This window comes from Candidatus Pseudomonas auctus, assembly GCF_048654275.1.
GTDB classification, from domain to species: Bacteria; Pseudomonadota; Gammaproteobacteria; order Pseudomonadales; family Pseudomonadaceae; genus Aquipseudomonas; species Aquipseudomonas pharyngis.
Genome location: NZ_JBJYZK010000008.1, coordinates 167,808 through 222,825 on the forward strand (window position 1 = coordinate 167,808; position 55,018 = coordinate 222,825).

The 55,018-nt window shown below is 60.3% G+C and carries 54 protein-coding genes and 1 pseudogene (2 of these 55 only partly in view); 31 read left to right on the plus strand and 24 right to left on the minus strand.

The window, feature by feature from the left end; genetic code table 11:
• Positions 1–154: the end of an ATP-dependent helicase HrpB gene (gene hrpB / locus ACKUG4_RS16920; RefSeq protein ID WP_445434450.1), read on the plus strand. The gene continues 2,366 nt to the left of window position 1, outside the view; only the last 154 of its 2,520 coding nucleotides appear in the window; its start codon lies beyond the left edge, outside the window; its stop codon occupies positions 152–154.
• A 100-nt stretch (positions 155–254) separates the two neighbouring features.
• Here the strand turns inward: hrpB and ACKUG4_RS16925 are convergent, their stop codons facing one another.
• Positions 255–2,735: a DEAD/DEAH box helicase gene (locus ACKUG4_RS16925; protein WP_445434451.1), complete on the minus strand. Its 2,481-nt coding sequence runs from the start codon at positions 2,733–2,735 to the stop codon at positions 255–257.
• Positions 2,736–3,530 (minus strand): Hachiman antiphage defense system protein HamA, encoded by a 795-nt coding sequence (locus ACKUG4_RS16930; RefSeq protein WP_445434452.1) that lies wholly within the window; start codon positions 3,528–3,530, stop codon positions 2,736–2,738.
• A gap of 507 nt (positions 3,531–4,037) precedes the next feature.
• Between ACKUG4_RS16930 and ACKUG4_RS16935 the strand changes: the two are divergent.
• Positions 4,038–4,106: pseudogene (locus ACKUG4_RS16935) on the plus strand (hypothetical protein); the annotation flags it as partial.
• Between the two features lie 3 nt (positions 4,107–4,109).
• On the opposite strand, the gene ACKUG4_RS16940 reads toward ACKUG4_RS16935, so the two are convergent.
• Positions 4,110–5,024: a LysR family transcriptional regulator gene (locus ACKUG4_RS16940; RefSeq protein ID WP_007958716.1), complete on the minus strand. Its 915-nt coding sequence runs from the start codon at positions 5,022–5,024 to the stop codon at positions 4,110–4,112.
• Positions 5,025–5,263: 239 nt separating this feature from the next.
• On the opposite strand from ACKUG4_RS16940, the gene ACKUG4_RS16945 reads away from it, so the two are divergent.
• The 5 genes from ACKUG4_RS16945 to ACKUG4_RS16965 all read left to right on the plus strand — a co-directional run bounded on the left by ACKUG4_RS16945 (position 5,264) and on the right by ACKUG4_RS16965 (position 11,074).
• Positions 5,264–6,757 carry an aldehyde dehydrogenase gene (locus ACKUG4_RS16945; RefSeq protein ID WP_445434453.1) on the plus strand — a complete coding sequence of 498 codons (1,494 nt, stop codon included), beginning with the start codon at positions 5,264–5,266 and terminating at the stop codon, positions 6,755–6,757.
• Positions 6,758–6,789: 32 nt separating this feature from the next.
• A complete protein-coding gene (locus ACKUG4_RS16950; RefSeq protein WP_039771816.1) occupies positions 6,790–8,160 on the plus strand; it encodes an aspartate aminotransferase family protein in 1,371 nt (456 codons plus the stop codon).
• Positions 8,161–8,458: 298 nt separating this feature from the next.
• Positions 8,459–9,436 carry an ABC transporter substrate-binding protein gene (locus ACKUG4_RS16955; protein ID WP_074691547.1) on the plus strand — a complete coding sequence of 326 codons (978 nt, stop codon included), beginning with the start codon at positions 8,459–8,461 and terminating at the stop codon, positions 9,434–9,436.
• A 10-nt stretch (positions 9,437–9,446) separates the two neighbouring features.
• Entirely contained in the window at positions 9,447–10,250 is an 804-nt protein-coding gene (locus tag ACKUG4_RS16960) for an ABC transporter permease (RefSeq protein WP_445434454.1), read from the plus strand.
• A complete protein-coding gene (locus ACKUG4_RS16965) occupies positions 10,238–11,074 on the plus strand; it encodes an ABC transporter ATP-binding protein (protein WP_074691545.1) in 837 nt (278 codons plus the stop codon). Before ACKUG4_RS16960 ends, ACKUG4_RS16965 begins: the two co-directional genes overlap by 13 nt.
• A gap of 2 nt (positions 11,075–11,076) precedes the next feature.
• Here ACKUG4_RS16965 and ACKUG4_RS16970 read toward each other — a convergent pair whose 3' ends face one another.
• Entirely contained in the window at positions 11,077–12,153 is a 1,077-nt protein-coding gene (locus ACKUG4_RS16970; protein ID WP_236190086.1) for an endonuclease/exonuclease/phosphatase family protein, read from the minus strand.
• Positions 12,154–12,227: 74 nt separating this feature from the next.
• Complete coding sequence (locus ACKUG4_RS16975) at positions 12,228–12,902, minus strand: YciC family protein (protein WP_218190803.1); 675 nt, start codon at positions 12,900–12,902, stop codon at positions 12,228–12,230.
• Between the two features lie 178 nt (positions 12,903–13,080).
• Between ACKUG4_RS16975 and ACKUG4_RS16980 the strand changes: the two genes are divergently transcribed.
• The 3 genes from ACKUG4_RS16980 to ACKUG4_RS16990 all read left to right on the plus strand — a co-directional run bounded on the left by ACKUG4_RS16980 (position 13,081) and on the right by ACKUG4_RS16990 (position 15,102).
• Positions 13,081–13,839 carry a DUF2076 domain-containing protein gene (locus tag ACKUG4_RS16980; protein WP_445434455.1) on the plus strand — a complete coding sequence of 253 codons (759 nt, stop codon included), beginning with the start codon at positions 13,081–13,083 and terminating at the stop codon, positions 13,837–13,839.
• A gap of 137 nt (positions 13,840–13,976) precedes the next feature.
• A complete protein-coding gene (locus ACKUG4_RS16985) occupies positions 13,977–14,456 on the plus strand; it encodes an NYN domain-containing protein (protein ID WP_007958730.1) in 480 nt (159 codons plus the stop codon).
• Positions 14,457–14,496: 40 nt separating this feature from the next.
• Entirely contained in the window at positions 14,497–15,102 is a 606-nt protein-coding gene (locus ACKUG4_RS16990; protein ID WP_085648705.1) for a 3'-5' exonuclease, read from the plus strand.
• Between the two features lie 40 nt (positions 15,103–15,142).
• Here ACKUG4_RS16990 and ACKUG4_RS16995 read toward each other — a convergent pair whose 3' ends face one another.
• Positions 15,143–15,598 (minus strand): Lrp/AsnC family transcriptional regulator, encoded by a 456-nt coding sequence (locus ACKUG4_RS16995; RefSeq protein WP_064599615.1) that lies wholly within the window; start codon positions 15,596–15,598, stop codon positions 15,143–15,145.
• 163 nt (positions 15,599–15,761) lie between these two features.
• Between ACKUG4_RS16995 and yedA the strand changes: the two genes are divergently transcribed.
• A complete protein-coding gene (gene yedA / locus ACKUG4_RS17000) occupies positions 15,762–16,712 on the plus strand; it encodes a drug/metabolite exporter YedA (RefSeq protein WP_445434456.1) in 951 nt (316 codons plus the stop codon).
• A 52-nt stretch (positions 16,713–16,764) separates the two neighbouring features.
• The gene (gene rhlE1 / locus ACKUG4_RS17005) at positions 16,765–18,105 is read left to right on the plus strand and encodes an RNA helicase RhlE1 (protein ID WP_236190080.1); all 1,341 of its coding nucleotides are present in this window, start codon (positions 16,765–16,767) and stop codon (positions 18,103–18,105) included.
• 257 nt (positions 18,106–18,362) lie between these two features.
• Here rhlE1 and ACKUG4_RS17010 read toward each other — a convergent pair whose 3' ends face one another.
• Positions 18,363–19,604, minus strand: coding sequence for a TIGR03862 family flavoprotein (locus ACKUG4_RS17010; RefSeq protein ID WP_445434482.1), 1,242 nt, complete (start codon positions 19,602–19,604; stop codon positions 18,363–18,365).
• Positions 19,605–19,884: 280 nt separating this feature from the next.
• Entirely contained in the window at positions 19,885–20,805 is a 921-nt protein-coding gene (locus tag ACKUG4_RS17015; RefSeq protein WP_007958746.1) for a histone deacetylase family protein, read from the minus strand.
• Between the two features lie 82 nt (positions 20,806–20,887).
• Here ACKUG4_RS17015 and ACKUG4_RS17020 point away from each other — a divergent pair, with 82 nt between their 5' ends.
• From ACKUG4_RS17020 to ACKUG4_RS17030, 3 genes are all read left to right on the plus strand, one after another.
• Positions 20,888–21,457, plus strand: coding sequence for a GNAT family N-acetyltransferase (locus ACKUG4_RS17020; protein WP_445434457.1), 570 nt, complete (start codon positions 20,888–20,890; stop codon positions 21,455–21,457).
• A gap of 106 nt (positions 21,458–21,563) precedes the next feature.
• On the plus strand, positions 21,564–22,433 hold the full coding sequence (gene tesB, locus ACKUG4_RS17025; protein WP_445434458.1) for an acyl-CoA thioesterase II: 870 nt from the start codon (positions 21,564–21,566) through the stop codon (positions 22,431–22,433).
• A complete protein-coding gene (locus ACKUG4_RS17030) occupies positions 22,430–23,023 on the plus strand; it encodes an HAD family hydrolase (RefSeq protein WP_445434459.1) in 594 nt (197 codons plus the stop codon). Before tesB ends, ACKUG4_RS17030 begins: the two co-directional genes overlap by 4 nt.
• Positions 23,024–23,050: 27 nt before the next feature.
• Here ACKUG4_RS17030 and ACKUG4_RS17035 read toward each other — a convergent pair whose 3' ends face one another.
• From ACKUG4_RS17035 to ACKUG4_RS17050, 4 genes are all read right to left on the minus strand, one after another.
• Positions 23,051–24,004 carry a hypothetical protein gene (locus ACKUG4_RS17035; protein WP_085612583.1) on the minus strand — a complete coding sequence of 318 codons (954 nt, stop codon included), beginning with the start codon at positions 24,002–24,004 and terminating at the stop codon, positions 23,051–23,053.
• On the minus strand, positions 24,005–24,892 hold the full coding sequence (gene ypfJ / locus ACKUG4_RS17040; RefSeq protein ID WP_064599604.1) for a KPN_02809 family neutral zinc metallopeptidase: 888 nt from the start codon (positions 24,890–24,892) through the stop codon (positions 24,005–24,007).
• Positions 24,893–25,082: 190 nt separating this feature from the next.
• A complete protein-coding gene (locus tag ACKUG4_RS17045) occupies positions 25,083–25,916 on the minus strand; it encodes an aldo/keto reductase (RefSeq protein ID WP_445434460.1) in 834 nt (277 codons plus the stop codon).
• The gene (locus tag ACKUG4_RS17050) at positions 25,900–27,636 is read right to left on the minus strand and encodes an FAD-dependent oxidoreductase (RefSeq protein WP_172829509.1); all 1,737 of its coding nucleotides are present in this window, start codon (positions 27,634–27,636) and stop codon (positions 25,900–25,902) included. Before ACKUG4_RS17050 ends, ACKUG4_RS17045 begins: the two co-directional genes overlap by 17 nt.
• 178 nt (positions 27,637–27,814) lie before the next feature.
• Here ACKUG4_RS17050 and ACKUG4_RS17055 point away from each other — a divergent pair, with 178 nt between their 5' ends.
• From ACKUG4_RS17055 to ACKUG4_RS17070, 4 genes are all read left to right on the plus strand, one after another.
• Complete coding sequence (locus ACKUG4_RS17055) at positions 27,815–28,591, plus strand: IclR family transcriptional regulator (RefSeq protein ID WP_039771781.1); 777 nt, start codon at positions 27,815–27,817, stop codon at positions 28,589–28,591.
• Positions 28,592–28,707: 116 nt separating this feature from the next.
• Positions 28,708–29,769 (plus strand): Gfo/Idh/MocA family protein, encoded by a 1,062-nt coding sequence (locus tag ACKUG4_RS17060; RefSeq protein WP_445434461.1) that lies wholly within the window; start codon positions 28,708–28,710, stop codon positions 29,767–29,769.
• A 2-nt stretch (positions 29,770–29,771) separates the two neighbouring features.
• Complete coding sequence (locus ACKUG4_RS17065) at positions 29,772–30,587, plus strand: sugar phosphate isomerase/epimerase family protein (RefSeq protein WP_085648715.1); 816 nt, start codon at positions 29,772–29,774, stop codon at positions 30,585–30,587.
• A 66-nt stretch (positions 30,588–30,653) separates the two neighbouring features.
• Positions 30,654–31,532 carry a DMT family transporter gene (locus ACKUG4_RS17070; RefSeq protein ID WP_039771776.1) on the plus strand — a complete coding sequence of 293 codons (879 nt, stop codon included), beginning with the start codon at positions 30,654–30,656 and terminating at the stop codon, positions 31,530–31,532.
• Between the two features lie 60 nt (positions 31,533–31,592).
• Here ACKUG4_RS17070 and ACKUG4_RS17075 read toward each other — a convergent pair whose 3' ends face one another.
• Positions 31,593–32,930, minus strand: a complete 1,338-nt coding sequence (locus ACKUG4_RS17075) for an MFS transporter (RefSeq protein ID WP_064599596.1) — start codon at positions 32,928–32,930, stop codon at positions 31,593–31,595.
• A 273-nt stretch (positions 32,931–33,203) separates the two neighbouring features.
• Here ACKUG4_RS17075 and quiC point away from each other — a divergent pair, with 273 nt between their 5' ends.
• Complete coding sequence (quiC, locus tag ACKUG4_RS17080; RefSeq protein ID WP_236190072.1) at positions 33,204–35,105, plus strand: 3-dehydroshikimate dehydratase QuiC; 1,902 nt, start codon at positions 33,204–33,206, stop codon at positions 35,103–35,105.
• A gap of 102 nt (positions 35,106–35,207) precedes the next feature.
• Positions 35,208–35,885 (plus strand): TetR/AcrR family transcriptional regulator, encoded by a 678-nt coding sequence (locus ACKUG4_RS17085; protein WP_085612590.1) that lies wholly within the window; start codon positions 35,208–35,210, stop codon positions 35,883–35,885.
• 33 nt (positions 35,886–35,918) lie between these two features.
• Here ACKUG4_RS17085 and ACKUG4_RS17090 read toward each other — a convergent pair whose 3' ends face one another.
• The 3 genes from ACKUG4_RS17090 to ACKUG4_RS17100 form a co-directional block, all read right to left on the minus strand.
• Positions 35,919–36,773 (minus strand): shikimate dehydrogenase, encoded by an 855-nt coding sequence (locus ACKUG4_RS17090; RefSeq protein WP_445434462.1) that lies wholly within the window; start codon positions 36,771–36,773, stop codon positions 35,919–35,921.
• On the minus strand, positions 36,770–37,219 hold the full coding sequence (aroQ, locus tag ACKUG4_RS17095; protein WP_039771771.1) for a type II 3-dehydroquinate dehydratase: 450 nt from the start codon (positions 37,217–37,219) through the stop codon (positions 36,770–36,772). The genes ACKUG4_RS17090 and aroQ overlap by 4 nt, the downstream gene beginning before the upstream one ends.
• 140 nt (positions 37,220–37,359) lie before the next feature.
• Complete coding sequence (locus ACKUG4_RS17100) at positions 37,360–38,271, minus strand: LysR family transcriptional regulator (RefSeq protein ID WP_445434463.1); 912 nt, start codon at positions 38,269–38,271, stop codon at positions 37,360–37,362.
• Between the two features lie 204 nt (positions 38,272–38,475).
• Between ACKUG4_RS17100 and ACKUG4_RS17105 the strand changes: the two genes are divergently transcribed.
• Both ACKUG4_RS17105 and ACKUG4_RS17110 read left to right on the plus strand, forming a co-directional pair.
• The gene (locus ACKUG4_RS17105) at positions 38,476–38,904 is read left to right on the plus strand and encodes a hypothetical protein (RefSeq protein WP_039771768.1); all 429 of its coding nucleotides are present in this window, start codon (positions 38,476–38,478) and stop codon (positions 38,902–38,904) included.
• Positions 38,901–39,347, plus strand: a complete 447-nt coding sequence (locus tag ACKUG4_RS17110) for a hypothetical protein (protein ID WP_221398142.1) — start codon at positions 38,901–38,903, stop codon at positions 39,345–39,347. Before ACKUG4_RS17105 ends, ACKUG4_RS17110 begins: the two co-directional genes overlap by 4 nt.
• A gap of 55 nt (positions 39,348–39,402) precedes the next feature.
• Here the strand turns inward: ACKUG4_RS17110 and trmA are convergent, their stop codons facing one another.
• On the minus strand, positions 39,403–40,482 hold the full coding sequence (gene trmA, locus ACKUG4_RS17115; protein WP_445434464.1) for a tRNA (uridine(54)-C5)-methyltransferase TrmA: 1,080 nt from the start codon (positions 40,480–40,482) through the stop codon (positions 39,403–39,405).
• Positions 40,479–41,774: an NCS2 family permease gene (locus ACKUG4_RS17120; RefSeq protein ID WP_064599583.1), complete on the minus strand. Its 1,296-nt coding sequence runs from the start codon at positions 41,772–41,774 to the stop codon at positions 40,479–40,481. The genes trmA and ACKUG4_RS17120 overlap by 4 nt, the downstream gene beginning before the upstream one ends.
• A 220-nt stretch (positions 41,775–41,994) precedes the next feature.
• Here ACKUG4_RS17120 and ACKUG4_RS17125 point away from each other — a divergent pair, with 220 nt between their 5' ends.
• Complete coding sequence (locus ACKUG4_RS17125) at positions 41,995–42,444, plus strand: DUF4879 domain-containing protein (RefSeq protein WP_445434465.1); 450 nt, start codon at positions 41,995–41,997, stop codon at positions 42,442–42,444.
• Between the two features lie 67 nt (positions 42,445–42,511).
• Positions 42,512–43,063, plus strand: coding sequence for a DJ-1 family glyoxalase III (locus ACKUG4_RS17130; RefSeq protein WP_445434466.1), 552 nt, complete (start codon positions 42,512–42,514; stop codon positions 43,061–43,063).
• Positions 43,064–43,068: 5 nt separating this feature from the next.
• Here the strand turns inward: ACKUG4_RS17130 and ACKUG4_RS17135 are convergent, their stop codons facing one another.
• Together ACKUG4_RS17135 and ACKUG4_RS17140 are read right to left on the minus strand one after the other, a co-directional pair.
• On the minus strand, positions 43,069–43,356 hold the full coding sequence (locus ACKUG4_RS17135; RefSeq protein ID WP_045121630.1) for a HigA family addiction module antitoxin: 288 nt from the start codon (positions 43,354–43,356) through the stop codon (positions 43,069–43,071).
• 119 nt (positions 43,357–43,475) lie between these two features.
• Entirely contained in the window at positions 43,476–44,714 is a 1,239-nt protein-coding gene (locus ACKUG4_RS17140) for an MFS transporter (RefSeq protein WP_085648722.1), read from the minus strand.
• Between the two features lie 400 nt (positions 44,715–45,114).
• On the opposite strand from ACKUG4_RS17140, the gene ACKUG4_RS17145 reads away from it, so the two are divergent.
• From ACKUG4_RS17145 to ACKUG4_RS17155, 3 genes are read left to right on the plus strand one after another with little or no spacing between them, the layout of a single operon-like run.
• A complete protein-coding gene (locus ACKUG4_RS17145; RefSeq protein ID WP_445434467.1) occupies positions 45,115–46,551 on the plus strand; it encodes a cytochrome ubiquinol oxidase subunit I in 1,437 nt (478 codons plus the stop codon).
• A 3-nt stretch (positions 46,552–46,554) separates the two neighbouring features.
• On the plus strand, positions 46,555–47,562 hold the full coding sequence (gene cydB, locus ACKUG4_RS17150; protein WP_039771762.1) for a cytochrome d ubiquinol oxidase subunit II: 1,008 nt from the start codon (positions 46,555–46,557) through the stop codon (positions 47,560–47,562).
• 57 nt (positions 47,563–47,619) lie between these two features.
• Complete coding sequence (locus tag ACKUG4_RS17155; protein ID WP_007950992.1) at positions 47,620–47,787, plus strand: DUF2474 domain-containing protein; 168 nt, start codon at positions 47,620–47,622, stop codon at positions 47,785–47,787.
• Between the two features lie 69 nt (positions 47,788–47,856).
• Here the strand turns inward: ACKUG4_RS17155 and ACKUG4_RS17160 are convergent, their stop codons facing one another.
• Entirely contained in the window at positions 47,857–48,981 is a 1,125-nt protein-coding gene (locus tag ACKUG4_RS17160; RefSeq protein ID WP_085648723.1) for a methyltransferase, read from the minus strand.
• A 151-nt stretch (positions 48,982–49,132) separates the two neighbouring features.
• Entirely contained in the window at positions 49,133–49,855 is a 723-nt protein-coding gene (locus ACKUG4_RS17165) for a LuxR C-terminal-related transcriptional regulator (protein WP_064599567.1), read from the minus strand.
• A gap of 306 nt (positions 49,856–50,161) precedes the next feature.
• On the opposite strand from ACKUG4_RS17165, the gene ACKUG4_RS17170 reads away from it, so the two are divergent.
• The gene (locus ACKUG4_RS17170; protein ID WP_064599565.1) at positions 50,162–50,938 is read left to right on the plus strand and encodes a ferredoxin--NADP reductase; all 777 of its coding nucleotides are present in this window, start codon (positions 50,162–50,164) and stop codon (positions 50,936–50,938) included.
• Positions 50,939–50,970: 32 nt separating this feature from the next.
• Here ACKUG4_RS17170 and mscL read toward each other — a convergent pair whose 3' ends face one another.
• On the minus strand, positions 50,971–51,384 hold the full coding sequence (mscL, locus tag ACKUG4_RS17175; RefSeq protein WP_064599563.1) for a large-conductance mechanosensitive channel protein MscL: 414 nt from the start codon (positions 51,382–51,384) through the stop codon (positions 50,971–50,973).
• 285 nt (positions 51,385–51,669) lie between these two features.
• Here mscL and katB point away from each other — a divergent pair, with 285 nt between their 5' ends.
• Both katB and radA read left to right on the plus strand, forming a co-directional pair.
• Complete coding sequence (gene katB, locus ACKUG4_RS17180) at positions 51,670–53,211, plus strand: catalase KatB (RefSeq protein ID WP_445434468.1); 1,542 nt, start codon at positions 51,670–51,672, stop codon at positions 53,209–53,211.
• 143 nt (positions 53,212–53,354) lie between these two features.
• Complete coding sequence (radA, locus tag ACKUG4_RS17185) at positions 53,355–54,722, plus strand: DNA repair protein RadA (RefSeq protein ID WP_039771749.1); 1,368 nt, start codon at positions 53,355–53,357, stop codon at positions 54,720–54,722.
• Here radA and ACKUG4_RS17190 read toward each other — a convergent pair whose 3' ends face one another.
• Positions 54,723–55,018, minus strand: the 3' portion of a protein-coding gene (locus ACKUG4_RS17190; protein ID WP_064599557.1) for a PilZ domain-containing protein. The gene runs 73 nt beyond the window's last position; only the last 296 of its 369 coding nucleotides appear in the window; its start codon lies beyond the right edge, outside the window; it ends in the stop codon at positions 54,723–54,725.

The window sequence follows — 55,018 nt, forward strand, 5'->3', positions numbered from 1 at the left end:
CCCGGTGCAGGTGACGCAGGATCTGGCCAACTTCTGGCGCAGCACCTATGCCGAAGTGAAGAAGGATCTTAAGGGGCGCTATCCGAAGCATTACTGGCCGGATGATCCGCTGGTGGCTGAAGCCACCGCCCGGGCCAAACCGCGAGGTACGTAGGGGGCCGTATAATGTGGTCACAGCTTATAACGGAGATGCCCCTGTCCCTCTGGTTTTAAACCAAGAGGGGCAGGGGCAATTTCAAGGATATCCGTCAGCGTTAAGCCACTGGTTCGGGAGCGGCTTTCAGATTCATCTGGGCTTCGAAGATGAGCAGGTCGCTCTCTTCATTGTCCCTCATAAGGCCAATGACCTTTGAGCTGACCTGGATCTCGCCATTGTTATCGAGACGAACGTGGCGGGGATATCGATCAAGCAACAGCTCGGAGAGACCTCGACTGTATCCCTCCCGTATCAGCTTGATCTTCGCGTCGTCGGTAGTGCCATATTTCATCCGCTTATAAAAGCCTGAATCGACAGCCCCAACTCCATTCAGGACCTCAACAAATTTAAAAATCTTATTGTCAAAAAAGTCATCTTCTTCTTTCAGGCGGACGATGGCGAGATTGACTTTTTCGACGTCATCTTTCGTCGAAATTCTAACCCAGTATGGATAGTGGCTGTTTCCAAACTTGGTATCGCCCCAGTTTGCCACGTACACGTAGTCAGTCCCCTTTTTTTCAGGAAGTTCGCGCCAGTATTTAAGGGTGTATCTCAAAATTTGCTTGAGGCTGTATTTCTTCAGCTTCCAATCTAGGAACATTGCGTAAAAATCAATAGTCGCCTTGTTTTGGAGCCGCTTCAGATCGCTATACTTTCTCTTGTCATCAAACTTATCGACGAAGCAATTCTTGATTTCCAGCAACAGACGGTCGGCGCTATCGATTAAACCATTCTCCTCAATCGACATGCTGATGGAGTTATCGATTTCTTCTTCGACTGTGAAAACATCGATTTCGCTAACACTGTTGGCTATTAATAGGCGACCAACCTCAGTCTTAACGTATTTGCACTCCTGTCCAGTGACTACGCCTGGCTGAAGGTTTTCTAGCCTCGCGACGGCGTCTCGATGACGGTCTGCCACCACGCCATCCACGATGGTTGTCGCCTGGAGGAGAACATTGCTCACGCTGTCTTGGTCGAGTTTCGAGACATTCACGGCCTTTTCATAAAAGGTCTGGAGATTAGACTTTTTATTGGTGAATCCATCGATACCTAAGAGATAGATGCTCGACTCAAGCTTTTTGAGTGTGGTGCCCGCTTCGGGTGCGAATACTTCACTGAATCTGTTTACACGGCCAATCAGGTTCTTGAATTGGGATGAGGTCAGATTTCCTCGGCCTTTCGAGTAGTCAAAAATGAAAAGCCGCTCAATGGGAAGGTTTACACCTTCAAGTAGAGTGGAGTTGCACACCAGGTACTTCATGGCTTTGGATTGGTGGAACAAATTCTCAAGATATAGCCTTATGGTGTCGGGGATAGATCCGTGGTGGTACATCACACCCTTGCGTAAACAAGAGATCAGCCGATATCGCTTGTCGAATGCATCCTCAAGCTCATCGCAAGCTGTTTGAACCAATGGACATTCAATATCAGGCAATGTCTCGGCGAGTTCAAGCGCGAACTGCTCAATCCGTTTCTTCGTATTTCCATAAATAATGTTTTTTGCTAGTGACTCGCGTTTGATTAAGTCAAAGCAGTTCTTGTACTTTCTATCTAGGTCCATCCATTGGTTTAGGAAGTGATCATAGAGTTTGAGCTTGCCATCATTTTTCCCAGTTCTGAAATCTCTAACGTAAAAGCGTTCGGATTTTATGTATTCGTCGACCCTAAAGCCTTTAGGAGTCATATCGAGATATCGAACTCGAACATTGAGTTCGTTGCAAAGAAATGGTGTCAGGAATTTGAATGAGGTCTGCCGGTTTCGAGCGCCCAATATACATAGCATTGTAGCCAAAAGTTCATTGCGGCTATCCCCCTGAAGTAGATTGTGAGCTTCGTCGACGAAAACCATGTCGAAGTTCAGGGTGCTGTATTCGTTAAGTAGTCGATTCAGGCGCTCTTGTGTAAGCACAAAAGTCCGATTGTTTCGCTGGGGCGAGTACATCTCAGGGTGCGTTACAACCTTGCCCAACTTTGGAATGTCTGCATAAATTAGTCGCTTCTTCGTCTGGGCCAGCAACGCTTTAGATGGTACTAAGATAAGGATGCGTTTGGATGGATTGTCTTTGACGGACTTGATAATGAGCTCAGACTTCCCGTAAGAGGTCGGAGCAATAACTACCGAGGAGTTTTCATATTCGTCTTGGACGAAGGTTTTCAGCGTGTCTTGTTGCTCTGTGAGCACCATGCCTTGATCGCGGAACGTGTCTACGTAACTGCTCACAATATTTTGGATGAATGACTTGCTCAGCCTTTCATCTTGTTCGAAAGATTTTCCGAGGACAGCAGAGACCGGTAGTAGGCCGCTGTTGATAGATACGTCATACAGTGGCTCGTATCTTCCAGTCAGATTTCCATAAAATAAAGTAATCCTATAACCCAAGCGCTTTATTTCAGGTGCTTTATGATTGAGGAGCAGGACTGCAATCGCAAGCAGCTTAACGGTATCCCCATCGGACATCTCGCTACCACGAAGAAGCTCCATATAGATGTCTTTGAAACGGGTTTTTGCCAATTCCTTGATAGTGAGCTCTTGCATTTAGCATCCTGCCTCTGCCCGGAGAAAATCTTCCAGTTTCTGAAGTGTTCCCTTATGAAGGGATAATACCAAGACAGTTTTAAAGATAGGATTTTCTGTCAGGGTAGTAGTGAATTCCGCAATGCTCGTCTCCATAATTTTATGCGAGACATCGTTAAACAAGGCAGATACTAAGACCACGTTGTTGTCTGATGCTACGGCGGAATTCCCGTAAGCTTTGTCACCCTCCATGCCTAAGATGGCGAGCACAGATTCTTTGTAGCTTTTTTTATCGTTAATGGATTTCTGCGCAGCATTCATGGCGTTCAGCCAATGATTCATTTCTGACTCCGCGAGTCGACCTTTAAGGTCATCACGCGCCTTGGCTAGCATGGACTTGCTGGCTGCACACGAAGTTTTCTTTCCGGCTGCCCCCGACTTCACTTCCGTAATCCAAACCTCGTTGGATGATGGTTGATAAAGAATGAGGTCAAAGCCTTTTCGAATGTGTTTTTCTTCCATATTGAAGAAAGGCGAAACCACATCAAAATCGTCAAGCATCTCGAGGATTACGACATGCGCGAGCAGCTCCCCGAGCATGCCCGTGCGGGTATTCTGATCCTTTGTGGAGTAGCGATCCCAGAATGACTTAAGCGTGGCTGCGTATTTGAATACCACCATGCTCCGGCTGGCTTGGTCTGCGCCATGACATATCCTGGTTAGGTTTGCCCTGAGGGTCTTCTTCAGATCATCGGAGAAGGTCTCAATGCAGCACATTGCGTACTGACCGGTTTGCTTGAAGTTCACGCCATCCATAACACGAATTTCCAAAGGGGCCGCAGCCTCTGAAGTCCTCCCGCTGCTTCCAACGCAGCAGCCTGGGGGGCTGGCAGACACTTTTTGGCGGTGTTTAATTGTTCTCCTCTACTAGGTAGAAGAGCCCGTCCAAGGACTGAAGAAGCCATAAAGGCACTGTGCCATGCTATGAAGTATAGCGAGATGCTTCTGTTGAAAGTAGAGACTAAAGTCTGTGGCGGCTGGGCTACTTTGGAGGGTAGGCGATGCCTGGCGAATAAGCATTCCATTTGTACTATCTCAGGAAGCGCACTGCTGTTCTGACAAGCTTTACGGTTTTGCCGGCTGTGCATGACCGTGAGGGGGAGTGTCAATGGTTAGAGTGAGGTTGGGGAGTAGGGCGTTTTCGAGGTGTCAGTGGTGCTGGATCTGCAAGGCGGTTTTAATCATTCAGTGTCACGATCAGAATTGAGAACCCACGGTTTTCCGGTTGTATGGAGTCAATGTTCAGAGCGCTCATGTAGTGCGAAGCACTATTGGCCGGATGATCCGCTGGTGGCTGAAGCCACTGCTCGGGCAAAACCGCGCGGTACGTGAAAGTCAGCGACTGGCCTTCGCCGTCAGCTGCTCCCGACAATAATCGGCAAACAACTGTGCCGGTTTGGTCAACTGTCCGCGTTTGAGCCACGCGGCCACCAGACCTGACCCGGTGACGTCTTCGACGATGTCGACACACACGACTTTCTTGCCATCGTAGGTGCATTCCGAATGCGGGCGGGTGACCAGGATCGAGAAGCCGAAACCTTGGCCGACCATGCCGCGCACCATTTCGATCGACGGCGAGCTGAACTCGATGCGCGGCGACAGTCCGAGTTCTTCGAACAGGCTGACGAAGTAGGTGCGGCTCGGTTGCACGTCGAGCAGGATCATCGGCTCCAGGCACAGGTCTCGCAGCGAAACCTGCTTGAGCTGGGCGAAGCGGTGATCCGCCGGGAGCAGGGCGTAAGGACGTTGCGCCGGCATCAAGGGTTCGGTTTCGATAGTGGCGTCGAGGTCGTGCTTGTACAGGATTGCCAGATCGAAGGTGCCCGAAGTCAGGCCTTGCACCAGCTCCTGTTGTTCGCCGTCGCGGATGCGAATCTTCACCCCCGGATACAGCGCCGAGAACCCGGCAATCAGTTGCGGCAAGTACAGCGGCGCTACCGTTTCGAAACAGCCGATATCGATCTGCCCGGCCACCACGTCGTTGTCGGCGAGGGCGTTCTGTTCGAATTCCTTGGCCATGCGCAGCAGTTCCTGGGCCTTGCGGAAGAAACGCGCGCCGCTCGGTGTCAGGGACACGCCCTGAGCGTGATGGCGGATCAGCAGTTGCACGCCGAAGCTGTCTTCCAGCCCCTTGATCGCCGTGGAAATCGCCGGTTGCGCGATGTACAGCTTGCGCGACGCTTCGGCGACGCTGCCGCATTCGACGGTGGTGATGAAGTATTTCAACTGACGCAGGTTGTAAGCGGCCACGGTGAACCTCAAAGCGAACGGATTGCACATCCAAGCAATTTGTACGCCGCCGGCCTCCGTTCTGTCGGCGGTTTTTTTGTCCCTGAACAATAGCCCCATACGCGCGCGAAGGGGCCATTGGCTGGTTACCTTTTTTATTGTCTGCGAAGACATTTTTACTGGTTTTAGCCCGCACGGGCCTGAGCGACTATCGACCCCGCACTGTTCGCAAAAGAATAAAAGTCCAAGGAGCAACCACCGTGTTCGAGCTTGCAGACTGGCAGCGCAAGGCCGCTGAATTGAGCTATCCGTATCAGGCCGTGATCGACGGCAAACTGCGTGCGGCGCAGTCGGGGCAGACCTTTGCCGCGATCAACCCGGCCACCGGCCAGCTGCTGGCAAACATCGCCGCTTGCGGTGAAGAGGATGTCGATGCGGCAGTGAAAAATGCGCGGCAGGTGTTCGAGGCCGGCACCTGGGCCGGGCGTTCACCGACCGAGCGCAAGCAAGTGCTACTGCGGCTGGCGGATCTGATTCTGGCCAATCGCGAAGAACTGGCGCTGCTCGATTCGCTGAACATGGGCAAACCGGTGATGGACGCTTGCAACATCGACGTGCCGGGCGCCGCCGGGGTGTTCCGCTGGTACGCCGAAAGTCTCGACAAGCTCTACGATCAGGTCGCGCCAAGCGCATCGAACGTACTGGCGACCATCACCCGCGAAGCGCTGGGCGTGGTCGCCGCCGTGGTGCCTTGGAATTTCCCGTTGGACATGGCCGCGTGGAAACTCGCGCCGGCGCTGGCGGCGGGCAACTCGGTGATTCTCAAACCCGCCGAACAATCGCCGTTTTCCGCGTTGCGTCTGGCCGAGCTGGCGCTGGAAGCCGGGCTGCCGGCCGGTGTGCTGAACGTGCTGCCGGGGCTCGGCGAACAGGCCGGCAAAGCCTTGGGCCTGCACCCGGATGTCGATTGCCTGGTGTTCACCGGCTCGACCCAGGTCGGCAAATATTTCATGCAGTACTCCGCGCAGTCGAACCTCAAGCAGGTGTGGCTGGAGTGCGGCGGCAAGAGCGCCAATCTGGTGTTCGCCGACTGCAAGGATCTGGATCTGGCGGCGCAGAAAGCCGCGTTCGGGATCTTCTTCAATCAGGGCGAAGTCTGCTCGGCCAACTCGCGATTGCTGGTGGAGCGCTCGATTCATGATGAGTTCGTCGAGCGGCTGAAGGCTCAGGCCGAGCGCTGGCAACCGGGCGATCCGCTGGACCCGGCGAGTGCGGCCGGGGCAATCGTCGATACTCGTCAGACCGGAAGCATTCTGCGCTTCATCAACCAGGCCGAACGCGAAGGCGCGACCCGCGTCTGCGGCGGGCGGCAGCTGAGTTTCAACGGTTCGGACAACTTCATTCAGCCGACGATTTTCACCGGCGTGCAGCCGCACATGACCCTGTTTCGTGAAGAAGTGTTCGGCCCGGTGCTGGCGGTGATGCCGTTCGATGACGAGGCCCATGCCGTGCAACTGGCCAACGACAGCGTCTACGGTCTGGCGGCGTCGCTGTGGACCGATGATCTGCACCGCGCGCACCGGGTGGCGCGGCAATTGCGAGCCGGTACGGTGTCGGTCAACAGCGTCGATGCGCTGGACGTGACCGTGCCGTTCGGCGGCGGCAGGCAATCGGGTTTCGGCCGCGATCTGTCGCTGCACTCGTTCGACAAATACACCCAGTTGAAAACCACCTGGTTTCAACTGCGCTCATGACAGCCGCTCACAACAAGAAAGGAGATCCGGCGATGACCACCTCACGTGAAACCCGCGACTACCAGGCCGCCGATGCAGCGCACCACATTCATGCGTTCGTCGACCAGAAGGCCCTCAACGACGAAGGCCCACGGGTGATGGTGCGCGGGGAACGCCTGCACCTGTGGGACAACGACGGTCGGCGCTACCTCGACGGCATGTCCGGGCTGTGGTGCACCAACCTCGGTTACGGGCGCAAGGATCTGAACGCCGCCGCGAGCCGGCAACTGGAGCAGTTGCCGTACTACAACATGTTTTTCCACACCACCCACCCGCAGGTGATCGAGCTCTCCGAGCTGCTGTTCAGCCTGCTGCCGGGGCACTACAGCCACGCGATCTACACCAACTCCGGCTCCGAGGCCAACGAGGTGCTGATCCGCACCGTGCGCCGTTACTGGCAGGTGCTGGGCAAGCCCGAGAAGAAAATCATGATCGGCCGCTGGAACGGCTATCACGGTTCGACCCTGGCGGCGACGGCCCTCGGCGGCATGAAGTTCATGCACGAAATGGGCGGGATGATTCCCGACATCGCACACATCGACGAGCCGTACTTCTTCGCCCACGAAGGCAATCTGACCCCGGCGGAATTCGGCCTGCGAGCGGCGCAGCAACTGGAAGCGAAGATCCTCGAACTGGGCGCGGATAAAGTCGCCGGGTTCATCGCCGAACCGTTCCAGGGTGCGGGCGGGATGATCTTCCCGCCGGAAAGCTACTGGCCGGAAATCCAGCGCATCTGCCGCCAATACGACGTGCTGCTGTGCGCCGATGAAGTGATCGGTGGCTTCGGTCGCACCGGCGAATGGTTCGCTCACGAATACTTCGGTTTCGAGCCGGACACCCTGTCCATCGCCAAGGGTTTGACCTCCGGTTACATCCCGATGGGTGGCTTGATCCTGTCGAAGAAAATGGCCGACGTGCTGGTGGAGCAGGGCGGTGTGTTCGCCCACGGTCTGACCTATTCCGGGCACCCGGTGGCGGCGGCGGTGGCGATTGCCAACCTCAAGGCCCTGCGCGATGAAGGCGTGGTGACGCGGGTCAAGGATGACATCGGCCCGTACCTGCAACAGTGCCTGCGCGAGGTGTTCGGCAATCACCCGTTGGTGGGCGATATCCAGGGCACCGGCATGGTCGCGGCGTTGCAACTGGCCGAAGACAAGGCCACGCGCAAGCGCTTTGCCAATGAGAACGACATCGCCTGGCGCTGCCGCACGATTGGTTTTGAGGAGGGGGTGATCATTCGCTCGACACTGGGGCGGATGATCATGGCGCCGGCGTTGATTGCCAGTCGTGAAGAGATTGACGAACTGGTGGGCAAGACGTTGAAAGCGCTGGATCGTACCGCGCAGGAATACGGTCGGCTCTGATCTGAAACCTGTGTGAAACGCTAACAATCGCAGCCTTCGGCTGCGATTTTTTTGGGCTTTGCACCCACCTCGGGCACCCCCGTCCGACGCGCCCTTTCGCGGTGCGCACTACCCAGTTTTTTCATCGTTCGCGTCTAACTATTTCCTCGTTTTCCTTAGGCCAAGCCTGGGTCAACATCGATTTCGCCAGCCAAGGCATTGCCCGCCAGAGTCCAGCAGAGACCGCAGCGTGCATCCGCGCCGACGAGGCTGGCCGTACTGCCCATGACAACTAAATCAACAGCGTTGGGAGTGCTCCATGAACAAGTCCTTGTTTACCCGTCTTGCAGGTCCTCTGGCGATTTCCGCCCTTTGCGTCACCGCCGCTCAGGCCGGCACCTTGTCGATCGGCCACACCACGTGGGTCGGTTACGGCACCCTGTACCTGGCCCAGGATCTGGGCTACTTCAAGGAGAACGGCCTGACCGTCGAATTGCCGGTGGTCGAAGAGGCGTCGATGTACATGGCCGCCCAGGCGTCCGGGCAATTGTCCGGCTCGGCGTCGACCATCGACGAAGTGCTGAAGTACCGCCCGCAGTTCTGCTTCAAGGCCGTGGCCGCGCTGGATGACAGCCATGGCGGCGATGGTGTGCTGGTCGGTAAAAACGTGAAGAGCCTGCAAGAACTCAAGGGCCAGGCCGTGGCCGTCAACGAAGGGTCGACCTCGCAGTTCTGGCTCTCGTACCTGTTGAAAAAGAACGGCATGAGCATGAGCGACATCACCGTGCAGAACATGACTGCCGATGATGCCGCCACCGCGTTCATCGCCGGTCGCGTGCCGGCCGCCGTGACCTGGGAGCCGCACCTGTCGATGGTGCGCGACAAGCAGCAAGGCAAGGTGCTGATCGACAGCAGCAGTACGCCGGGGGTGATCGTCGATGTGGTGGCGCTCAACTGCACGGTGATCGAGAAGCAGCCGGAAGACGTCAAGGCCCTGGTCGCCGGCCTCTACAAAGCGGTGCAGTTCACCAAGGACCATCCACAGCAAGCCTACGAAATCATGGCCAAGGGCGTCGGTGGTTACCTGTCTGATCCGAAGGAACTGGCCGCCGCTGCGCAAGGCGTGCGCTTCTACGATCAGGCCATGAGCGAAAAACTCCTTGGCTCGCCGGGCAAGCCGGGTGACAGCGCACCGCTGATCAAACTGGCCAACGAAACCGCCAGCGAATTGCAGGGCAAGCCCTACAACGTCAGCAACGATGATCTGGTGGATAACCGTTTCGTCAGCCCGCTCTAGGAGACTGCTCATGTTCAAGCGCAATTCATGGCTGAGCCGTTGCATTACGCCGAAGACCGGACTGCCGGTGCCGGTGGTGTGGAGCGCCAGCGGTCTGGCCTGGGTGTTGCTGGTCGGCCTGTGGGCCGGGTTGTCCTACGGCGGCATCGTGCCGGGGATGTTCCTGCCGACGCCCGGCGCGGTGGTCGAAGCCGGTGTGCGCCTGAGCCGTGACGGCACCTTGGGCCAGCATGTCTGGGCCAGTGTCGAAGTGGTGATGGTCGGTTTCATCGTGTCGTCGCTGGTGGCGGTGCCGCTGGGTTTGTTGATGGGCAGTTTTCGCATCGTCCAGGCGTTCCTCGAACCGCTGGTCAATTTCATCCGCTACCTGCCGGTGACCTCGTTCGTGCCACTGTTCATCCTCTGGATTGGTATCGGTCTGGAGCAGCGGGTGTCGGTGATCATTTTCGGCGTGTTCTTCCAGCAACTGGTGATGATCGCGGACGTGTCCAAAGGCATCTCCAAGGACTTGATCAACGCCTCCTACACCCTCGGCTCCACCCGGCGTGACGCGGTGCTGCATGTGATCGCCCCGGCGTCGTTGCCCGGCGTGCTCGATACCTTGCGGGTGACCATGGGTTGGGCCTGGACCTATCTGGTGGTCGCCGAACTGGTCGCCGCATCGAGTGGCCTTGGTTACTTGAGCCTCAAGGCCATGCGCGGCTTTCAGGTCGATGTGATTTTTCTCGCCATCGCGATCATCGGCCTGCTCGGCCTGGTCACCGATCAACTGTTCCGCTTCTTGCGTTTGAGGATTGCCGCATGGGCTCAGTAACCGCCGCCAACCGTCGTTTCATCGAGCCAGTCGCCGCACCGGCCCACGCCGCGCCAAGGTTGCAGGTGGACAAGGTCAGCCTGCGCTACAGCAAACCCGGCGGCGGTACATTCACCGCGTTGGAAGAAGTGTCGTTCGAGGTGCCGGATCAGCAGTTCGCGGTACTGGTCGGGCCGTCGGGCTGCGGCAAGTCGAGCCTGCTGTACCTCACCGCTGGCCTCGCCGAGCCGACCTCTGGCGAGATCTATGTCGGCGGCCAGCAAGTGCAGGGCCCCGGCGCGGATCGCGGGATGGTGTTCCAGAGCTACACACTCTTTCCGTGGCTGACGGTGCGGCAGAACGTCGAGTTCGGCCTCAAGCGTCGGGGCATGCCGGCGGCACGGCGCAAGGAAATTGTCGATCACTATGTGCACGAAGTCGGCTTGTCCGGGTTTGCCGACAACTACGCCAAGCAGCTCTCCGGCGGCATGATGCAGCGGGTGGCGATTGCCCGGGCACTGGCCAACGATCCGCAGATCCTGCTGATGGACGAACCCTTCGGCGCCCTCGACAGCCAGACCCGACTGCAAATGCAGCAGCTGTTGTTACGGGTGTGGGGCAACAGCAAGAAGACCGTGCTGTTCGTCACCCACGACATCGACGAGGCGATCCTGCTTGGCGACCGGGTGTATGTGATGGGCGCGCGGCCTGGGCGGATCAAGCAGATTCTCGATGTGCCGATCGAACGCCCACGCACCCTGGACATGGTCATGGAGCGCTCGTTCATCGACATGAAACGGCAGATCTTCGGGCTGTTGCACGATGATCTCGAAGAGACTCATTGAGGTCAGTTGGGCGGCAGGAGGAACTTGGCAATCACCGGCAAATGATCGGAAATGCGCAAGGTATCGTCCTGCCGCACCGTGGCTTCGACCCGTTTGATCTTCGGGCTGTAGAACAGGTAATCGACCGTGCGGTCCGGGCCGTTGAGGCCGGGGTCGTTGGGGTAATGGGTCAGCCACTTGGCGCGGTCGATGCCGCTGGCTTCGTTGTTGGTCGGGATCATCGGGTATTTGTCCCACAGCACATGCAGCGCACTGTCGGCGGAGTACGGCGTGCGCTGCTCGGTGGGCAGGCGCCGGTATTGGCCGAGTGGCAACAGGTTGAAGTCACCGCCGATCAGCCACGGCGTGCCGTGGCTTTCGTGTTTGTCGAGAACCTTGGCCACGGCGGTCACCTGCGCCTGCAAGGTGTCGTCCGGCTGTACGGCGCGATCCAGATGGGTGTTGAACACCACCAGTTGCCCGCCATCGCTGAGCGGCAAAGTGGTGGCGAGCAGCGCATCTTTCGGCTGGAACTGACGGCTGATGAGGTTCGCCGGCTGCACCGGCAATTGCAGGCGCTCGGCGTGTTCGATGCGGTAGCGGCTGAGGGTCGCGAGTTGCCGGCCGACGCTGCCGAAGATGTGCGGTTCCGGGACGAAGTCGGCCTTCCAGTCAAAGGCGTGGGCGCTGCACGGGTAGAGGTCGGTCAGGCGTTCCTGCAACAGCTTGAGCTGGTTCTGATAGTCGCTGGCCTTGGCGCCGTCATCCAGTTCCTGCAACAGCACCACGTCGGGCTGTTCGTCGCGGATCACCCGCGCCACTTCATCGAGGCTGAACGCCATGTCTTCCGGGGTCGGGGCTTCGTCGTCGCCTTGCGCCAGGTCATTCCAGAACACGTAGCGCTTGCCGGCCAGGTATTGCACGTTCCAGGTCATGACCTTCAGAGCCTGGCCGGGCACCAGCGTTGGCGGTTGCCCGGAGCAGCTGACCGACAGGGTTTCCCGGGCGTCGGGGCGCCAGGTCAGGCTGTAGATCAGCGTGCCGATCAGGGCGAGGGCGAGCAGTACGGGCAACAGGATGTAGCGCAGTAGACGGGTCATGGCTCGGCTTATAGCGATACGGAAGTGGTCCCGAGCATACCCGAGACCCATCGATCAGCCCAAGCACGGTGCAGTCAGACTAATCCGTCACGTTTGTCGGGTAATTCGCTGATCAGCATGAACAGGCGGAACAGCACCACGCTGGTGAACAGTTGCAGGAAGCTGTGACCGCTGTCGATCAGCACCGCAATCAACGGATTCTGCGGATCGGGATAGACCTGCAGGGTCAGGCCCTTGAGCAGCCACAGCGGCCCCATTACACACAGGATGCACACCAGAATCCGCAGAAAATGCCCACGGCTCAGGCGCAGGCTTTCCTTCATCGCCTGCAACGGGCCGTAGCCGCGCAGCACCAGCAGGTATTCACCGAAGGCCAGGGTGACCATCAGCCACAGGCCTGGCAGGAAATACAGCGACAGCCCGAGCAGGATCAACAGCGTGTTCAGCGCGGTGAGCAGGGCAAAGCGCGGCCAAAGACGAGCGGCCATCGCCAGCAGATCGCGGGTTTGCGGGGATTCGCCGCGAGTGCGGGCATCGAGAAACAGAATCAGCGCGGCGGTGTACAACGGATACACCAGCAGGCCGACGATCACGCTGATGGCCGAGTAACCGTCCGGGTCGCTGGCATGGTCGACCACCTGTTGCAGCACGGCTTCGACAATCACCAGCGGCAGGCACAACTGGACGATCCGGCCCAGATTGCGTTTGAAAAAATACAGGGAGTCGCGCAGCACATCGAAGGCATTCATCAGTCGGTATCGCAGGTCAAAAACAGTGGCCCACTTTAACCGATGATCCGTTTCGCTGCGCAAACGTAAACGTTCGGTAAAGGTCATTGAAACATTCTGTTGCTGCCTCCATTACAGAGGTGCGCCTTCTCCGACGTGGAGGAGGGCAACGTTATCTCCGGCAATCTACGAGGTCGCCATGAACAGCGAAGAACAAACCCTGATCGATGGACTGTTTTCCCGGCTGCAACAGGCCGAAACGGAGGCAGCCCCGCGCGACGCCCAGGCCGAGGCGCGGATCAAGGAACACCTGACGCGCCAGCCGGCCGCAGGTTATTTCATGACCCAGGCGATTCTGGTGCAGGAGGCTGCCCTCAAGAGCCTCGACGAACAGAACAAACAACTGACTCAGCAGGTCAAGCAATTGCAGGCCGAACTGCAATCGGCCAAGGCGCAGAGCGCGCCGCCGGCCTCCAGCGGCGGTGGCTTCCTGTCGAGCATCTTCGGTGGCAGCAGTTCGCGCCCGGCACCGACCCAGAGCGCCCCGGCGTCCACTGGCGGCTGGCGTGAACCGGCACCGCAGCAGAACTTCGGTGCACCCGCGCCGCAACAGAACTTTGGCGCGCCACCACCGGGTTATGGCCAGCAGCAAGCGGCCCCGGCGGCCGGCAGCAGCTTCCTCGGCGGCGCCCTGAAAACAGCGGCCGGTGTGGCCGGTGGCGTGATGCTGGCACAAGGCATCAGCAGCCTGTTCCATCACAACCAGCAGCCGGAAGAAATCGTCGAAGTCATCAAGGAAGAGCCGGCCCAGGTCAACGACCAGAGCAACAACGGCTGGGGCGATGACCAGCGCATGGCCAACAACGACACCTACGGTAATGACCAGGGCGGCTTTGCCGACACCGACTACAGCGACGACAACTCATCGTTCTTCGATGACGATGATTCCTTCGTCTGATTCACCATTCGTCCGGGGCGCCTGATCGCCCCGGGCCGATTATTCGCGGAACCTTCCTTCGGGCTGGCATACTGAGCGCCTTTTTCGGGCCAGGTGCCTGATCCGGCTCATGCGCGTCAGCGCTCACAGGAACTCCGGTGAAAAAAATCGCAGTGTTCGCCGATGTGCAGAACCTCTACTACACCGTGCGTCAGGCCTATGGTTGCCACTTCAACTACGCGGCGCTGTGGGCGGATGTCAGCCAGCACGGGCAGATCGTCGAGGCCTACGCCTATGCGATCGACCGGGGCGACAGCAAACAGCAGCAGTTCCAGCAGATCCTGCGCAATCTCGGTTTCACCGTGAAACTCAAACCCTACATCCAGCGCAGCGACGGCTCGGCCAAGGGCGACTGGGACGTGGGCATCACCCTCGACATCATGGACGCCGCCGACCACGTCGACGAAATCGTCCTGGCCTCAGGTGATGGCGATTTCGACATGCTGCTCGAACGCATCATCAACAAACACGGCGTGCAAGCGGTGGCCTACGGCGTTCCCGGCCTGACCGCCAACTCGCTGATCCGCGCCGCCAGCCGTTATGTGCCGATCGAAGGCGCGCTGCTGTTGAAAAATTGAGCCCTGCTCAAGAATTGATTTGGACGGAGTACCACCCGGTTTGGAACGCATTGCAGTCATCGACTTTGAAACCACCGGCATCTCGCCGAGCAGCAGCTGCCGGGCCACGGAAATCGCCGTGGTCATGCTGGAAAACGGCCGCATCGTCGAGCGTTACCAGAGCCTGATGAACGCCGGCGTCCGCGTCCCGGCCTTCATCGAACAACTCACCGGCATCAGCAACGCCATGCTGCGCACTGCGCCTTCGGCGGAAAAGGTGATGAACGAAGTCAACGAATTCGTCGGCTGCACGCCGCTGCTGGCGCACAACGCCGCGTTCGACCAGAAGTTCTGGGACTTTGAACTGGGGCGGATCAAACGTACCCGTTTGCAGAACTTTGCCTGCTCGCTGCTGCTGGCCCGTCGTCTGATGCCGGCGGCGCCGAATCACAAGCTTGGTACGCTCACCACGTTTGCTCAACTGCCGCACACCGGTCAGGCGCACCGGGCGATGGCGGATGCGGAGATGGCGGCGAACCTGATGGCGCACATGGCTGAAGAGTTGCGGCGCAAGCATGGGGTGCGGGAGCTATCGCACGACCTGCTGTGCAAATTGCAGAAAGTCCCGGCCGCTAAAGTCGGCGAGCACCTCCAGCGCTATCGCTGATTTTCAGGCAAACACATTTCCCTGTGGGAGCGGGCTTGTCTCAGGGTTTGCCGTTGCCTTCAATGTGGCCGAGCGGCACCCGCTTCTCTATCGCACTCGACAACACGATCGACGTCTTGCTGAACCCGAATTTCGCCACCCGGTTGATCAAATCCTCCAGCTCCGGCATCGAACCCACCGCGGCCTTCATGATCACGCACGGATCGCCCGTCACTCGAAAGCACTCGGTCAGTTGCGGAATTTTCACCAGTTCGTCGTAGACCTTTTGACTGCCGTTCTGGTGGAGGCGCAATTCGATCACGCACTGGATCGGCAAGCCGATTTTCGACAGGTCGATGTTCGCCTGATACCCGGTGATTACTCCGGCTGCCTCGAGTTTGGCCACGCGTTCGGCGACGGCGGGGGCGGAGAGGTTCACCTTGCGGGCGAGGTCGGCGTAGGACGCGCGACCGTTTTCGAGCAGGGCGCTGAGCAGCATGCGGTCGTATTTGTCCAAGTTCGGACTCCTGAAAGTGCCAGACTTTCGAAATCGCGGTTCAGGCCGTCGATCTCCGTGTTTTCGAAAGTGTACCGGCGCTATAAACAGGTTTTGTAACTTATTTTTAGCGGTTGGCCTTTCTAGAATAACCCATCCCCTGAGTCTGACTTTCGAGCTGCCCATGTCTGCCTTGCGCCGTTTTTCCTTGCCCTTGATCGCTGCGTTTTTTGCGTTGTACGTGATTTGGGGATCGACCTATCTGGTGATCCGCATCGGCGTCGAGTACTGGCCGCCGCTGATGCTCGGTGGTGTGCGCTTCGTGATTGCCGGCACTCTGATGTACGCGTTTCTGCGCTGGCGCGGTGCACCGGCGCCGACCTGGGCGCAGTGGAAGGCGGCGGGGATCATCGGGATTCTGTTGCTCAGTTTCGGCAACGGCGCGGTGACCTTGGCCGAGCACAGCGGCGTGGCGTCGGGGGTTGCCGCGCTGGCGGTGGCAACGGTGCCACTGTTCACTTTGCTTTGCGGTTATTTCTGGGGCGCGCGCAACACTCGCCTGGAGTGGGCCGGGGTGGTGATGGGGATTATCGGTATCGCGATGCTCAACATGGGCTCCAACCTGCAATCGAGTCCACTGGGCGCGGCGTTGCTGATTTTCGCGGCGGCGAGCTGGGCGTTCGGCTCGGTGTGGAGCAAACACTTGCCGCTGCCTCATGGCGCAATGGCCAGTGCCGTGGAAATGCTGGTCGGTGGCGTCGTGCTGCTGATCGGCAGCGCGGCCAGCGGTGAACACCTGCAGGCCATGCCGCCGCTGGAAGGCTGGCTGGCGCTGGCGTACCTGATCTTCTTCGGCTCGATCATCGCGTTCAACGCTTACATGTATCTGTTGAAAAACGTTCGTCCGGCGGCAGCCACCAGTTATGCCTACGTCAACCCGGCGGTGGCGGTGTTGCTGGGGATCGTGTTTGTCGGCGAGACCATCGGCATCGAAGAAGCGCTGGCAATGCTGGTGATCATCGGTGCGGTGGTGCTGATCAGTCTGCCGCAGTGGCGGCGTCCGGCGCGGTCGCCGGTGGTCAGCGAGCCGGCTGCCGCAGCGAAGGTCATAGCGACGGAGCAGCGTGCGAATTAGGGTAAACTGCGCGCCATCGCACACTTGCTCTGATTTTTCCTACGGTACTCCCATGACTTTCGCCACCCTTGGCCTGATCGAACCCTTGCTGCGCTCCCTCGAGAAGCTCGGCTACCAGACCCCGACGCCGGTGCAGGCGCAAGCCATTCCGGCCGTGCTGGCCGGTCGCGACCTGATGGCTGCGGCCCAGACCGGCACCGGCAAGACCGCCGGTTTCGCTTTGCCGCTGCTGCAACTGCTGGCGATGGAAGGGCCGAAAGTCACCGCCAACTCGGTGCGTGCGCTGATTCTGGTGCCGACCCGCGAGCTGGCCGAGCAAGTCCACGAAGCCGTGCGCCAGTACGCCGAAAACCTGCCATTGCGCACTTATGCGGTGTACGGCGGCGTCAGCATCAACCCGCAGATGATGAAGCTGCGCGGCGGTGTCGATCTGTTGGTCGCGACCCCGGGCCGTCTGCTCGACCTGTTCCGCCAGAACGCGCTGAAGTTCAATCAGCTGCAAACCCTGGTACTGGACGAAGCCGACCGCATGCTCGACCTGGGCTTTTCCGAAGAGCTGGCGAACATTTACCGCGCGCTGCCGAAGAAGCGGCAGACGCTGCTGTTCTCCGCGACCTTCTCCGATGACATCCGCCTGCTGGCCGGGCAGATGCTCAACGATCCGCAGAGCATCGAAGTCAGCCCGCGCAACGTCGCCGCCAACACCGTCAAGCAGTGGGTGGTGACGGTGGACAAGAAGCGCAAGCCGGAATTGTTCGTGCACCTGCTGCGCAAGAACAAGTGGAAGCAGGTGCTGGTGTTCGCCAAGACCCGTAATGGTGTGGACGCGCTGGTCGAGAAACTCCAGGGCCTGGGCGTGAACGCCGACGGGATCCACGGCGACAAGCCGCAGGCGACCCGGCAGCGGGCGCTGGACCGCTTCAAACTGAGCGAAGTGCAGATTCTGGTGGCCACCGACGTGGCGGCCCGTGGTCTGGATATCGAAGACCTGCCGCTGGTGGTCAACTTTGATCTGCCGATCGTGGCCGAGGATTACATTCACCGTATCGGCCGGACTGGCCGCGCGGGTTCGACCGGTGAGGCGATTTCGCTGGTGTGCGCCGATGAAGTGAACATGTTGTCGGCGATTGAAATGCTGACCCGCAGCACGTTGAAGCGTGAGGTTGAGCCGGATTTCGTGCCCGAGCACCGCGTGCCGGACACCGATGCCAGTGGGCAGGTGATCAAGAAGCCGAAGAAACCGAAGAAGCCGAAAGCTTCCGGTGGTGGCGGTGGCAAGCGCAATCTGGGCAAGTGGGTGGACAGCGGGGATACCCCGGCGCCTGAGGTGGCGATCAAGCCTGTGCGAAAGGTGCCGGTGTTCAATACCGGGCCGCGCAAGCGTAAGCCTTAAAGATTGCCTTGAAGATCAAAAGCCCCTCACCCTAACCCTCCCGAAACGTCGGACCGCCCGGAGGGAGAGGGGACTGACGGGGTTGTTTTTGCGAGTTACGCCGACCTGAAATATCGAGTCGAACTCAGGTTATGAAAAGCACCTGATCGATGAATCCATAATCGACTCGGTCTTTCAGGTCGATGTATGACGCCAGACACCTCGGTCGGCTCCCTCTCCTGGGGGAGAGGGCTGGGGTGAGGGTGAAGGGGGACGACTCAAATCTCGCGTCGTAACCAGTCCAACATCCCCAACCCCGCCGCCCGGCCACTGGCAAAACACGCCGTCAGCAAATACCCGCCTGTCGGCGCTTCCCAATCCAGCATCTCCCCCGCGCAAAACACCCCCGGCAACGCCTTGAGCATCAAGCGCTCATCCATCGCCTCGAATGTCACGCCACCGGCACTGCTGATCGCTTCGTCCAGCGGACGGGTTTTCACCAGTGTCAGCGGCAAGGTCTTGATCGCCCGGGCCAACAACGCCGGATCGGCAAACGTCGCGGCGTCAGTGAGCTCTCGGAGCAGCGCCGCTTTCACCCCATCAATCCCGACCTGACTGTGCAGGTGCTTGGCCATCGAGCGCGATCCCCGTGGTTTGCTCAACGCCGCCTGCAATTTATCCACAGGTCGGCCGGGCAGCAGGTCGATGTGAATGGTCGCGGCACCGTGCACATTGATCGCCTCACGAATCGGCGCTGACAGCGCGTAGATCAAACTGCCCTCGATGCCGGTTGCAGTAATTACGCATTCACCCAGACGCGGAACATCGTCGTTCAAACCGATGGCGATATTTTTCAGCGGCGCGCCGGCGAATTTGCTGACCATCACTTCGCTCCAGGCCTGCACCTCGAAGCCGCAATTGCTCGGCTGCAACGGCGCCAGTCCTACACCGCGTTGCTCCAGCGGCAGCATCCACGCGCCGTCGGAGCCCAGTCGCGACCAGCTGCCGCCGCCGAGGGCGAGCAGGGTGGCGTCGGGGGTGAGGGTTTTCTCGCCTTCCGGGCTGTCGATGCGCAGTGCGCCGTTTTCGTCCCAGCCGAGCCAGCGGTGGCGGGTGTGGATAACCACGCCGCTGTCGCGCAGGCGCTTGAGCCAGGCGCGCAGCAATGGCGCGGCTTTCATGTCGGTGGGGAACACCCGGCCGGAGCTGCCGACGAAGGTTTCGATCCCCAGCTCGTGAATCCAGCGGCACAGTGCATCGGCGTCGAACGCGCGCAGCAGCGGGGCGATGTTCGCGGCGCGTTCGGCGTAGCGCGAGAGGAACGCCGGGTAGGCTTCGGAATGGGTGATGTTCATGCCGCCGACCCCGGCCAGCAGGAACTTGCGGCCCACCGAGGGCATGCCGTCGTACAGATCGACGCGGACTCCGGCCTGGCTCAGCACTTCGGCGGCCATCAGGCCGGCGGGGCCACCGCCGATGATGGCGACGTGAGCGGGAGAGGTGGCGTGAATCTGGGTCATGGCGTGCGCTGCGGTCTGACGAAATATGGCGCGCATTCTAACAGCGCAAATCCTTTGTGGGAGCGAGCCGGCTCGCGATGCGGCGGATCAGTACCCATCGATTCCGGATGAGAGGGCCTCATTGCGAGCAGGCTCGCTTCCACAGAGGCTTGTGGTGGCTCAAATCGCTGATCAAAAAACAACCAGCGTGCTGCAGGCCATGTTCAGCGTGGGCTGTAGTCCCTTTCGCTCAGGTTATCCACAGGCCGTTCCACAGTCATTGTGGGTAACGCAGCACAACTCAATGACAACCCGATGACTGCCAGACGCGCTGAGCACTGTGATGCAGGATGCCGTGGCGGCGGGCGAGGGCGTGGCGATCCTTGCTGTAACCGCCGCCGATCACCCCGACCACCGGGATGTCGCGGCCCAGGCAGTGGCGCATCACGCTTTCGTCGCGGGCGGCGACGCCTTCGTCGGTCAATTGCAGATAACCGAGGGCGTCGTCCTTGTGCACGTCGACGCCGGCGTCGTAGAGCACCAGATCCGGCTGATACAGCGGCAGCAGATAGTTGAGCGCGTCGTCGACAACCTTCAAGTAGTCGGCGTCGCCCATGCCGTTGGGCAGCGGAATGTCCCAGTCGCTTTCGGCCTTGCGTGCAGGAAAGTTCTTTTCACAGTGCAGGGAAACGGTGATCGCTTCCGGGGTGTTGTGCAGAATCCGCGCAGTGCCGTCGCCCTGATGCACGTCGCAGTCGAAGATCAGCACCCGGTTCACCCGGCCGCTTTGCAGCAGGTAGTGGCTGATGATTGCCAAGTCATTGAAGATGCAGAACCCGGCGGGGTAGTCGTAGTGGGCGTGATGGGTGCCGCCGGCGAGGTGACAGGCCAGGCCATGTTCCAGGGCTTTTTCCGCTGCCAGAATCGAACCGCCGACCGCCCGCACCGTGCGTCGCGCCAGCGCTTCATTCCACGGCAGACCGAGGCGCCGCTGGTCTTCGCGGGACAACTCGCCGCTCATGTAGCGTTCGATATAACCGCGGTCATGGGCCAGGGCGAGAATGTCGGCAGGGCACAGCTCGGGGCGCAGCAGGTCTTCGTCGCGGGTCAGGCCGCTGTCCACCAGGTGATCGCGCAGCAGGCGGAACTTGTCCATGGGGAAGCGGTGATCCGCCGGAAATTCCGGGCTGTAGTCTTCGTGGTAGATCAGCGGCAACGGCATGGTGGACTATTCATAAAGGCTGCAGGAAAGAGTGCAAAGCCTAACAGCGATGTAGACTGACGGCATCAAGCGGAGGGGCGGGATGGAACCGATACTGGAGCTGCAAAGCGCAAGGCTGCTGATGCGCCAATGGCAGGACGAGGATTTGCCGGCGTTCGCGGCCATGTGCGCCGATCCGCAGGTGATGCGCTACTTCCCCGCGCCCTTGAGCCGGCTGGAAAGCGCCGCGCTGATCGGCCGGGTGCGCGGGCATTTTGCCGAACACGGTTACGGCCTGTGGGCGCTGGAGCGCAAGGACAGCGGCGAGTTCATCGGTTTTACCGGCCTCGGCGTGGTCGGTTTCGACGCGCCGTTCACCCCGGCGGTGGAAATCGGCTGGCGGCTGGCCAAGGAACACTGGGGCCTCGGTTATGCCAGCGAGGCGGCGTGGACTGCGCTGCGCTGCGCTTTTGACCGGTTAGCCCTGAAGGAAATCGTGTCCTTTACTGCGCAGAGCAATCTGCCGTCGGAAAAAGTGATGCAGGCGATCGGCATGCATCACGATCCAGCCGACGATTTCGATCACCCGAAACTGGCTGTCGACCATCCGTTAAGTCGACATGTGTTGTACCGCATCACCCGGGAGCAATGGCTGCAGACCTTGCATGGCTAAGCCGACACGGACGTTTACAATGGCGCGATCAGTGGCTCGCGCCAGAATCTGAATTGGCCGCCGCAGCCAGGGCTGCGCGGCATAGCGTTGTGTGAGGAGAGTCTGAATGAGCCAAGTGTTGGAAGATCTGGTGGATCTGCTGACCCTCGAACCGATCGAGGAAAACCTGTTCCGTGGTCGCAGTCAGGATCTGGGCTTTCGCCAGTTGTTCGGCGGCCAGGTGCTCGGCCAGTCGCTGTCGGCGGCCAGTCAGACCGTTGAAGAAGCGCGCCATGTGCATTCGATGCACGGTTATTTTCTGCGTCCGGGCGATGCCAAGTTGCCGGTGGTGTATTCGGTTGATCGGGTACGTGATGGCGGCAGTTTCAGCACGCGCCGCGTGACTGCGATCCAGAAGGGCCACCCGATTTTCACTTGCAGCGCTTCGTTCCAGTACGACGAAGAAGGTTTCGAGCACCAGAGCCAGATGCCCCAGGTGGTCGGCCCGGAAAACCTGCCGTCGGAGCTGGAATTGACCCAGCAGCGCGCGCACCTGATCCCGGAACACATGCGCGAAAAGCTGCTGTGCCCGAAGCCGATCGAAGTGCGCCCGGTCACTGAAAAAGACCCGTACAACCCGCAACCGGCGGATCCGATCAAGTACGTGTGGTTCTGCGCCGACGGCGCGTTGGCCGACATCCCGGCGCTGCACAAATACCTGCTGGCCTACGCTTCGGACTTCGGTCTGCTGACCACCTCGATGTTGCCGCACGGCAAATCGGTCTGGCAGAAAGACATGCAGGTCGCCAGCCTCGACCACGCGCTGTGGTTTCACAACGACCTGCGCGCCGATGACTGGTTGCTCTACGCCATGGACAGCCCGTGGGCCGGCAACTCTCGCGGGTTCTCCCGTGGCAGCGTGTTCAACCGCGCCGGGCAACTGGTGGCGTCGGTGACCCAGGAAGGCCTGATCCGTCATCGCAAGGACTGGGCATGAGTCTGGCGGATGTGCGGCACTGGGTGTTCGACATGGACGGCACCCTGACCGTCGCGGTGCATGATTTCGCGGCGATTCGCGTGGCGCTGTCGATCCCGGCGGAGGACGACATCCTCACCCACCTCGCGGCATTGCCCGCCGAGGAAGCGGCGGCGAAACATGCGTGGCTGCTGGAGCATGAGCGCGATCTGGCGCTCGGCTCGACCCCGGCGGTCGGCGCGGTGGAGCTGGTGCGCGACCTGCACGCGCGGGGGTATCGCCTCGGCATCCTGACCCGCAATGCGCGGGAGCTGGCCCACGTGACGCTGGAGGCCATCGGCCTGGCTGACTGTTTTGCGGTGGAGGATGTGCTGGGCCGCGATGAAGCACAGCCAAAACCGCATCCGGGCGGTTTGCTGAAACTGGCCGAGGCCTGGCAAGTGCCGGCGAACGAGATGGTGATGGTCGGTGATTACCGGTTTGATCTTGATTGCGGCCGGGCGGCGGGCGCATGCACGGTGCTGGTGAACCTGCCGGACAATCCATGGCCGGAGTTGACCGACTGGCATGCGAAGGATTGTGTCGAGTTGCGGCGAATGCTGTTCGCCTAAAAAAACGGGGGCTTGGGCCCCCGTTTTTTATTGCTCGAATAGTGCTTTCTGGCCTTCCGGCGAGGTCAGCATGCCGTCGCCGTTATGCCCGACGCCGGGTACTTCGATCAGGCGCTGATTCACCCCTTCAGGGTGACGACGCAGCAAGTAACCGAAAAACAGCTTCCCGCGCTCCAGTCGATAAGCCCCCTGGGCTTTGGCGGCGCAGCTCTTGTCCAGCGCCGGGTGTTGCGGGTCGGTGTCCTGCTGGCCCAGCAGATAAATCACCTCGCGTTTGACGTAACGGCCTTCAAGCTGCGCGGGCGTTTGCCCACCCGCGTAGATCGGCGGGTCCACCAGACCGTACTTCCAGCGGTTGAAACCCGGGCACTTCGCATGATCGAAAGCTACCGGGCGTTGCTCATTGAAGTAGGCGTACGACGACGGGTTGGCCACCACATAACGCAAGCGAATGCCCTCGGTCTTGAGCGCCGGTTGTTCCTGGGCCAGCAGCGCGTAACGCTGCACCACCTGCGCGCCGCCGGAGTGACCGAAGATCACGATCTGCTTCACGTCCGGAAACTGCTTGCGATCGCTCAGCCTTCCGACGATTTCGTCCAGTGCGGCGTAGGAACTCAGCGGATTCGGCCCTGTGGATAACCCGCCACCCATCCATTCGTTGCCTTGCCAGCGCAGCACGCTGGCGGGCAGCGAGTAGAGCGACACATCGCTTTCGTTGAGAAACTGCGGGGCGATCACCAGGGTGTTGGCGGTTTGCCCGGCCAGTTCCGCCGCGACTTCACCGCTTTTGCGATAGGTCTCGGCGTTGCGCAGACGGCCATGAATGACGATCAGCACGCGCTCGATTTTCGCCGGCGCCGGGCCGATGCCCACCGCCATTTCGCCGGCCTGCAATTGCAGGCGCCCGGGACTGATTGCGTCGACGCCGGCCGCTTGGGCGGTGCCGCCGATGAACAGTAAAGCCAACAGCCATTTATGCATTTACAGGTTTTTCGCCGCAAAGGTATCGCACTGGCCGACCTGGCCCTGGGCGAATCCGGTTTTGAACCAGCGCACCCTTTGCGCCGACGTACCGTGGGTAAACGAGTCCGGCACCACACGGCCCTGACCCTGTTGTTGCAGGCGATCATCACCGATGGCGTTCGCCGCGTTCAAGGCTTCTTCGATGTCGCCCGGTTCCAGCCAGTTCAGGCGCTTCTGGGCGTTGTAGGCCCAGACGCCGGCCAGGCAGTCGGCTTGCAGTTCCTGACGCACCAGCAGACCGCCGTCGCCTTCCATCTGCCGGCCTTGCTGACGGGCTGTCTGAATTTTCGCCGAGACGCCGAGAAGCGTCTGCACATGGTGTCCGACTTCGTGAGCGATCACGTAGGCCTGGGCAAAGTCGCCGGCGGCCTTGAAGCGCTGGGCCATTTCCTGGAAGAACGCCATGTCCAGATAGACCTTCTGGTCTGCCGGGCAATAGAACGGGCCGGTGGCCGAGGTTGCCAGACCGCAGGCGGAATTGACCCGGTTGCTGAACAGCACCAGGGTCGGATCCTTATATTGCCGGCCGGCCTGCTGGAAGATTGCGCCCCAGGTGTCTTCGGTGTCGCCGAGGATCGAACGCACGAATTCGGCCTGTTCATCGTTGGCCGGCGGTGCCTGACGGGTTTGCGAAGTAGGGGCCGATTGATCGGTCATCTGCCCGGTGAGCTGGCCGAGGATCTGTAACGGGTCCTGCCCGGTGATCCAACCGATACCGACGATCAGCAGGATCGCCCCGAGGCTCAGCCCCTTGCCACCGCCGAAGCGCATGCCGCCGCCACCACCCATGTCATCGCCACGGGCATCGACGACGTTGTCACTGCGTCGGCCTTTTTTCCATAGCATGTGGGAATCCTCTATTTGTAGGTGGTGATGAGTGTTGCTGGTGTGTGAGTGTGGCGCCAGTCCGGTCGTCCGTCTATTCGCACACACGCACAAAGGCCCGGCCTCGCGGTGACGAGGTCGGGCCTGTTATTGACGAGCGCGAGCGCCGGGAATTCAATCCGGCGGCAGATTTCTTTCGCCGGGTCAGGTATCAGCGGTCGAAGGCATCCCACACCGGCGCGAAGTCCGGGCTGACCTGACGTTCGCGCTTGGGCAGCGCGGCGATCAGCGCCCGGTCGTCATCGTCCAGTTCGACCTCCAATGACGCCAGGTTGGCCAGTTGATTGGTCTTGCTGCTGGCCTTGGGAATCGCCGCCACGTTGTCCTGATCCAGCAGCCACTTCAGCGCGACCTGAGTCGGCAGCACGCCGTGTTTTTCGGCGATCTGCTGAATCTGCGGAATTTCCGAGACCTTGTTGCGTGCCAGTGGCGTGTAGGCCGTCAGCGCCAGATCGTGTTGACGGGCGTAGTCGAGCAGGGCGTTTTGTCCGAGCAGGACGTGGTACTCGACCTGAATGGCTGACAGAGGAATGCCGTATTCCTCGACGACTTTGCGCAGCAGCGGCAGCGGAAAATTCGCCACACCGATGTTGCGAGCCAGACCTTGCTCCTTGAACGACGCGAGGGCTTCAAGGGTGCGCGGCAGGTCCCAGTCGGTGGTTGGCCAATGGATCATGAACAGGTCGACGTATTCACTGCGCAAGGCCTTGAGGCTGCGATCCAGCGAGTGACGCATGGCGTCCGGTTGCAACTGATCCCACCAGACCTTGGTGGTGACGTGGATCTGCTCGCGGGGTGTCGGCGTATTCGCCAGCGCCTGTCCGACTGCGTCTTCGTTGTTGTAGGCCGCTGCCGTGTCGATGTGTCGGTAACCGAGTTCCAGGGCTTGCTCCACGGCGCGGGTGCATTCGTCGCCGAGCATCGGCCAAGTGCCGAGGCCGAGTTTCGGCAGGTTCAGTCCTTGTCTGTTAACGATGTGCTGCATGGTCGATCTCCTGTTCGAAAGCCTTGACGCCCGCCATGTGTCGGGCTGCGATGTAACCGAAAGTCAGGGCCGGGCCGAGATTGATCCCGCCTGCCGGATAATGCCCGCCCATGATGCTGGCCATGTCGCCACCCGCCGCGTAGAGCCCGGCGATGGGCCGGTCTCCGGCGTCGAGCACTTGCGCATGCGGATTGACCTTGAGCCCGGCGAAGGTGCCGAAGCAGCCCGGCTGCACCTTCACCGCGTAGAACGGGCCTTGTTCGATGGGCGCCACGCACGGATTGAGCTGTTGCGCCGGATCGCCCTGTTTGCGGTTGTACGGGGTCGAGCCGCGACCGAACAGCGGGTCTTCGCCGTGCCGGGCATGGTGGTTGTAGTCATCGACGGTGACGCGTAAACCCTTCGCGTCGATGCCGCATGCAGCGGCCAATTCCTCCAGGGTGTCGCCGGTTTTCAGATAGCCGCTGCGGATAAAACCTGACACCGGAACCGGAAACGGCCGAGACATGCCGAGCCCGTAACGGCGCTGGAACGCGCGGGTGCAGATCAGCCAGGACACGACTTCTTCGCCTTCAGGGGCGGCGGCGACCATGGCGCTGACGTAGTCGTAATAGCCGTTGGCTTCGTTGACGAAACGCTGGCCGTTGCGCAGTACGCCGATGACGCCCGGTTTGCCGCGCTCGATGATGTGTGGGAAATGGCCGATGCTGCCGTCGGAATGTGGCACCTGCGAGACCGGCGCCCACGCCACGGGCGAAGCCACATCGGTGTTGACCCGGGCTCCGACGGTTTCACCCAGTCGCAGGCCATCGCCATTGACTGCCAGCGGAGGCAACGCCCAATGTTCATGACCGGTGGGCGTGCGAGGGAACAAGGCCTTGCGCCGCTCGATGTCATTGGCAAAACCGCCCGCCGCGAGCACCACGGCTTTGCGTGCATGGACGGTGACCGGGCCTTTTGCGGTGTTCACGCGAGCGCCGGTGATGCGTGATTCGTCGCGCAGCAGTTCCGTCACTGGCGCCGATTCCCACAGCAATACGCCGAGGTCTTCGGCGGATTTCGCCAGCCGCGCTACCAGCGCCACGCCGTTGACCAATTGCATCGCCCGGCCATGCAACGCCAGATCCAGCAGATGGCGGGTGAAACGCCGGGTCACGTGCCAGGCCGCCGACAACGAGCGGGTCAGATTGAGAAACGCCGACAGATCCGCCCCCGCCATGATCGGCATGCCCATGAATGAAGTTTCGCGCATGGTTGTGCGAAGACGCTTGAGCAGGCGCCCGACCTTTCGCCCGTCATAGGGAGCGGCAATCACCGAGCGTCCGCCGGTGCCGGCGCCCGGTGTTTCGCCGTGGATGTCGGCGATGGCGTTGCCGTCGGCAAATTGCAGGGCGGTGTGTTGTTCGAAGAACGCCACCATGCGCGGGCCGGCTTCAAGGAAGGCGTCGATCATGGCCGGGTCGTAGTGCTCGCCGAGTTCGTGGCGCAGATAGGTGCGCGGCAGCTCCACGTCTTCGACGATCCCGGCGCGCCGGGCCAGCGGATTGCACGGCACCCACGCCCAGCCACCGGACCACGCGGTGGCGCCGCCGAACACCGGATCCTTTTCCACCACGATGACCTTCAAGCCATGCCATGCGGCGGTGACGGCGGCCGACAAACCGGCGGCGCCGGAGCCGACCACCAGAACGTCGCAGTCGATATCGGGAAGGGCAGACATCAGCAAGGGCTCCAGCAATCAATTGTTTTTAGAATCATGTTCCAGAAAATAACCAGTGCGGGCGAAGCAGATCAACCCGACTGACGCGCAAAGTGGGCGGTTATCGGACGCCGGGTTCCAGATTTCTCATTCCTCGGGATGTCTTCTAGAATCGGCGAAATTTCACCGAGAGCGCACCATGGCCGGCAGTCAAATCGAACGGGTTTTCAGCGTGCTGGAAAGCCTCACCAGTGATCCGCGCGGGCTGCCGATGCAGACCCTGGCCGAGCAACTGGACATTCCGAAGAGCGCGACGCACCGCCTGCTCGCCGAGCTGATCCGCCTGGGTTATGTGCGGCAGAACCCGGAGACGTTGCGTTATCACCTGTCGACCAAACTGGTGGCGATGGGCTTTCAATATCTGTCGAGCAGCGGTGCCGACATTGTGCAGCCGGTGCTCGATCGACTGGCCCAGGAAACCGGTGAGCTGGTGCGTCTGGGGGTGATCGACGGCGAGCGCCAGACCTGGATCGCCAAGGCCCAGGGCGCTCGTAGCGGTCTGCGTTACGACCCGGACATGGGCCGCGACGCGCCGCTGTTCTACACCGCGTCGGGCCATGCGTGGCTGGCGTGCATGAGCGACGCCGAGGCGTTGTCGCTGGTCGAGCGCCAGGGCGCGGAGGTGCCGGCGGATATCGGGCCCAATGCGCCGCGCTCCAACATTGAACTGCTCGAACGCCTGCGCGTGGCCCGGGAACAGGGCTATGCCTGTGTGGAAGAAAGCTCGGCGGTGGGCACTTCGGCGATTGCTGCCGTGGTGAAACATCCCGCCGATGGTCGGGTGATTGGCGTGCTCAGCATAGCGGGCCCAAGCGCAAGGATGTCGGCGGCGCGCTTGCATGAATTGGCGCCGTTGTTGCTGACGTTTACCGAGGAGTTGTCGGCGGCGAGCCTGGCCTCGGAGTTGTTCGTTTAAGCAAAGCTGTGCGCTGTTCGCCCACTTTTCGGTCGGGTGGGTGTAAGAATCTGGAACCCGGTTCTAAATTGTTGATGGAGTGAGTTTTCCCACAACAATCACAAAAGGATCGCACCTTGAACCCGCCCCTTCGAATTGCCCTGATCGGCGCCGGCAACATGGGCCAGCAACATTACCGGCACTTGAAGAATCTCACTGAGGCCACGTTATGCGCCGTGGCCGACCCCGGCCCTCAGGCACCGGCCCTGGCGGCGGAGTGGGGTGTGGCGCATTTCGCCGATCACCGTCAGATGCTGGAGCAGAACCGACCAGACGCAGTGATCGTTGCCAATCCCAATAATCAGCACGTCAGCACCGCGCTGGACTGCCTGGCTGCAGGCGTTCCGGTGTTGCTGGAAAAGCCGGTGGGCGTGCATCTGAATGAGGCGCGGGAATTGGTGGCAGCGGTGAAGCGCAGTGGCGTGCCGGTGCTGGTCGGCCATCATCGGCGGCACAATCCGTTGATCGTGCGTGCTCATGAGCTGGTCAAGGGTGGGGCGTTGGGACGGCTGACGCTGGTGACTGCGTTGTTCCAGCTGCGCAAGCCCGACCAGTATTTCGAAACGGCGTGGCGGCGCGAGGCAGGTGCCGGAATGCTATTGACCAATCTGATCCACGACCTCGATCTGCTGCGTCATCTATGCGGTGAAGTGCGTTCGGTGCAGGCGATCACCGACCATTCGGTGCGCGGTTTTGCCAATGAAGACAGCGCGGCGATTCTGCTGCAATTCGATGGCGGAGCGCTCGGCACCCTGACCGGTTCCGATGCGGTGGCGGCTCCATGGAGCTGGGAGTTGAACTCCGGTGAGAACCCGGTCTATCCACGTCAGGCGGATCAGCCGTGCTATTTACTGGCGGGAACGGCCGGGGCCTTGAGCATTCCGCAACTCAAGCGCTGGCATTACCGCGCCGAGCAGGTGGACGCCGGTTGGCATGAGCCGTTGCTGTCCTTTGATGAACCGTTCACACCGGACGAAGCCCTCCGGTTGCAGTTGCAGCATTTCGTCCGCGTGGTACGGCGGGAAGTCGAACCATTGGTGAGTGCCGCCGACGCCGCCCGCACGCTGGCGCTGGTCGAGGCCATCCGTGAAGCGGCGGCCAGCGGTCGCGCCACCGAACCCGCGCAGATCGAGGCCTGAACATGAGCGAACGAATTCTGTCCCTGGCCAGCCTGACCGTGCTGGAGTTGTCGCCACCCGAGATGGTCGAGGTTGCCGCCCGTGCCGGTTACAGCCATGTCGGCCTGCGTCTGGAGCCGGCGACGCCCGAGGAATATCACTTTCCATTGGTAGCCGATGGCGATTTGCGGCGTCAGACACTGGCGCGTTTGCGTGACACCGGAGTCGGCGTGCTCGACGTGGAAATCCTTCGATTGAAGCCGCAGACAGTGGTCGCGGATTTCGAGCCACTGCTCAGCGTCGGCGCGCAGTTCGGTGCCAGTGAGTTGTTGGTCGCCGGTAACGATCCTGACGAGCAGCGGCTCACCGATAATTTTGCGGCACTCTGCGATCTGGCGGCGCGTTACGGTTTGCATCCGCATCTGGAGTTCATGCCCTGGACCGATGCACGCAATCTTGAGCAGGCGTTGCGCATCGTCGCCAACGCCGGGCGCGAAAACGGTGCGGTGCTGGTCGATGCGTTTCACTTCGACCGTTCCGGATCGCGGCTGGAAGATCTGGATGGCGTGCCGCCCTCACGGCTGCGCTATGCACAGTTGTGCGATGTTGCCGGGCCGAGGCCGACGGACATGGCCGAGATCTTGCGTCAGGCCCGCAATGAGCGACGGTTTCCCGGCGAGGGCGATTGTGACTTGAGCGGCTTGTTGCGCAGTCTTCCGGCTAACCTTCCCCTGAGTCTGGAAATTCCCACGGTCAAATTGCTGGAGCAGGGCGTGAGTGGATTGCAGCGGGCGCAAATGGCAATCGACCGGACGCGGGAATTGTTGGCCCGGCTTTAAGTCTGCTTCAAGGGGCGAGGGCGCCTGCGTCCTCGTCACCGTTTATTTTTCATTCAGAGAGAGCCCATGACCGTCAGCACTCCGCTTTCCGGCGTCAACCAACCCTTCAAGGGGATCTTGCTGATTGTCGTGGCAACCTTCCTGTTCTCCAGCCACGACGCGCTGTCGAAATACCTTTCGGGTTTTTATCCGATCGTCATGGTGGTGTGGGCGCGGTATCTGGTGCACACGTTGCTGATGGCGGGGATTTTCCTGCCGCAGTCCGGGCTGCGTGTGCTGCGCACCAAACGCCCGTTGTGGCAGTTGGCGCGGGCGTTGTGCCTGCTGGGTACCAGCCTGTTTTTCACCACGGCGTTGCTGTACATCCCGCTGGCCGAGGCCACGGCGGTCAACTTTCTTGCGCCGGTGCTGGTGACGGCGCTGTCGGTGCCGTTGCTCAAGGAACGGGTGACGCGCGGTCAGTGGATCGCGGTGGTGTGCGGGTTCATCGGGGTGCTGATCATCGTCCATCCGGGCGGTGACCTGTTCACCCCGGCGATTCTCCTGCCATTCTGTTCGGCGTTGTTTTTCTGCTTCTATCAATTGCTCACCCGCAAGCTCGCTGAAGTCGACAGCCCGACCACCAGCAACTTTTTCGCCGGGCTGTGCAACACGCTGGTGATGAGTGCGCTGGTGCCGTTCTTCTGGCAGGTGCCGAGCCTGGGGCATGCGTTGTTGATGCTGGCGCTGGGCAGTTGCGGAATGACCGCGCATCTGTTTCTGACCCAGGCGTTCCGCCATGCCGCACCAGCACTGCTGGCGCCGTTCGGCTATTGCCAGATCGTGTTCGCGGGGTTGTTGGGCTGGTTGCTGTTTGCGCACACGCCGACCCTGATGACGGTGATCGGGATCGCAGTGATCTGTTGCAGCGGACTGGCGGCAGCGTGGCAGCAGAGCCGGCGCTGAAAGAAAAACCGGCCTGAAATCAGGCCGGTCGGTGCAGGACGGCTTCTCAGTATTGAAGGGCTACTCGGTGACGGTAGGAATCTTGCGCGGCGCCATGAAGTACATCCAGGTCAGCGCGATGAAGTACATCGCCGGGATCAGGGTGAACAGCACGGTGTAGTTGTTGTTGGTGACGGTCAGGATGTGGCCGACGATCTGGGTCATGAACATCCCGCCGATCGCTGCGCACATGCCGCCGAAACCGAACACGGTGCTCATCATGTGCTTGGGCGTGTAGTCCATCACCAGGCTCCAGATGTTGGCGGTCCAGGCCTGGTGCGCGCCGATGGCCAGGGAGATGGCGGCGACGGCAATCCACAGGTTGGCGGAACCGGCGGCCATGACCACGCCGATGATGCAGCAGGCGAACAGGAACATCGACAGCAGCCGCGCCTTGATCGAGTTCATGCCGCGACCGATCAGGAACGAAGACAGAATCCCGCCGCCCACGCTGCCGAAATCAGCGGTGACATAGATGATGATCAGCGGAATGCCCATCTGGGTGACGTTGATGCCCAGGTTGTATTGCTGATTGAGAAACGGCGGCAGCCAGTACAGGTAGAACCAGAACACCGGCGCGGTCAGCGAGTAGGCGAGGGCAAAGGCCCAGGTGCCGCGCATGCGCAGGATTTTCGAGAACGGCACACGGGCCTGTTCCGGTTCGACTTCTTTCTGGATGTATTCCAGCTCCGACTGCTTAACGTTTGGGTGATCTTCCGGGTTGAAATACTTCAGGCCCCAGAACAGCAGCCAGATCCCGCCCAGTGCCGACATGCACAGGAACGCAGCCTGCCAGCCCCACACGTGAAGGATCAGCGGCAGCAGCATCGGGGTGAACATCGCGCCGACGTTGGTGCCGGCGTTGAAGATGCCGGTGGCCACGGCGCGCTCGCCGGCCGGGAACCACAGGCGCGTGGTCTTCACGCAGGCCGGGTAGTTGGCTGCTTCGGTGAGGCCGAGGATGAATCGGCAGACCATGAAGCCCACCGCCGAGGTCGCCAGACCGTGGGCGCCGGTGGCCAGGCTCCAGAGCAGCACCGCGCAGAAGAACACGCGCTTGACGCCGACCCGATCGATCAGCCGTCCTTGCAGCACGAAGCCGATCGCGTAGCCGACCTGAAACCAGAAGTTGATGTTGGCGTAGTCCATCGCCGTCCAGCTCATTTCCTTGGCGAGGATCGGCTGCATGACGCCGAGGGCGGCGCGGTCGATGTAATTGAGGGTGGTGGCGAAAAACACCAGCGCCAGCATGCCCCAACGGGTCTTGCCGACGGCCATGGCGCCGCGGATCTTGTCGCCGATGCCACCCGTGGCAGTGCTCATGGCCGGAGCCATGCGGGAAGTCTGTGAAGGAATCATGTGTTCCACCCGTTTTTGGATTTGTTATTTGGTGTGCTTTTCTTGTGCACGCTGCGACCGGTGGTTCAGTTCCGGACTCAAGGTGAGACGGATGTTGGGCAGTGGACGAAAAATCGTCAATTCGCCAAACCGGCATTCTGTTCGATAATCGCACGCAAAACTAACCGGGTAGTACAGTTTAAATTGCTCAATGAAAAACCGGGACCAATAATTCGCTCACCCTATAAAAGCGGCGCAATTTCCGTAGCCGACGTCTCCACCGGGAGTTGAAACATGCAGCGATCCATTGCCACCGTCTCCTTGAGCGGAACCCTGCCGGAAAAACTCGAAGCCATTGCCGCCGCCGGGTTCGACGGGGTGGAGATTTTCGAGAACGATCTTCTGTATTACGACGGCAGCCCCCGGGAAATCCGGCAGATGTGCGCCGACCTCGGGATTGCCATCACCCTGTTTCAGCCGTTCCGCGATTTCGAAGGCTGCCGCCGTGATCGTCTGGAGCGCAATCTGGAGCGGGCCGAGCGCAAGTTCGACCTGATGCAGGAGCTGGGCACCGACCTGGTGCTGGTCTGCAGCAACGCCTCCCCCGACAGTCTCGGCGAGCAGCAGATCCTCATCGACGACCTGCGCCTGCTGGCCGAGCGCGCTGGTGCCCGTGGCCTGCGCATCGGTTATGAAGCGCTGGCCTGGGGCCGTCACGTCAATACTTATCAACAGGTCTGGGACATCGTGCGTCAGGCCGATCACCCGGCCCTCGGCGTGTTGCTCGACAGCTTCCACACCTTGTCGCTCAAGGGCGATCCACGGGCGATTGCCGAGATTCCCGGCGACAAGATTTTCTTCGTACAGATGGCCGACGCGCCGATCCTGGCGATGGACGTGCTGGAGTGGAGCCGGCATTTTCGCTGCTTCCCGGGGCAGGGCGAATTCGATCTGCCGGGCTTCCTCGCGCCGATCATCCAGAGCGGCTACACCGGGCCGCTGTCGCTGGAAATCTTCAACGACGGCTTCCGCGCCGCGCCGCCTCGGGCCAATGCCGCTGACGGTCTGCGTTCGCTGCTGTACCTGGAGGAGAAAACCCGCCAGCGTCTGGAGCAGGAAATCCGTCCTGTGGATAACCGCGACATCCTCTTCGAAACTCCGAAGGCCAGTGAATACAACGGCATCGAGTTTCTTGAGTTCGCCGTGGATGAAAGCCTGGGTGCCAAGCTGTCGAACTGGCTGGAACGGCTGGGTTTCGTCAAGGCCGGACAGCATCGCTCCAAGAGTGTCAGCCTGTTGCGTCAGGGTGATATCAACCTGATCCTCAACTCTGAACCCTATTCGTTCGGCCACAGTTTTTTCGAGGCCCACGGGCCGTCACTGTGCGCTACTGCCGTGCGGGTCAAGGACAGCGCCAGCGCGCTGGCCCGCGCCGTCGCCTATAAAGGTCAGCCGTATCGCGGACTGGTCGGCCCCAATGAACTGGAACTGGCGGCGGTGCGTGCACCGGACGGCAGCCTGATTTACCTGGTGGATCAGGAGGCGGATGTCTACGGCACCGACTTCAATCTGCTGCCGGACGCGGTGGCGCGCGGCGGCCTCAAACGCATCGATCACATGGCCATGGCGCTGCCGGCAGACAGCCTCGACAGCTGGGTGTTGTTCTACAAAAGCCTGCTGGATTTCGAGGCTGACGATGAAGTGGTGCTGCCGGATCCTTACGGGCTGGTGAAGAGCCGCGCCCTGCGTAGCCGCGACAGTTCGATCCGTCTGCCGCTGAACATTTCCGAGAACCGCAATACCGCGATCTCACACGCGCTGTCGAGTTATCGCGGTTCCGGGGTGCATCACATCGCCTTCGATTGCGACGATATCTTCGCCGAAGTCAGCCGGGCGAAAGAGGCAGGCGTGCCGCTGCTTGACATCCCGCTGAACTATTACGATGACCTCGCGGCGCGTTTCGATTTCGATGACGAATTCCTCAGCGAACTGGCGTACTACAACGTGCTGTACGACCGCGATGCGCAGGGCGGCGAGTTGTTTCACGTCTATACCGAGCCGTTCGAGGGGCGCTTCTTCTTCGAGATCATCCAGCGCAAGAACGGTTACGCCGGTTATGGCGCCGCCAACGTCGCGGTGCGGCTGGCGGCGATGGCCAAATCACGCAGTGGCGCGGTTCGCCAGGCGAAGTTGTAGGAAATTCGTAAACGCGGGATTAAACACCGGTCGCGCGGCTTCCTTCACTGGGGCGCGCGGCCCATAATCGCCAGCCTGTGCAGTGATGGCCGTGAGCCCGCAATGACAATGACTTCAGAACTTCCCGCAGCTCCCGTTCTACCCGCGGTAGAGCCGCGCAAGAGTCGCAAGAACAACCCGGAAAAGACCCGCGAGAACATCCTGCAGGAGGCGATCGTCGAGTTCGTCCAGCAGGGGCTGTCCGGTGCTCGCGTCGATGCGATCGCCGAGCGTATCCACACCTCCAAACGCATGATCTATTACTACTTCGGCAGCAAGGAGCAGTTGTACGTCGAGGTGCTGGAGAAGCTCTACGGCGATATCCGCAGCACTGAAAACCGCCTGCACCTGGCTGAATTGCCGCCGGTGGAAGCGATCCGGCGTCTGGTGGAATTCACCTTCGATCACCACGATCGCAACGTCGATTTCGTGCGGATCGTCAGCATCGAAAACATCCACAACGCCGAGTACGTGAAGCGTTCCGATGCGATCAAGGCGATGAACAACACCATCCTCGATTCCCTGGGCGAGATTCTGCGTCGGGGTGCTGAAGAAGGGGTGTTCCGCGCCGGGCTCGACGCGCTGGACGTGCATCTGTTGATCAGTTCGTTCTGCTTCTATCGCGTATCGAACCGCCATACCTTCGGTGAGATCTTTCAGATCGACCTGCCGGACGAAAGCATCAAGCAACGTCATCGCGAGATGATTTGCGAGTCGGTGCTGCGCTACTTGCAAGCGTGAGCGATGTCGAGGGGGACGGGCCCCCTCATGGTTTTAGCCATTCATGCTTTGAAAATGCGCGAGCATTCGCTGCGCATCCGGCACCTTGCCGCTGAACAGCTCAAACGCCTTCACTGCCTGAAACACCGCCATGTTGCCGCCATCCAGGGTTCGGCAACCCAGGGCGCGGGCGTTGCGCAGCAGTTCGGTTTCCAGCGGGAAATACACGATCTCCGCCACCCACAACTCGGGCCGCAGCAACGCCGCCGGCACGGGCATGCCGGGCAATTTGGCCATGCCCATCGGCGTAGTGTTTACCAGACCATCGGCCTGACTCAGCGTGCTCGCCAGATCATGTCCGGCCACGGCCCGACCGGCACCGAAATGCTGGTTGAGGTTGTTGGCCAGGCTTTCGGCGCGCTCCACGTCCACATCAAAAATGCTCAGTTGCCGTACGCCTTCGCTCAACAAGGCGTGGGCGACTGCCGCGCCTGCGCCACCAGCGCCCATCTGGACTACACGTTCGCGGGTAACGTCTGGCAGGCCGCGACGAAAACCTTCGGCAAAACCCAGGCAATCGGTGTTGTGGCCGACGCGTTTGCCGTCCTTCAGCACCACCGTGTTCACGGCGCCGATGCCTCGGGCTTCCGGGGATAGTTCATCGAGCAGCGGAATGATTGCCTGCTTGCACGGGAAGGTGATGTTCAGGCCGGTGTAATTCATACGTTCGGCGGCCTGCAACAGATCGGGCAGGGCGTTGCTGCCCAGTTGCAGTTGATCGAGGTCGATCAGCCGGTACAGGTAGCGCAGGCCCTGTTCGTCGCCTTCGTGTTCGTGCAGCGCCGGGGTGCGGGAGGCCTGGATGCCGGCGCCGATCAGCCCGGCGAGTATCACGTTGTTACGATTCATGCGGTTCGCCCCTTCAGCCGTTGGCTGAAATGTTCCAGGGCCAGGCGATAGCCGTGGCTGCCGAAGCCGCACATCACGGCGGTGGCGATGGCCGAGACGAACGAGTGATGACGGAACGGCTCGCGGGCATGGACGTTGGACAGGTGTACTTCGATCACCGGCAATTCGCTGGCGACCAGAGCGTCGCGGATCGCGACCGAAGTGTGAGTCCAGGCGGCCGGATTGATCACGATACCGGCGCAGCGCTGACGGGCGCCGTGAATCCAGTCGAGCAGTTCGCCTTCGTGGTTGGTCTGGCGAAACTCCACGGCCAGGCCGAACTCTTCGGCGGCGCGCCCGCACAGGGCAGAGATGTCGGCCAGGGTTTCATGACCGTAGGTTGCCGGTTCACGGGTACCGAGCAGGTTCAGGTTCGGGCCGTTGAGCACCAGAACGATAGGGGGCATGGGGGCAAACTCCACTTATTGTTTTTGGCTTGGGCCGAGGGTTTCGACCTGTGGAGTTAAATTGTACTAGATGGTTACTTTAATCAATTGCTCTGCATCGACAGCCCGGTTTTGTGTGCGGTGATCGCACACTGTGCAATTCAGTGCGGCAATTGCTCGACCAGAAAATCAATGAAAGCCCTGACGCGCAGCGGCATGTGACGATTCTGCGGGTACAGCAAAGTGAACGGCCGCGAGCGTCCGCTGTAGGGCTGGAGCACTTCCACCAACGAGCCGTCGGCCAGTTCTTTTTCGACAATGAAGCGATACGTCTGGAACAACCCGGCGCCATGTTTGGCCAGGGTCACGCCACCGAGCACGTCATCGGAGCAGCAGAAGTTGCCCTCGGCGAGGATTTCCCGTGGCGCGTCTTCCTCATAGAACAGCCAAGTGATCCGCCGCCCGCTGCTGGGCAATTCGTACTGAATACACTCGTGTTGTTCGAGGTCTTCGAGGGTCTGCGGCGTGCCGGCGCGTTTTAGGTAGTCGGGGCTGGCGACCATCACCAGCGCTGCGTCCTCCAGATGGCGGGCGATCAGGCCGGAGTCGGGGATTGCCCGCACGCGGATCGCCATGTCGTAACCCTCGCCGACGAAGTCGATGTTGCGGTTGCTGATGTGCATGTCGACCTTCACCTGCGGGAAGCGCGCCCGAAACGCGGGCAACAGCGGCAGGATCCGATGATGGGCGTAGGTCGTAGGAATACTGATACGCAGGATGCCGGACGGTTCCTGCTGCTGGCCCATGACTTCCCGTTGCGCCTCGACCAGTTGCGCCAGCGCCTGCCTGCACTCTTCGTAGTAGCGCCGGCCGCTGTCGGTCAGTTTCACGCTGCGGGTGGTACGCGCGAACAGCCGCACGCCCAGGCGTTCCTCCATGCGGGATACCGAGCGGCTCACCGCTGCCGGCGTCACCGAAGCCGCCTGCGCCGCGCCGGTGAAACTGCCGCACTCGGCGGCCAGGCAAAACAGCTCGATGCTGCCCAGCTGAAGATCGTCGAAGTGTCTCTGCATGATTGATTACGCCGGGGAATGAGTCTTCGTATGTAGCAAATGCGTAGCCGCTGCGAAAGAACTGCTTACCATTTTGCGCGGGGCTTTCCTGAATCCCGCACTAGGCTCGAAAACGTAATGACCATTTGAGACAGCAATGCCGATGGTCGGAATTGTCAGGGAATGGCAGTTTTCGAAACTCTTTAACCTAACGGATGGGTTAGCATGAAAGTGTGCAGTTACAAGGGATTGTCGGTGGTGATCATGCTGCGAGACGAACATTGTCCGCCCCATGCGCACGTTGATTCAGGTGCATGGAGTGCCCGTTTCAAATTCAGCTTCTGGCACAACGGCGTGGAGTTATGGGATGTGGTGCCCCTGTCACGTCGGCCACCGATTGCAGTGCTCGAGGGGCTGCGTCAATCGCTGCGTGAAACTGTTCATCTGCGGCGGGCCCGTCGAATCTGGTGGACTCGATTGCAGACGGCGTGTCTCGATAATCAATGGTGGGACGGGGACTCGAACGAAGTGGCCGTCATGCGCGAAGTCACCGGAGCAACCTTCAGAATCGGATCGGCGTATTACGAACCAGAAGAAAACAAAACCCTGCTGGCCCTGGTTGGTGCTCAGGAAGGTGTGGAGATCGAACTATGAAAACAGTAAAAGCCGGTTTGCATGCTGATCGACCGGTAACAGAAAAGCGTCTCGATGAAGCTGTTGAGCGGGGAGGGCTGCGCCGACGCAGCAGCCTTCAAGCCGTGTCGGTGGCCTTTCAGAAACCCTGCCTGGTGATTCACTTCGAGGACGACAGCGGCGTGCTGCTGCCAGTGAATCTCTACCGCGAATTCGATGACTTCGAACCGGAAGACTTCAGCGGATTGCACGTCGGCTTCGCTGGCACCGCGCTGTGCCACGACGGCAAGGACCTGCAGGTTTCCATCGCCGGGATGATCTCCGCCAGTCAGCCACTGATGGCCATGGCTGCCTCGGTGATCGCTTCGCGCAATGGCCGCCAGAGCAGCACTGCGAAAGCTGAAGCTGCACGGGCCAACGGCAGGAAGGGCGGGCGTCCGCGCAAGATCGATCCCGTGCCATGAACAGGCACAAAAAAGCCGTCGATGAGGACGGCTTTCTTGTTTCTGGCACTTGCGATCAACGTCGGGTCAGCAGCACGCCGGATTCCATGTGGTGAGTCCAGGGGAACTGGTCGAACAGCGCGCAGCGGGTGATGCGGTGCGTGTCGTGCAGTTGGGCGATGTTGGCCGCCAGCGTTTCCGGGTTGCAGGAGATGTACAGGATGTTGTCGAAGCGACGGGTCAGCTCGCAGGTGTCCGGGTCCATGCCGGCCCGTGGCGGGTCGACGAACACGCTGCCGAACTCGTAGCTTTTCAGGTCGATACCGTGCAGGCGACGGAACGGGCGAACTTCGTTCAGTGCTTCAGTCAGCTCTTCGGCGGACAGGCGCACCAGCGTGACGTTATCCACAGCGTTTTCGGCCAGGTTGCTCAACGCGGCGTTGACCGAAGTCTTGCTGATTTCGGTGGCCAGCACTTTGCGCACGCGAGTCGCCAGCGGCAGGGTGAAGTTGCCGTTGCCGCAGTACAGCTCCAGCATATCGTCGCTGCGATCGCCCAGTGCTTCGTATGCCCAGTTGAGCATCTTCTGGTTCACGGTGCCGTTGGGCTGGGTGAACGCGCCTTCCGGCTGGCGGTAGCTGAAAGTACGACCACCGACATCGAGTTTCTCGACCACGTAATCGAGGCCGAGCACTTCGCGCTTGCCCTTGGAACGACCGATGATGCTGACGCCCAGATCCGTCGCCAGTTGGGTCGCCGCCGCGTGCCAGTGTTCGTCCAGCGGACGGTGATAGCACAGGGTGATCATCGCGTCGCCGGCCAGGGTGGTCAGAAACTCGACCTGGAACAGCTTGTGGCTCAGCGCCGCGCTGGCCTGCCAGGCCGCTTTCAATTGCGGCATCAACTGGTTGATGCGCAGGCTGGCGATCGGGAACTCTTCGATCAGGATCGGCGTGCGTTTGTCGTCCTGGGAAAACATCGCGTAATGCCGCTCGCCGGCCTCGCGCCACAGGCGGAATTCGGCGCGCAGGCGGAAGTTCTGCAAAGGCGAGTCGAACACCGTTGGCTCCGGTGCATCGAACGGGGCCAGCAGGTCACGCAGGCGCGTGACCTTGTCTTCGAGTTGTGCGGCGTAGGCCTGGGAATCAAAAGTCATGCGTTGAACCAACCCAGCTTGATCACGAACAGAATCGACAGGATCACCAGCGCCGGGTTCAGCTCACGGGCGCGGCCGGACAGCAGTTTGATCGCAGTCCAGGCGATGAAGCCGAAGGCGATGCCGTTGGCGATGGAATAGGTGAAAGGCATCGCCAGAGCGGTGACCACGACCGGAGCGGCGACGGTGATGTCTTCCCAGTCTATTTCCGCCAGACCGGAAGTCATCAGCACGGCGACGAACAGCAGCGCTGGTGCGGTGGCGAACGCCGGTACGCTGGCAGCCAGTGGCGAGAAGAACAGCGCCAGCAGGAACAGGATCGCGACGACGATGGCGGTCAGGCCGGTGCGGCCGCCGGCACTCACGCCCGCAGCGGATTCGATGTAGCTGGTGGTGGTCGAGGTGCCCAGCAGCGAACCGGCCATGGCCGCGGTGCTGTCAGCGATCAGTGCACGGCCCATTTTCGGCATGTGGCCGTCCTTGCCCATCAGGCCGGCGCGCTTGGCGACGCCGATCAGGGTGCCGGAGTTGTCGAACAGGTCGACGAACAGGAAAGCGAAGATCACGCTGACCAGACCGATGTCCAGCGCGCCCTTGATGTCCAGTTGCAGGAAGGTCGGGGCCAGCGAAGGTGGCATCGAGGTCACGCCGCCGAACGGGGTGAAGCCCATCACGATCGAAACGATGGTTACCGCGAGAATGCCGATCAGCACCGCGCCGCGCACTTTCAGGGCTTCAAGGGCGACGATCAGGGCGAAACCGAGGGTGGCGAGAATCGGGGCCGGTTGCTTCAGGTCGCCGAGGCCGACCATGGTCGCCGGGTTGCTGACCACAATGCCGGCATTGTGCAGGGCGATCAGCGCCAGGAACAGGCCGATACCGGCGGCAATCGCCGAGCGCAGTGGCAGCGGGATGCTGTTGATGATCCATTCACGGATGCGGAAGATCGACAGCAGGAAGAAGCACACCGCCGAGATGAACACCGCGCCCAGCGCCACTTGCCAGGTGTGGCCCATGTGCAGCACGACGGTGTAGGTAAAGAAGGCGTTCAGCCCCATGCCCGGCGCGAGGGCGATCGGGTAGTTGGCGATCAGGCCCATGACCGTGGAGCCGATGGCGGCTGCCAGACACGTGGCGACGAATACCGCACCTTTGTCCATGCCGGTCTCGCCGAGGATGCTCGGGTTGACGAACAGAATGTAGGCCATGGCCAGGAAGGTCGTGACGCCCGCGAGAATCTCGGTCCGCACGTTGGTGTTGTGTGCCTTGAGTTGAAACAGCCTTTCCAGCATGTCTGCTCCCCGTGGCGCGCGTGGCGCCGTGAATGTATCGACCTCAACAGCAAAGCACAGACCGTCGCAAGCGCCTGGAAAATTGTGGTGGGCCGGAAAAAGCCGCGCATCATACCAGCAGCGTGAGGAAGATGGCGGATGTTGGTGTCGATCGTCGGCGAAGTTTTGCACCACGGCCAAGTACGCCATACTGCGCGCTGTTTTTTCGGGGATGGATCGCATGAACAAGGGTTGGATGAAGACCGCTGGACTGATGGCCGTGCTGCTGGCCGGTGTACCGGCTGCACTCGCGGCGTCGGCACCGCCATTGAGCGAGGTGAAAGTCATCAAGGTTCAGTCGGCGTCCTGCGGGCTCGAAGACATTACCGATGGTCAGGTGCAGACCCGTTGCGATCACAACGCGCCGGGCATCAAGGTCTATGTGTTGGAAATCGGCTACGGCCAGAGTCAGCCTCAGGCGGCGCTGGACGGTTTCGAAGTGAATGGCACCCGGAGCCCGGTCTGTGCTTTCGATAACGGCAACCTGACCGAGTGCACGCCAGGCGCGAAGACCGTCGGTTCGCTGTACGCCTTCGATCTGGCGACTCGTCAGGAAGGCACCTTTACCTTCAGCAACACCTCGATCAACGCCCCGCGCAACACGATGTCGACCCAGCTTTACATCAAGTAACGGCTGTCGCCGAACAGGGCAGGACAAAGCTGACTACGCTTTAAGGATCACCCAGCGGATGGCGCCCATGACCTTTAGAGCCCTGATTACCCTCGCCGAGGGCATCGATGATCTGCAATGCGTGACCCTGATCGACGTGCTGCGCCGCGCCGGCATCGAAGTAGTGGCGGCCAGCATCGAGGGCCGGCGCATGCTGACCTGCGCCCGAGGCACGCGATTGACCGCCGACGGCATGCTCATTGATGTGCTGGCCCAGACCTTCGACCTGATTGTCCTGCCCGGCGGCGCTGTCGGCGCGCAACACTTTGCCGCGCACCAGCCTCTTCAACAACTGTTAAAGGATCAGGCCAGTGCCGGACGCCTGTTCGCCGCCATCGCCGAAGCCCCGGCCGTCGCCCTGCAAAGCTTCGGTGTATTACGTCAACGCCGGATGACCTGCCTGCCCTTCAGCAGTCATAACCTTTCCGGTTGCACCTTTGTTGATCAACCCGTAGTAGTCGACGGTAATTGCATCACCGCCCAAGGCTCCGGCGCCGCGCTGGCATTTGCGCTGACACTGGTCGAGCAACTGGCGGGCAAGGCCGCCAGATTGAAGGTAGCGGGGGAGTTGCTGGCCTGAGAAGGTCAGGCGTGAGCAGCGATTGGTTGAATGGCTGGCTGCTCACGGTGCTCGGCTTGCCAAAGGTCGTAATCGGTTTGAACGCCTAGCCACATGCGAGCCTTGCCAATCCCCGCGCGTTCCAGTCGTACGGCCAGATCCGGGCTGATCGGCGCATGTCCGTGCAAAACGCGAGATAGATGAGGACGAGCGAATCCCAGATGCCGAGCCAATTCGGTAACGCTGATGCCAAGTTCCGGCAATACGTCCATCAGCAGTGTTTCACCGGGGTGTGGCGGGTTGTGCATGGGCATAGGATTTGATCATGCGGCGAGTGTAAGGCGATACATTACACTCAATGCGGTATCTATGTACCGCATCTTTTCGAGCTATTTGTGCTTGGGGGATGGCCCCGCTGGTGGAGCCCGTGTAGCTAGGCCTTCACCTCTTCCACCGGCACATGCATCCGGTCGCGGTTGGCCAGGGTCGGGAACAGTTTGATCCAGGTTCCGGTCACCACCAGCGTGCCGATGCCGCCCATCACCACCGCCGGCACGGTGCCGAACCAGTGGGCGGTGAGGCCGGATTCGAATTCGCCCAGCTGGTTGGAGGCACCGATGAACAGGCCGTTCACCGCGCTGACCCGGCCGCGCATTTCGTCCGGGGTTTCCAGCTGCACGAACGAGGCACGGATCACCATGCTGATCATATCCGCCGCGCCGAGCACCACCAGCACTGCCAGGGAGAACCAGAACGAGGTCGACAGGCCGAAGGCGATGGTGGCGACACCGAATACGCCAACGGCAGTGAACATCACCCGGCCGACGTTTCGCTCAACGGCAAACCGCGCCAGGAACAGCGACATCATCAACGCCCCGACCGCCGGCGCCGAACGCAGCAGCCCGAGGCCCCACGGCCCGGTCAGCAGGATGTCCTTGGCAAACACCGGCAACAGCGCCGTGGCGCCACCCAGCAACACGGCGAAAAGATCCAGCGAAATCGCCCCGAGAATGTCCGGGCGGCTGCGGATAAAGCGAATCCCCGCCAGCAACGAGTCCAGCGTCGCCTTGCCTTTGTTCAGCGGGGTTTGCCGGGCCGGCAGGTTGAGCATCAGCGTGCAGGCGATGACATACAGAATGACCGTCGGGCCATAGACCCACACGCTGCCGAAGGCATAAAGAAGACCGCCGAGCGCCGGGGCGACGATGGTGGCCGATTGCTGCGCCGATTGCGCAGCGGCAACCGCTCGTGGAAACAGCGCGCTGGGCACGATGCTCGGCAGCAGCGCCTGGGTGGTCGGCATTTCGAAGGAGCGTGCGGCGCCCAGCAGGAACGCCAGGATAAAGATCATTTCCCGGGTGACATGGTCAGTGGCGCTGCCGATGGCCAGTGCCAGGGCGATCAGGGCCTGCAGCGACTGGCAGATCGCCGCGACCTTGCGCCGGTCGTAGCGATCGGCAACGTGGCCGGTGTGCAACATGAACAATACGCGTGGCGCGAATTCCACCAACCCGACCAGACCCAGGTCGAGCACATTGCCGGTCAGTTGATAGAGGTTCCAGCCGATCGCCACGGTGAGCATCTGAAAACCGCTGGCGGTGAAGATCCGGGCCAACCAGAACGCAACAAAGGGACGGTGGTGACGTAACAGCAAGGGCTCTTGGCTGGGCATTTGCGGGCCGGTCTTGATCGAGGGGAACCGCGAGATTATCACCAGTCTGTAACAGGAAGTTGCTATGACAGAAAATTTAGTTAGCCAGACATCGATTTTTCCCCGCCGTGGCGCGAACCCCGGCCTCGGATGTATTTCAGGGCGTTGCCAGGTCTGTGAGGCAACTTGTCACGCGGCAAAAGACCACGCGGTTCTCCGTCGGAAATGGGACTACTCTTTCAACGTTGATTGATCCAGATCAAGACCCATCGCGGAACTGATCCGGGACCCGTCGGCAGACTCCCTGCGTCGCGATGCCTGTAAAAAGAAGAACGAATTCGAGTTCGCCGCACTCCATACCCGTGGGGGCAGTGGTTCAAGGCCGCCAGTCCTGGAACCGTTATCTGATAGAGGAAAGCTTATGTTCGGTTTAGAGGCCCTGGATCTCGCCCGAATTCAGTTCGCGTTCACCATCTCGTTCCACATCCTGTTCCCGGCGATCACCATCGGTCTTGCGAGCTATCTCGCGGTGCTGGAAGGCCTGTGGCTGAAAACCGGCAATGACACTTACCGTGACCTCTACCATTTCTGGTCGAAGATCTTTGCCGTGAACTTCGGCATGGGCGTGGTCTCGGGGCTCGTCATGGCCTACCAGTTCGGCACCAACTGGAGCCGCTTCTCGGACTTCGCCGGTTCAGTCACCGGCCCGTTGCTGACGTATGAAGTGCTCACGGCGTTCTTCCTCGAAGCCGGTTTCCTCGGGGTGATGCTGTTCGGCTGGAACAAGGTCGGGCGCGGCCTGCACTTTTTCTCCACGGTGATGGTGGCCATCGGCACGCTGATTTCCACGTTCTGGATTCTCGCCTCCAACAGTTGGATGCAGACCCCGCAGGGCTTCGAGATCGTCAACGGTCAGGTCATTCCAACAGACTGGCTGGCAATCATCTTCAACCCGTCATTCCCCTATCGCCTGATGCACATGGCGACGGCGGCGTTCGTCGCGACGGCTTTCTTCGTCGGCTCGTCGGCAGCCTGGCACTTGCTGCGCGGCAAGGACAACCCGGCGATCCGCACCATGCTGTCGATGGCGATGTGGATGGCGCTGATCGTTGCGCCGATCCAGGCAGTCATCGGCGACTTCCATGGCCTCAATACCCTTGAACACCAACCGGCGAAGATCGCCGCGATCGAAGGTCACTGGGAAAACGTCGGCAACGAAGCGACGCCGCTGATCCTGTTCGGCTGGCCGGACATGAAGGAAGAGAAAACCAAGTACGCCGTCGAGATCCCGTACCTCGGCAGCCTGATCCTGACTCACTCGCTGGACAAGCAAGTCCCGGCGCTCAAGGAATTCCCGCCAGAAGACCGGCCGAATTCGACCATTGTGTTCTGGTCGTTCCGGATCATGGTCGGTCTCGGCTTCCTGATGATCTTCACCGGTCTGTGGAGTTTGTGGCTGCGCAAGCGTGACTCGCTCTACACCTCGCGGCCGTTCCTGTACCTGGCGCTGTGGATGGGGCCGTCCGGCCTGATCGCGATCCTGGCGGGCTGGTTCACCACTGAAATCGGTCGTCAGCCATGGGTGGTCTACGGGCTGATGCGCACGGCGGATGCGTCTTCCAACCACAGTTTCATGCAGATGAGCATCACGCTGATCATGTTCGTGGTGGTGTATTTCGCGCTGTTCGGTGCGGGGCTGGGCTACATGATGCGCCTGGTGCGCAAAGGGCCGAAGACCGACGAAGGCAAGGAAACCAACGAAGGTGGTCCTGGCCAGAAACGTACGCCGGCCCGTCCGTTGTCCGCTGCCGACGACGATGGCGCCGAACACGACCGCAGCCTGACCAAGGAGATTTGAATCATGGGTATTGATCTTCCGCTGATCTGGGCCGTGATCATCATCTTCGGGATCATGATGTACGTGGTCATGGACGGTTTCGACCTTGGGATCGGGATTCTCTTTCCGTTCATCCCCGGCAAGACCGACCGCGACGTGATGATGAACACCGTTGCCCCGGTGTGGGACGGCAATGAAACCTGGCTTGTACTGGGCGGCGCTGCGTTGTTCGGTGCGTTCCCGCTGGCTTATTCGGTGGTGTTGTCGGCGCTGTACCTGCCGCTGATCTTCATGCTGATCGGGCTGATTTTTCGCGGCGTGGCGTTCGAGTTCCGCTTCAAGGCCAAGGACGACAAGCGTCACCTGTGGGACAAGGCGTTCATCGGTGGTTCGGTGGCGGCGACGTTCTTCCAGGGCGTGGCGCTCGGTGCGTTCATCGACGGCTTGCCCGTGGTCAACCGGCAATATGCCGGCGGTTCACTGGACTGGCTGACGCCGTTCACGCTGTTCTGCGGCGCCGCGCTTGTTGTGGCGTATGCGCTGCTCGGTTGCACCTGGCTGATCATGAAGACCGAAGGCAAGCTTCAGGAGCAGATGCATGACCTGGCGCGCCCGCTGGCCTTCGTGTTGCTGGCGGTGATCGGCATCGTCAGCCTGTGGACGCCGCTCTCTCACCCGGAAATCGCCGAGCGCTGGTTCAGCCTGCCCAATCTGTTCTGGTTCCTGCCGGTGCCGATTCTGGTGTTGGTGACGCTGTACGCACTGATCCGTGCGGTGGCGCGAAACGCCAACTACATGCCGTTCCTGCTGACCCTGGTGCTGATCTTCCTCGGCTACAGCGGTCTGGGCATCAGCCTGTGGCCGAACATCGTGCCGCCGTCGATCTCGATCTGGGACGCCGCCGCGCCGCCGCAAAGCCAGGGCTTCATGCTGGTGGGCACGCTGTTCATCATCCCGTTCATCCTGGGTTACACCTTCTGGAGCTATTACGTGTTCCGCGGCAAGGTCACCCACGAAGACGGTTATCACTAATGGTGATCACGATGGCGCCGAGCGCGGCGCCATCTCCCGCAACCGGAGGATGCAAGCATGACCGGCAAACATTCCCTGCACGATATTGAAGAAGCCGAAAAAAAGCCGCTGTGGCAGCGGCTCGGCTGGTTGGCCATGATCTGGGTCGGCAGCGTCGGTGCTCTGTTCATCGTCGCCAGCCTGATGCGCATGTTCATGAACGCCGCAGGTCTGACCACGCACTGAGACTTCCCATTCCGCTGCCTTGCGGCACGGATTTTTGACCCTCCGACCGGAGGGTTTTTTTTGCCCGGATTATTTGCGCGCCTTGAGGATCACGAATTTCGGAGTCGCGGCGACTTGCTCGACACCCCGGAACAGTCGCGCCAGTTTGCTGTGATAACCCAGGTGACGGTTGCCGACGATGTACAGCGCGCCACCGACCACCAGCGCTTCGCGGGCCTGCTGGAACATGCGCCAGGCGAGGAAATCGCCGACCACCTGTTGCTGGTGGAACGGCGGGTTGCACAGGACTACGTCCAGCGATTGCGCTTCCTGACCGGCCAGACCGTCGCCGGCGCGTACGATCACGTCACGTTCACCGAACGCCGCGCGCCAGTTCTCGGCTGCCGATTGCACGGCCATGAACGATTCGTCCACCAGCGTGTAATGCGCTTCAGGATTTTGCAGGGCGCTGGCGATGGCCAGTACGCCGTTACCGCAGCCGAGGTCGGCGACTCGTGCCGAGCCGAGGTTTTTCGGCAGGTGCGCAAGGAAGGCACGGGTGCCGATGTCCAGCCCTTCGCGGCAGAACACGTTGGCGTGGTTGAGCAGTTCGATGGCCGGCTCGTCGAGGTGATAGCGGGTCGGGTAGGGCGAGACGGCCGGTGTCTTGGGCTCGGGCGTGGCGATCAGCAGTCGGGCCTTCTTCACTGCCAGCGAAGCCTGAACCGGCCCGATGTAGCGTTCCAGCAGATCACCGGCGGCACGCGGCAAATGCTTGACCATCGCCGCTGCCACTACCTGAGCGCCCGGTGCCAATTGGCCTTGCAGGCGAATCAGTTGTTCTTCCAGCAGCGCCAGAGTTTTCGGGACGCGAATCAGCACCCGGTCGAACGGCCCGACCAATGGCGCGCTGGCGGGAATACCGCGCACAGCATCGAACGCCTTGCTGTTGCGCAGCAGGTTTTTTTCCAGCCCCTGAAACGCCAGGAATGAATCACCGCTGGTGCTGACCTGCAGTTTGCCCGAGAGGCTGATGGCCAGGGCGCCGAAGCTGTCGTTAAGTACCAGAACCCGTGTCTCGATCGGCAGGTTCTGTTCGGCCAGATGATTGAGCAGGTATTCGTCGGCTGCGTCGAAGGCTTGCAGCGGTTCCTTCTGCTGTTCGGGCTGGCGGATCAGATCGAGCTGGGCAAAGGGCGTATCGAGCAAAGGCATGGGGCGGGGACTCTGGGTAATCGACGGGTGTCCCGCGGCCCAGGAGTAGTGCGGCGGAACCGTCCGAGTGGACAGCGGCGCAAAAGATCGCGTCATCACTCAGGAAGGTTGCAAATGGTACGTTTTTTTTATTGGCAATACTCGTCTGATTTCAGCAAGGGTGATTGGGAATGAACCCGGCCCTGGTGGCGGCGATGACGGCTGACATCTTGTTGCAGGCGTTGAACTTAACAATCAGGTTTTTGATGTGATAGTGCACGGTCCGTTCGGCCACATTCAAAATCTGACCGATTTCCCAGGCGGTCTTGCCCAAGGCGCACAGCCTCACGATTTCGAGCTCTCGGGTAGACAATCGTACGGGCGGTGATTTGGCCTGTGCTGGCGGGAGGGCGCGAACGATCATTTCACTCAAATGCTGCGTGATGAAGTGCATCACACCGTATTGTTCGTAGAGCTCCAATGCAGAGATTTCGCAGTAGGTTCGCGCCAGACTGATTGTGCAGCACAGGTCGTTCTCTTCGTCGAGATACGACTGTGACCAGCCATGTTCCATCCCGTGGTTCTGAAGTGCACTCCACATTTTCGGTGTCTTGGAAAATGCTTTCCTGGTCCAGAGAAACGGCAACATTGATTGATGGCAAAAAGCCGCAATCGGGTCGCTTTCACAGCACTGTTTTTCGTATTCGTCGTTCCACGCCTCTGTGAAGTTATTGATATAAAACGGTTTGAATGACTGGGAGTCAGGCCGCGAGATTGTAATGCCGCAGAATTGAAAACCGATGTTGTTGGCAAAATTTTTCAAGATCGGGAATGCGTTTTCAATATTCTTCGCGCGCGTAAGCTGTTCTATTTGATACTCCTTCCACCTTTCCATTTCGAGAGTTCTCCATCTCTTCCTATTTCGTGAGAATGCTGGATTGGATCCAAGGCGCCGACACGGATGGAAGTGTAGGAGGATTCCCACAAGTCTGTTGGATTGTTTTGCTCTTGAGCGATGCTTGTAATGGGAATATCAGATGACGATTTATATGCGGAGGATCATTTAAAGAATTGCATCGCTTGGATGTTATCTACTACTCCTTCTCAGGGTGATGGCACATTGAAATAGCATTACAAACCGTCGGTGTTCCAATGAGGATTAATGCGTAACAATTCATTCATTTGTTGATGGAGTGACCCAATGACCGCCAGCAGCGAAAAATTCAGCCGCCAGACATTGCTCGATGTACAGTCGCTGACCCCCAGTCTGTTCACCCTGCGTACCACACGGGATGCCGGTTTTCGCTTCCGAGCCGGACAATTCGCCCGGATTGGCGTGACCCGTGAGGATGGCAGCACGGTGTGGCGCGCCTACTCGATGGTGTCTTCGCCGTTCGACGAATTTCTCGAGTTCTTTTCCATTGTGGTGCCGGGGGGCGAGTTCACCAGCGAACTGAGCCGCCTGAAGGTGGGGGACAGCTTGCTGATCGAGCGCCAGGCCTTTGGCTATCTGACGCTGGATCGATTCATTGATGGTCGTGATCTCTGGCTGTTATCCACAGGCACGGGTGTGGCGCCCTTTCTGTCGATCCTGCAGGACTTCGAGGTCTGGGAGAAGTTTGAGCGAATCATCCTGGTCTACAGCGTGCGAGAGTCTCGGGAGCTGGCTTATCAACAGCTGATCGCGGAACTGACACAGCGCGACTACCTCGCGGAATACGCCCACAAGTTCCAGTTTATTCCGGTGGTCACGCGTGAGCCGTATGCCGGCGCCCTCAACGGACGCATCACTACGCTGATCGAAAATGGCGAACTGGAAAAGATGGCCGGTGTGGAGCTGACGCCGGCGCATTCCCGGGTGATGCTCTGCGGCAATCCGCAGATGATCGATGACACCCGGGCCTTGCTCAAGCAACGCGGTATGGCCTTGAGCCTGACCCGGCGACCGGGGCAGGTGGCAGTGGAAAACTACTGGTAAGGAAACGGCGCCCTAAGGCGCCGTTTCAGTCTTCAAGGCTGGTTGTTCCGGGCCTTGAGCAGATCGCGAATCTCGCCCAGCAGTTCTTCTTCCTTGGTCGGCACCGGTGGCAAGGAAGGAGCCACGGCTTCTTCACGCTTCAGGCGATTGATGGCTTTGACACCCATGAAAATCGCAAAGGCGACGATCACGAAGTCCAGAACACTCTGAATGAACTTGCCATACGCCAGCATCACGGCGGGGGCATCGCCCTGGGCAGCCTTGAGGGTGATCGCCAGGTCACTGAAATCAACCCCACCGATCAGCAGGCCGATTGGCGGCATGATCACGTCGCCGACAAATGACGAAACAATCTTGCCGAAGGCCGCGCCGATGATGATACCGACGGCCATGTCGACCACATTGCCTTTGACCGCGAAGGCCTTGAACTCGCTGAGCACGCCCATAGTTATTTCCTTGTTACAGATGAGTTTGGTGTACGCAGTGTAAATCAGCATAACGCGTCCTGCGCGAAACACCTTCTTACAAAGCCCGCTTTGATCGACACACCATTTCGCAATTAGTTTGCAAAGTGCCACTAATCGCGCGCGAAATACGCTGCAACGTGCTGATCTTCAAGAAAAAATGCTCAATCGTCGCGTTACGAACTTTCTATTTATGTTTGGCAAGCTGAGCTTCTAGCCTCTGGCAGGCGCACCTGGATGCGCCTCAAAATAACAGAGGAGTCTGAAATGAATTCCATGCATGGCCTGAGGGCCTTTTCCCTTCGTCATACCTTCGGTTTATTGACTGCCGGCCTACTGACCCTTTCCGCGAGTGCGGCGCCGTTGACCCGGGATAACGGTGCGGCGGTCGGCGACAACCAGAACTCACAAACTGCCGGCGCAACCGGCCCGGTATTGTTGCAGGACGTGCAACTGATCCAGAAGCTGCAACGCTTCGACCGCGAACGCATTCCCGAACGCGTCGTGCATGCCCGGGGTACCGGTGCTCATGGCACGTTCACCGCGACCAACGACCTGAGTGATCTGAGCAAGGCCAGGGTGTTCGCTGTCGGCCAGGTCACGCCGGTGTTCGTGCGTTTCTCGGCGGTGGTGCATGGCAACCATTCACCGGAAACCCTGCGGGACCCACGGGGTTTCGCCACCAAGTTCTACACCGCTGACGGCAACTGGGATCTGGTGGGCAACAACTTCCCGACGTTTTTCATCCGCGATGCGATCAAGTTCCCGGACATGGTGCACGCCTTCAAGCCTGATCCGCGTACCAACCTTGACGATGATTCACGCCGCTTCGACTTCTTCTCCCATGTACCGGAAGCCACCCGCACATTGACCGAGTTGTATTCCAACTCGGGAACTCCGGCCAGTTATCGGGAGATGGACGGTAACAGTGTGCACGCTTACAAGTTGGTCAATGCCAAGGGCGATGTGCACTATGTGAAGTTCCATTGGAGAAGTTTGCAGGGCATCAAGAATCTCGATCCGCAACAAGTTGCGCAAGTTCAGGGCCGTGATTACAGTCACATGACTCACGATTTAGTAACAAATATTAACAGCGGCAACTTTCCTAAGTGGGACTTGTACATCCAGGTCTTGAATCCGCAAGATTTGTCCAAGTTTGATTTCGATCCTCTTGATGCAACCAAGATCTGGCCAGGTATTCCAGAGCGAAAAGTTGGACAAATGGTCTTGAACCGCAATCCTTCTAATGTCTTCCAGGAAACCGAACAAGTGGCCATGGCGCCATCGAATGTGGTGCCGGGCATCGAGCCCTCGGAAGACCGTTTACTTCAGGGTCGGATATTTGCCTATGCCGATACGCAAATGTATCGCCTCGGCGCCAATGCCCTGCAATTGCCGATCAATGCTGCCAAAACTGCAGTCAACAATGGCAATCAGGATGGCGCGATGAATGCCGGTGCGAGCACCTCGGGCGTCAACTATCAGCCAAGCCGTCTGCAACCACGTGAAGAGACGCCAGGTGCGCGCTACAGCCAGACCGCGCTGCAGGGCAGCACGCAACAGGCGAAGATCCAGCGTGAGCAGAACTTCAAGCAGGCTGGCGATCTGTATCGCTCGTTCAGCAAGAAGGAACGTCAGGACCTGATCGAGAGCTTCGGCGGTTCGCTGGCGGGTACCGACGACGAGAGCAAGCACATCATGCTGTCCTTCCTTTATAAGGCGGATCCGGAATACGGCGCCGGTGTGACCAAAGTGGCCAAGGGTGACCTGGAGCGGGTCAAGGCCCTGGCCGCCAAACTGGTCGACTGACAGCGACCCTTTCAAGCCCCGGCAATTGTCGGGGATTGACCGACAGCAGCGCCGCGCGTCTGGCCAGCGGAGAAATCCATCCCGCTGCGCCGCGCTGATCGACGATGGCTGCGTTATCATCGCGGTTTTTGTCGGGGGTTCAGATGGCCAAGGCCAAGCGCATGTACGGCTGCACCGAGTGCGGCGCAACCTTTCCCAAGTGGGCCGGGCAGTGCGGCGAATGCGGCGCCTGGAACACCCTGACCGAAACCATGGTCGAGAGCGGCGGTGCCGCCGCCCCGAGCGGGCGCACCGGCTGGGCCGGGCAGCAAGCGCAGATCAAGACCCTGGCCGAAGTCAGCATCGAAGAGATTCCACGTTTTTCCACAGCCTCCGGCGAGCTCGACCGCGTGCTCGGCGGTGGTCTGGTGGACGGTTCGGTGGTGCTGATCGGCGGCGACCCGGGCATTGGCAAGTCGACGATTCTGCTGCAGACCCTGTGCAACCTCGCCAAGACCATGCCGGCGCTGTACGTCACTGGCGAAGAGTCTCAGCAACAGGTCGCCATGCGTGCACGTCGTTTGGGTCTGCCGCAGGATCAACTGCGGGTCATGACTGAAACCTGTATCGAAACCATCATCGCCACCGCCCGCCAGGAAAAACCCAAGGTGATGGTGATCGACTCGATCCAGACGATTTTCACCGAACAATTGCAATCGGCGCCGGGCGGGGTGTCCCAGGTGCGCGAGAGTGCGGCGTTGCTGGTGCGGTACGCCAAGCAAAGCGGCACGGCGATTTTCCTGGTCGGCCACGTGACCAAGGAAGGCGCGCTCGCTGGGCCGCGGGTTCTGGAGCACATGGTCGATACCGTGCTGTATTTCGAAGGTGAGTCCGACGGTCGGTTGCGTTTGCTGCGAGCGGTGAAAAACCGTTTCGGCGCGGTGAACGAGCTCGGCGTGTTCGGCATGACTGACAAGGGCCTGAAAGAAGTCTCCAACCCTTCGGCGATTTTTCTCACCCGTGCTCAGGAAGAAGTTCCGGGCAGTGTGGTGATGGCGACGTGGGAAGGCACTCGGCCGATGCTGGTGGAAGTACAGGCGCTGGTGGATGACAGTCATCTGGCCAACCCGCGTCGGGTCACGCTGGGTCTGGACCAGAATCGTCTGGCGATGCTGTTGGCGGTGTTGCACCGGCATGGCGGCATTCCGACTCACGATCAGGACGTGTTCCTCAACGTGGTCGGCGGGGTGAAGGTGCTGGAAACCGCGTCTGACCTGGCGTTGATGGCCGCCGTCATGTCGAGCCTGCGCAACCGTCCTTTGCCCCATGACTTGCTGGTGTTCGGCGAAGTCGGCCTGTCCGGCGAAGTGCGCCCGGTGCCGAGCGGTCAGGAGCGGTTGAAGGAAGCTGCCAAGCACGGTTTCAAGCGCGCGATTGTGCCCAAGGGCAACGCGCCGAAGGAAGCGCCGCCAGGCTTGCAGATCATTGCGGTGACGCGCCTGGAGCAGGCGCTGGACTCGTTGTTCGAGTGATCAGACGTCGATCAGCGCCCCGAGCTCGCGCTCCAGTTCGGTTTCGTCCGCCAGATTGAGTTCGATCAGGCGGCGCAGGCGCTGAATCGACTCCAGGCTGATATGCCGGCACACGAAACCGAGCTGGCCGTGATCTTCATGCGCCAGTTGCACATCCATCTCGATGTGTACGTCCTCGCTCAAATGAATGTCGACGAAAAAATCCTGCTCGGGATTGCCCAGCCAGGGCTCGGGCCGCTCGATCAACAGCCCCTTGAGCGACAGATCGATCAGCTTCACCGGCCAGATGTACTCGC

Bases quoted from the DNA above. Each gene is read 5' to 3' on its own strand.
- ACKUG4_RS17135 (WP_045121630.1), bottom strand. From the start codon at position 43,356: ATGCCCATGCACAACCCGCCACACCCCGGTGAAACACTGCTGATGGAC.
- ACKUG4_RS17015 (WP_007958746.1), bottom strand. From the start codon at position 20,805: ATGCCGTTGCCGCTGATCTACCACGAAGACTACAGCCCGGAATTTCCG.
- ACKUG4_RS16975 (WP_218190803.1), bottom strand. From the start codon at position 12,902: ATGAATGCCTTCGATGTGCTGCGCGACTCCCTGTATTTTTTCAAACGC.
- ACKUG4_RS16960 (WP_445434454.1), top strand. From the start codon at position 9,447: ATGTTCAAGCGCAATTCATGGCTGAGCCGTTGCATTACGCCGAAGACC.
- tesB (WP_445434458.1), top strand. From the start codon at position 21,564: ATGAGCCAAGTGTTGGAAGATCTGGTGGATCTGCTGACCCTCGAACCG.
- ACKUG4_RS16930 (WP_445434452.1), bottom strand. From the start codon at position 3,530: ATGGATGGCGTGAACTTCAAGCAAACCGGTCAGTACGCAATGTGCTGC.
- ACKUG4_RS17120 (WP_064599583.1), bottom strand. From the start codon at position 41,774: ATGCTGGAAAGGCTGTTTCAACTCAAGGCACACAACACCAACGTGCGG.
- ACKUG4_RS17160 (WP_085648723.1), bottom strand. From the start codon at position 48,981: ATGCCTTTGCTCGATACGCCCTTTGCCCAGCTCGATCTGATCCGCCAG.
- ACKUG4_RS17055 (WP_039771781.1), top strand. From the start codon at position 27,815: ATGGCCGGCAGTCAAATCGAACGGGTTTTCAGCGTGCTGGAAAGCCTC.
- ACKUG4_RS17170 (WP_064599565.1), top strand. From the start codon at position 50,162: ATGACCGCCAGCAGCGAAAAATTCAGCCGCCAGACATTGCTCGATGTA.
- ACKUG4_RS16955 (WP_074691547.1), top strand. From the start codon at position 8,459: ATGAACAAGTCCTTGTTTACCCGTCTTGCAGGTCCTCTGGCGATTTCC.
- ACKUG4_RS17130 (WP_445434466.1), top strand. From the start codon at position 42,512: ATGACCTTTAGAGCCCTGATTACCCTCGCCGAGGGCATCGATGATCTG.
- ACKUG4_RS17090 (WP_445434462.1), bottom strand. From the start codon at position 36,773: ATGAATCGTAACAACGTGATACTCGCCGGGCTGATCGGCGCCGGCATC.
- ACKUG4_RS17050 (WP_172829509.1), bottom strand. From the start codon at position 27,636: ATGTCTGCCCTTCCCGATATCGACTGCGACGTTCTGGTGGTCGGCTCC.
- ACKUG4_RS17100 (WP_445434463.1), bottom strand. From the start codon at position 38,271: ATGCAGAGACACTTCGACGATCTTCAGCTGGGCAGCATCGAGCTGTTT.
- ACKUG4_RS17070 (WP_039771776.1), top strand. From the start codon at position 30,654: ATGACCGTCAGCACTCCGCTTTCCGGCGTCAACCAACCCTTCAAGGGG.
- ACKUG4_RS17110 (WP_221398142.1), top strand. From the start codon at position 38,901: ATGAAAACAGTAAAAGCCGGTTTGCATGCTGATCGACCGGTAACAGAA.
- ACKUG4_RS17035 (WP_085612583.1), bottom strand. From the start codon at position 24,004: ATGCATAAATGGCTGTTGGCTTTACTGTTCATCGGCGGCACCGCCCAA.
- ACKUG4_RS17125 (WP_445434465.1), top strand. From the start codon at position 41,995: ATGAACAAGGGTTGGATGAAGACCGCTGGACTGATGGCCGTGCTGCTG.
- ACKUG4_RS17065 (WP_085648715.1), top strand. From the start codon at position 29,772: ATGAGCGAACGAATTCTGTCCCTGGCCAGCCTGACCGTGCTGGAGTTG.
- ACKUG4_RS17045 (WP_445434460.1), bottom strand. From the start codon at position 25,916: ATGCAGCACATCGTTAACAGACAAGGACTGAACCTGCCGAAACTCGGC.
- ACKUG4_RS17105 (WP_039771768.1), top strand. From the start codon at position 38,476: ATGAAAGTGTGCAGTTACAAGGGATTGTCGGTGGTGATCATGCTGCGA.
- ACKUG4_RS16965 (WP_074691545.1), top strand. From the start codon at position 10,238: ATGGGCTCAGTAACCGCCGCCAACCGTCGTTTCATCGAGCCAGTCGCC.
- yedA (WP_445434456.1), top strand. From the start codon at position 15,762: ATGTCTGCCTTGCGCCGTTTTTCCTTGCCCTTGATCGCTGCGTTTTTT.
- trmA (WP_445434464.1), bottom strand. From the start codon at position 40,482: ATGACTTTTGATTCCCAGGCCTACGCCGCACAACTCGAAGACAAGGTC.
- rhlE1 (WP_236190080.1), top strand. From the start codon at position 16,765: ATGACTTTCGCCACCCTTGGCCTGATCGAACCCTTGCTGCGCTCCCTC.
- ACKUG4_RS16970 (WP_236190086.1), bottom strand. From the start codon at position 12,153: ATGACCCGTCTACTGCGCTACATCCTGTTGCCCGTACTGCTCGCCCTC.
- ACKUG4_RS17165 (WP_064599567.1), bottom strand. From the start codon at position 49,855: ATGGAAAGGTGGAAGGAGTATCAAATAGAACAGCTTACGCGCGCGAAG.
- ACKUG4_RS17085 (WP_085612590.1), top strand. From the start codon at position 35,208: ATGACAATGACTTCAGAACTTCCCGCAGCTCCCGTTCTACCCGCGGTA.
- ACKUG4_RS16980 (WP_445434455.1), top strand. From the start codon at position 13,081: ATGAACAGCGAAGAACAAACCCTGATCGATGGACTGTTTTCCCGGCTG.
- ypfJ (WP_064599604.1), bottom strand. From the start codon at position 24,892: ATGCTATGGAAAAAAGGCCGACGCAGTGACAACGTCGTCGATGCCCGT.
- cydB (WP_039771762.1), top strand. From the start codon at position 46,555: ATGGGTATTGATCTTCCGCTGATCTGGGCCGTGATCATCATCTTCGGG.
- ACKUG4_RS16950 (WP_039771816.1), top strand. From the start codon at position 6,790: ATGACCACCTCACGTGAAACCCGCGACTACCAGGCCGCCGATGCAGCG.
- ACKUG4_RS17020 (WP_445434457.1), top strand. From the start codon at position 20,888: ATGGAACCGATACTGGAGCTGCAAAGCGCAAGGCTGCTGATGCGCCAA.
- ACKUG4_RS17140 (WP_085648722.1), bottom strand. From the start codon at position 44,714: ATGCCCAGCCAAGAGCCCTTGCTGTTACGTCACCACCGTCCCTTTGTT.
- mscL (WP_064599563.1), bottom strand. From the start codon at position 51,384: ATGGGCGTGCTCAGCGAGTTCAAGGCCTTCGCGGTCAAAGGCAATGTG.
- radA (WP_039771749.1), top strand. From the start codon at position 53,355: ATGGCCAAGGCCAAGCGCATGTACGGCTGCACCGAGTGCGGCGCAACC.
- quiC (WP_236190072.1), top strand. From the start codon at position 33,204: ATGCAGCGATCCATTGCCACCGTCTCCTTGAGCGGAACCCTGCCGGAA.
- ACKUG4_RS17010 (WP_445434482.1), bottom strand. From the start codon at position 19,604: ATGACCCAGATTCACGCCACCTCTCCCGCTCACGTCGCCATCATCGGC.
- aroQ (WP_039771771.1), bottom strand. From the start codon at position 37,219: ATGCCCCCTATCGTTCTGGTGCTCAACGGCCCGAACCTGAACCTGCTC.
- ACKUG4_RS17075 (WP_064599596.1), bottom strand. From the start codon at position 32,930: ATGATTCCTTCACAGACTTCCCGCATGGCTCCGGCCATGAGCACTGCC.
- ACKUG4_RS17145 (WP_445434467.1), top strand. From the start codon at position 45,115: ATGTTCGGTTTAGAGGCCCTGGATCTCGCCCGAATTCAGTTCGCGTTC.
- ACKUG4_RS17155 (WP_007950992.1), top strand. From the start codon at position 47,620: ATGACCGGCAAACATTCCCTGCACGATATTGAAGAAGCCGAAAAAAAG.
- ACKUG4_RS17030 (WP_445434459.1), top strand. From the start codon at position 22,430: ATGAGTCTGGCGGATGTGCGGCACTGGGTGTTCGACATGGACGGCACC.
- ACKUG4_RS16925 (WP_445434451.1), bottom strand. From the start codon at position 2,735: ATGCAAGAGCTCACTATCAAGGAATTGGCAAAAACCCGTTTCAAAGAC.
- katB (WP_445434468.1), top strand. From the start codon at position 51,670: ATGAATTCCATGCATGGCCTGAGGGCCTTTTCCCTTCGTCATACCTTC.